At 69.2% G+C, this 57,671-nt stretch carries 47 protein-coding genes and 1 pseudogene (2 of these 48 cut by a window edge); 23 read left to right on the top strand and 25 right to left on the bottom strand.

Annotation, left to right across the window (positions count from 1 at the left end; genetic code table 11):
• The 3 genes from QM693_RS14315 to QM693_RS14305 form a co-directional block, all read right to left on the bottom strand.
• A protein-coding gene (locus QM693_RS14315) for a BCCT family transporter (RefSeq protein WP_280782093.1) crosses the window boundary here: on the bottom strand, positions 1–573 show its 5' portion. The gene continues 1,080 nt to the left of window position 1, outside the view; only the first 573 of its 1,653 coding nucleotides appear in the window; its start codon is at positions 571–573; its stop codon lies beyond the left edge, outside the window.
• Positions 570–1,742 carry an aromatic ring-hydroxylating oxygenase subunit alpha gene (locus QM693_RS14310; protein WP_283331167.1) on the bottom strand — a complete coding sequence of 391 codons (1,173 nt, stop codon included), beginning with the start codon at positions 1,740–1,742 and terminating at the stop codon, positions 570–572. Before QM693_RS14310 ends, QM693_RS14315 begins: the two co-directional genes overlap by 4 nt.
• 382 nt (positions 1,743–2,124) lie before the next feature.
• Positions 2,125–2,937 (bottom strand): IclR family transcriptional regulator, encoded by an 813-nt coding sequence (locus tag QM693_RS14305; protein WP_283352652.1) that lies wholly within the window; start codon positions 2,935–2,937, stop codon positions 2,125–2,127.
• Between the two features lie 197 nt (positions 2,938–3,134).
• Here QM693_RS14305 and QM693_RS14300 point away from each other — a divergent pair, with 197 nt between their 5' ends.
• Together QM693_RS14300 and QM693_RS14295 are read left to right on the top strand one after the other, a co-directional pair.
• Positions 3,135–3,479, top strand: a complete 345-nt coding sequence (locus QM693_RS14300; RefSeq protein ID WP_280782096.1) for a bifunctional 3-phenylpropionate/cinnamic acid dioxygenase ferredoxin subunit — start codon at positions 3,135–3,137, stop codon at positions 3,477–3,479.
• The gene (locus tag QM693_RS14295) at positions 3,476–4,654 is read left to right on the top strand and encodes an NAD(P)/FAD-dependent oxidoreductase (protein WP_283352651.1); all 1,179 of its coding nucleotides are present in this window, start codon (positions 3,476–3,478) and stop codon (positions 4,652–4,654) included. Before QM693_RS14300 ends, QM693_RS14295 begins: the two co-directional genes overlap by 4 nt.
• An 8-nt stretch (positions 4,655–4,662) precedes the next feature.
• Here the strand turns inward: QM693_RS14295 and QM693_RS14290 are convergent, their stop codons facing one another.
• The gene (locus tag QM693_RS14290; RefSeq protein WP_280782098.1) at positions 4,663–5,463 is read right to left on the bottom strand and encodes an IclR family transcriptional regulator; all 801 of its coding nucleotides are present in this window, start codon (positions 5,461–5,463) and stop codon (positions 4,663–4,665) included.
• Between the two features lie 339 nt (positions 5,464–5,802).
• Between QM693_RS14290 and QM693_RS14285 the strand changes: the two genes are divergently transcribed.
• The 4 genes from QM693_RS14285 to purU all read left to right on the top strand — a co-directional run bounded on the left by QM693_RS14285 (position 5,803) and on the right by purU (position 10,754).
• Complete coding sequence (locus QM693_RS14285; protein WP_283352650.1) at positions 5,803–8,265, top strand: GcvT family protein; 2,463 nt, start codon at positions 5,803–5,805, stop codon at positions 8,263–8,265.
• Complete coding sequence (locus QM693_RS14280) at positions 8,262–8,888, top strand: cyclodeaminase/cyclohydrolase family protein (protein ID WP_283352649.1); 627 nt, start codon at positions 8,262–8,264, stop codon at positions 8,886–8,888. The genes QM693_RS14285 and QM693_RS14280 overlap by 4 nt, the downstream gene beginning before the upstream one ends.
• Entirely contained in the window at positions 8,885–9,778 is an 894-nt protein-coding gene (locus QM693_RS14275; RefSeq protein ID WP_283352648.1) for a bifunctional 5,10-methylenetetrahydrofolate dehydrogenase/5,10-methenyltetrahydrofolate cyclohydrolase, read from the top strand. The genes QM693_RS14280 and QM693_RS14275 overlap by 4 nt, the downstream gene beginning before the upstream one ends.
• Positions 9,779–9,905: 127 nt before the next feature.
• Entirely contained in the window at positions 9,906–10,754 is an 849-nt protein-coding gene (gene purU / locus QM693_RS14270; RefSeq protein ID WP_280782102.1) for a formyltetrahydrofolate deformylase, read from the top strand.
• A 65-nt stretch (positions 10,755–10,819) separates the two neighbouring features.
• Here the strand turns inward: purU and QM693_RS14265 are convergent, their stop codons facing one another.
• Entirely contained in the window at positions 10,820–11,491 is a 672-nt protein-coding gene (locus QM693_RS14265; RefSeq protein ID WP_283352647.1) for a GntR family transcriptional regulator, read from the bottom strand.
• Between the two features lie 113 nt (positions 11,492–11,604).
• Here QM693_RS14265 and glyA point away from each other — a divergent pair, with 113 nt between their 5' ends.
• From glyA to QM693_RS14200, 13 genes are all read left to right on the top strand, one after another.
• Positions 11,605–12,930: a serine hydroxymethyltransferase gene (gene glyA / locus QM693_RS14260; RefSeq protein WP_061044373.1), complete on the top strand. Its 1,326-nt coding sequence runs from the start codon at positions 11,605–11,607 to the stop codon at positions 12,928–12,930.
• A complete protein-coding gene (locus QM693_RS14255; RefSeq protein WP_007300401.1) occupies positions 12,930–14,165 on the top strand; it encodes a sarcosine oxidase subunit beta family protein in 1,236 nt (411 codons plus the stop codon). Before glyA ends, QM693_RS14255 begins: the two co-directional genes overlap by 1 nt.
• A 33-nt stretch (positions 14,166–14,198) precedes the next feature.
• Positions 14,199–14,477, top strand: a complete 279-nt coding sequence (locus QM693_RS14250; RefSeq protein WP_005253973.1) for a sarcosine oxidase subunit delta — start codon at positions 14,199–14,201, stop codon at positions 14,475–14,477.
• Complete coding sequence (locus QM693_RS14245) at positions 14,474–17,332, top strand: 2Fe-2S iron-sulfur cluster-binding protein (protein WP_283352646.1); 2,859 nt, start codon at positions 14,474–14,476, stop codon at positions 17,330–17,332. The genes QM693_RS14250 and QM693_RS14245 overlap by 4 nt, the downstream gene beginning before the upstream one ends.
• Positions 17,325–17,918: a sarcosine oxidase subunit gamma gene (locus QM693_RS14240; RefSeq protein ID WP_283352645.1), complete on the top strand. Its 594-nt coding sequence runs from the start codon at positions 17,325–17,327 to the stop codon at positions 17,916–17,918. The genes QM693_RS14245 and QM693_RS14240 overlap by 8 nt, the downstream gene beginning before the upstream one ends.
• A gap of 76 nt (positions 17,919–17,994) precedes the next feature.
• Positions 17,995–18,894, top strand: coding sequence for a dihydropteroate synthase (gene folP / locus QM693_RS14235; RefSeq protein WP_283352644.1), 900 nt, complete (start codon positions 17,995–17,997; stop codon positions 18,892–18,894).
• Positions 18,891–19,568 carry an aminotransferase class IV gene (locus tag QM693_RS14230; RefSeq protein WP_283352643.1) on the top strand — a complete coding sequence of 226 codons (678 nt, stop codon included), beginning with the start codon at positions 18,891–18,893 and terminating at the stop codon, positions 19,566–19,568. The genes folP and QM693_RS14230 overlap by 4 nt, the downstream gene beginning before the upstream one ends.
• Before the next feature lie 151 nt (positions 19,569–19,719).
• On the top strand, positions 19,720–20,133 hold the full coding sequence (locus QM693_RS14225; RefSeq protein ID WP_280782110.1) for a glycine cleavage system protein H: 414 nt from the start codon (positions 19,720–19,722) through the stop codon (positions 20,131–20,133).
• A gap of 4 nt (positions 20,134–20,137) precedes the next feature.
• A complete protein-coding gene (locus QM693_RS14220; protein ID WP_283352642.1) occupies positions 20,138–21,520 on the top strand; it encodes an L-serine ammonia-lyase in 1,383 nt (460 codons plus the stop codon).
• 1 nt (position 21,521) lies between these two features.
• Positions 21,522–22,250, top strand: coding sequence for a hypothetical protein (locus QM693_RS14215; RefSeq protein ID WP_283352641.1), 729 nt, complete (start codon positions 21,522–21,524; stop codon positions 22,248–22,250).
• A gap of 338 nt (positions 22,251–22,588) precedes the next feature.
• On the top strand, positions 22,589–23,083 hold the full coding sequence (locus QM693_RS14210) for a pentapeptide repeat-containing protein (protein ID WP_283352640.1): 495 nt from the start codon (positions 22,589–22,591) through the stop codon (positions 23,081–23,083).
• 132 nt (positions 23,084–23,215) lie between these two features.
• Positions 23,216–23,707, top strand: coding sequence for a DUF4188 domain-containing protein (locus QM693_RS14205; RefSeq protein ID WP_283352639.1), 492 nt, complete (start codon positions 23,216–23,218; stop codon positions 23,705–23,707).
• Between the two features lie 16 nt (positions 23,708–23,723).
• On the top strand, positions 23,724–24,254 hold the full coding sequence (locus QM693_RS14200) for a DoxX family protein (protein WP_283352638.1): 531 nt from the start codon (positions 23,724–23,726) through the stop codon (positions 24,252–24,254).
• Here the strand turns inward: QM693_RS14200 and recD are convergent.
• The 4 genes from recD to QM693_RS14180 form a co-directional block, all read right to left on the bottom strand.
• A complete protein-coding gene (recD, locus tag QM693_RS14195; RefSeq protein WP_283352637.1) occupies positions 24,172–26,040 on the bottom strand; it encodes an exodeoxyribonuclease V subunit alpha in 1,869 nt (622 codons plus the stop codon). The two genes, QM693_RS14200 and recD, sit on opposite strands and share 83 nt — an antisense overlap.
• Positions 26,037–29,387, bottom strand: a complete 3,351-nt coding sequence (locus QM693_RS14190) for a UvrD-helicase domain-containing protein (RefSeq protein ID WP_502942638.1) — start codon at positions 29,385–29,387, stop codon at positions 26,037–26,039. The genes recD and QM693_RS14190 overlap by 4 nt, the downstream gene beginning before the upstream one ends.
• The gene (gene recC, locus QM693_RS14185) at positions 29,345–32,605 is read right to left on the bottom strand and encodes an exodeoxyribonuclease V subunit gamma (protein ID WP_283352635.1); all 3,261 of its coding nucleotides are present in this window, start codon (positions 32,603–32,605) and stop codon (positions 29,345–29,347) included. The genes QM693_RS14190 and recC overlap by 43 nt, the downstream gene beginning before the upstream one ends.
• Positions 32,606–32,723: 118 nt before the next feature.
• Positions 32,724–33,821: a GIY-YIG nuclease family protein gene (locus tag QM693_RS14180; protein ID WP_283352634.1), complete on the bottom strand. Its 1,098-nt coding sequence runs from the start codon at positions 33,819–33,821 to the stop codon at positions 32,724–32,726.
• A 135-nt stretch (positions 33,822–33,956) separates the two neighbouring features.
• Between QM693_RS14180 and QM693_RS14175 the strand changes: the two genes are divergently transcribed.
• Both QM693_RS14175 and QM693_RS14170 read left to right on the top strand, forming a co-directional pair.
• Complete coding sequence (locus tag QM693_RS14175) at positions 33,957–34,226, top strand: ANTAR domain-containing protein (RefSeq protein WP_005563493.1); 270 nt, start codon at positions 33,957–33,959, stop codon at positions 34,224–34,226.
• A 113-nt stretch (positions 34,227–34,339) separates the two neighbouring features.
• Positions 34,340–34,846, top strand: a complete 507-nt coding sequence (locus QM693_RS14170) for a WKL family lipoprotein (RefSeq protein ID WP_005252352.1) — start codon at positions 34,340–34,342, stop codon at positions 34,844–34,846.
• Positions 34,847–34,860: 14 nt separating this feature from the next.
• On the opposite strand, the gene QM693_RS14165 is transcribed toward QM693_RS14170, so the two are convergent.
• From QM693_RS14165 to QM693_RS14090, 16 genes are all read right to left on the bottom strand, one after another.
• Positions 34,861–35,133 (bottom strand): hypothetical protein, encoded by a 273-nt coding sequence (locus QM693_RS14165; protein ID WP_283352633.1) that lies wholly within the window; start codon positions 35,131–35,133, stop codon positions 34,861–34,863.
• A 32-nt stretch (positions 35,134–35,165) separates the two neighbouring features.
• Positions 35,166–39,677 (bottom strand): cation-translocating P-type ATPase, encoded by a 4,512-nt coding sequence (locus QM693_RS14160; protein WP_283352632.1) that lies wholly within the window; start codon positions 39,675–39,677, stop codon positions 35,166–35,168.
• Between the two features lie 5 nt (positions 39,678–39,682).
• The gene (locus QM693_RS14155) at positions 39,683–39,970 is read right to left on the bottom strand and encodes a hypothetical protein (RefSeq protein ID WP_005252344.1); all 288 of its coding nucleotides are present in this window, start codon (positions 39,968–39,970) and stop codon (positions 39,683–39,685) included.
• Positions 39,971–40,090: 120 nt separating this feature from the next.
• A complete protein-coding gene (locus QM693_RS14150) occupies positions 40,091–40,888 on the bottom strand; it encodes a hypothetical protein (protein WP_283352631.1) in 798 nt (265 codons plus the stop codon).
• Positions 40,889–41,014: 126 nt separating this feature from the next.
• Positions 41,015–42,748: a dihydroxyacetone kinase subunit DhaL gene (dhaL, locus tag QM693_RS14145; protein WP_283352630.1), complete on the bottom strand. Its 1,734-nt coding sequence runs from the start codon at positions 42,746–42,748 to the stop codon at positions 41,015–41,017.
• 9 nt (positions 42,749–42,757) lie between these two features.
• Positions 42,758–44,704: an FAD-dependent monooxygenase gene (locus tag QM693_RS14140; RefSeq protein ID WP_283352629.1), complete on the bottom strand. Its 1,947-nt coding sequence runs from the start codon at positions 44,702–44,704 to the stop codon at positions 42,758–42,760.
• Position 44,705: 1 nt separating this feature from the next.
• A complete protein-coding gene (locus tag QM693_RS14135; protein ID WP_283352628.1) occupies positions 44,706–46,019 on the bottom strand; it encodes an MFS transporter in 1,314 nt (437 codons plus the stop codon).
• A gap of 137 nt (positions 46,020–46,156) precedes the next feature.
• Complete coding sequence (locus QM693_RS14130) at positions 46,157–47,068, bottom strand: LysR substrate-binding domain-containing protein (RefSeq protein WP_283352627.1); 912 nt, start codon at positions 47,066–47,068, stop codon at positions 46,157–46,159.
• A gap of 22 nt (positions 47,069–47,090) precedes the next feature.
• Positions 47,091–47,918: a sugar phosphate isomerase/epimerase family protein gene (locus tag QM693_RS14125; RefSeq protein ID WP_283352626.1), complete on the bottom strand. Its 828-nt coding sequence runs from the start codon at positions 47,916–47,918 to the stop codon at positions 47,091–47,093.
• The gene (locus QM693_RS14120) at positions 47,915–49,639 is read right to left on the bottom strand and encodes an FAD-dependent oxidoreductase (protein WP_283352625.1); all 1,725 of its coding nucleotides are present in this window, start codon (positions 49,637–49,639) and stop codon (positions 47,915–47,917) included. The genes QM693_RS14125 and QM693_RS14120 overlap by 4 nt, the downstream gene beginning before the upstream one ends.
• The gene (locus tag QM693_RS14115; RefSeq protein WP_283352624.1) at positions 49,636–50,733 is read right to left on the bottom strand and encodes a Gfo/Idh/MocA family protein; all 1,098 of its coding nucleotides are present in this window, start codon (positions 50,731–50,733) and stop codon (positions 49,636–49,638) included. Before QM693_RS14115 ends, QM693_RS14120 begins: the two co-directional genes overlap by 4 nt.
• Positions 50,733–51,530, bottom strand: a complete 798-nt coding sequence (locus QM693_RS14110; RefSeq protein WP_283352623.1) for an aldo/keto reductase — start codon at positions 51,528–51,530, stop codon at positions 50,733–50,735. The genes QM693_RS14115 and QM693_RS14110 overlap by 1 nt, the downstream gene beginning before the upstream one ends.
• Positions 51,527–53,476, bottom strand: coding sequence for an oxidoreductase (locus tag QM693_RS14105; RefSeq protein WP_283352622.1), 1,950 nt, complete (start codon positions 53,474–53,476; stop codon positions 51,527–51,529). The genes QM693_RS14110 and QM693_RS14105 overlap by 4 nt, the downstream gene beginning before the upstream one ends.
• Entirely contained in the window at positions 53,473–54,375 is a 903-nt protein-coding gene (locus QM693_RS14100; protein WP_283352621.1) for a shikimate dehydrogenase, read from the bottom strand. The genes QM693_RS14105 and QM693_RS14100 overlap by 4 nt, the downstream gene beginning before the upstream one ends.
• Positions 54,376–54,406: 31 nt before the next feature.
• Positions 54,407–55,768 carry an MFS transporter gene (locus tag QM693_RS14095; protein ID WP_283352620.1) on the bottom strand — a complete coding sequence of 454 codons (1,362 nt, stop codon included), beginning with the start codon at positions 55,766–55,768 and terminating at the stop codon, positions 54,407–54,409.
• A gap of 152 nt (positions 55,769–55,920) precedes the next feature.
• Positions 55,921–56,814: a LysR family transcriptional regulator gene (locus QM693_RS14090; RefSeq protein ID WP_005252314.1), complete on the bottom strand. Its 894-nt coding sequence runs from the start codon at positions 56,812–56,814 to the stop codon at positions 55,921–55,923.
• A 134-nt stretch (positions 56,815–56,948) separates the two neighbouring features.
• On the opposite strand from QM693_RS14090, the gene QM693_RS14085 reads away from it, so the two are divergent.
• Together QM693_RS14085 and QM693_RS14080 are read left to right on the top strand one after the other, a co-directional pair.
• Positions 56,949–57,641: an SDR family NAD(P)-dependent oxidoreductase gene (locus QM693_RS14085; protein ID WP_283352619.1), complete on the top strand. Its 693-nt coding sequence runs from the start codon at positions 56,949–56,951 to the stop codon at positions 57,639–57,641.
• Positions 57,642–57,653: 12 nt separating this feature from the next.
• Positions 57,654–57,671, top strand: a pseudogene (locus tag QM693_RS14080) (aldehyde dehydrogenase family protein) (its annotated part continues 165 nt past the right edge of the window); the annotation flags it as partial.

Raw genomic sequence — 57,671 nt, 5'->3', positions numbered from 1 at the left:
GTACGCAATCGACAACCCGACGACCGCGTAGATCGCCCACGGATGCAGACCCCAGTGGAACATCGTCGTGGCCATCGCCGACCCGACGGAGCCGTCCGTTCCCGGCGGCGGGCTCACCAGATGGGCGAGCGGTTCGGCGACGCCGTAGAACATCAATCCGATTCCCATGCCGGCGCTGAACATCATCGCGATCCAGCTCACCGTGCGGAACTCCGGTTTCTCGCCGTCGCGGCCGAGCGGAATCCGGCCGTACCGGGAGAACGCGAGGAAGAGTGAGAAGACGACGAACGCCGACGACGCGGCGATGAACAGCCAACCGAGGTCGGCCACCAGCCAGTCCAGCGCCGCGGTCGACACGACCGAGAGGTTCTCCGGTGCCAGCAGTCCCCAGAGGATGAGTCCGACACCGAGCGCCGCGGCCGTGCCGAACACCACCTTGTCGACGCTCCGCCGCCCCTCGCCGTCGGACGGCGCCGCCGCCTGCTGCTCCTGCGCCTGGTGTCGGGGTTGCGAATCGACACCGTTCACCCTGGGAGAGTCGGTCACCCTCGGTTGCTCGCCGGCGTAGGTCATCGGGGATCCCCGCTCAGTCTTTCGAGTAGCCAGTCGTGGAATTCGCCGATGTGGTGTTCCGCGGGCACCAGCACACCCCCGTTCCGGTACGCCTTCGACGCCATCGTGGGCTGGGTCCGCTCACAGGCGTCGAAGTCCTGCTGGTTGACCCGGTGGAACAGCTCCACCGAACGGGAGACGTCGCGACCCGACGCGGTGACCTCCGGGGAGTACAGCCAGTCGCATTCGACGATGGTGCGATCCGCGGACACGGGGTACATGCGGTGGAAGATGACGTGGTCGGGCACGAGGTTGACGAAGACCTGCGGCCGGATCGTGATGGCGTAGTACTTGCGGTCCTGGTCGGGACTGATGCCGGACAACGACTCGAATCCGCCGGTTCCGTCGATGGTGAATCCCTCGACGTCGTCACCGAAGGCGGCACCGTGCCCCACGAAGTACTGTGCGGCAAGGCCGTCCGCGAACTCGGGAAGTACCTCGGTGAGCTCGGGGTGGATGGTCGCGCAGTGGTAACACTCCATGAAGTTCTCGATGATCAGCTTCCAGTTGGCCGCGACGTCGTAGACGATCCGGCGGCCGAGTTCCAGGGTTCCGATCTGGTACCGGTCGATGGCGGCCGGATCACCGAGTCGTTCGGTGACGGCGCCGACGACCTCGTCCTCGAACGACGGCGGTTCGTCGGCCAGGCACACCCATGCGTAGCCGAGCCATTCGCGAAGCGCGACCGGCACCAGTCCGTACCGCACCCGGTCGATGTCGGCTCCGGTCTCGTCCCGCAGCGCGGCCATGTTGGGGGCGGCGACCAGTTTGCCGTCGAGTCCGTACGTCCACGCGTGGTAGGGGCACTGCAGGTTTCTGCGGATCTGCCCTTCGTCCTCGGTACACAGCATGGCGCCGCGGTGCCGGCAGATGTTGAGGAAGGCGCGCAGTTCCCCGTCGCGGCCGCGGACGAGGAGCACGCTCTCCCGGCCCACCGTGATCTTCCGGAAGGCTCCGGGGTCGGCGAGATCGGCGGCGCGGACGGCGCAGAACCACATCGCCTCGAACAGGTTCTCCTGTTCGTCCGTGAAGATGTCGGCGTCGGTGTAGTACCGGCCACCGAGGGTGGGGATCAGTGCCGGTGCGGGCGTGGAGGCGGGAGCGGGGGCTTGAACGTCCGGAGCGGACATAGATGTCACCGTTTCTTTCGTTGCCGGGAAAGATGCGTGTCGGTCGAGCTGTGACCTGATGTCTGTGTGCGTAGGGGGCACAGATCGCAAGGGGCGCCGTTGCCGAGAGTGACGACATGCGTGCCCGATCCGCGGCGACCGTCCGAACAGCGGACAGCTGTTCCCGCCGAGTCATCGCGGCGTCAGCATTGTTGCGTCATCAGCAACGCTATGCGATTTACACAACTTAGACTGTGGCCCGCGGACGTGTCAAACATCACATTCGACACTTCTTTCGCGGACGCGACACGACCGAAACACCGCGTTAACCGCGGACGGCCGGAACCCGGACAAACGGGACTATCCGTTCGTCCCGCCTTGAGGGAGAAGCACTTCCGGGCGTTCAGTCACCCGCGCCGACGGATTGCTGCGCTTCGATCCGCGCGACCGCGTCGGCGAGTTCGAGCGCCACGGCCTCGAACCGCTCAGGAGCAAGCCGGTACTCCGGCCCGGACACACAGATCGACGCGACGATCCGGTTGGTGACCTGGCTCCGCACCGGCACGGCGATGGAATTGAGCCCCGCTTCGAGTTCCTCGGCCGTGGACGCCCACCCGCGCGACCGCACGTGCTCGAGTTCGACGTCGAACGCCCGGAAGTCGGTGATCGTGTTGGGAGTGAGCGGGCTCAACTGCGGCCCCAACCGGCTCCGGAGCTGGCCGGACGTCAATTCCGAGACTAGGACCTTGCCGGTCGCGGTCGCGTGCGCCGGGGTCACCTGACCCACCCACGTACGCAGCGCGACGTGGCGATCGCTGCGGGCCTCGAGCACGTTGAGGGTCGCCGGACCGTCCAGCACGGCGAGGTTGACCGTCTCCCCGAAGGCGTCGGCCAGGCGGTCGCACTCCGGCTGCGCAACCTCGACGAGCCCGCTCTGCGCGACCGTGGCCTCGGCCAATCGCACTACCGCGAATCCGAGCTGATACTTGCCGCGGACACCTGCTTCCTCCACGAATCCGCGTTGCTGCAGCGACGCGATCAGGCGTGACACGGTCGATTTGTGCACGCCGAGACGCACGGCGATCTCCGAGGCGCCGACACGGCCTTCTGCCGCGACTATCTCGAGCACGTCGATGGCACGTTCCACGGCGTGCACTGTCTTCGCCTTTCCTTCCGTTCCCTGGGCCGCGGGCGCCGTTGCCTCGGATTCACTCATGCCCCGAGGTTATGCCCACCGACTTCGGGAACGCAGTTTTTACACGCGAATGCTTGACACCGTGGGGCAGCACCGGAGAGCATTGTGTTGCACAGCTTGCAAGTCGTCGCGCATAGCGCAACAACCGCTCCACAACTTGTCCTTCCTCCCCGACGTTTCGGAGGTATCGAGTGATTCTCGATAACGATTCCCCAGTTGTGACCCACCCCGGCGCCATGGCGTTCCCCGTCTGCGAACTCGTGACACTGCCCGTGGGCGAAGTCGTGACGGTGACCCCGCCGGGCATGGCTCCCATCTCCGTCTTCCACACCTCCGACGGTCTGTATGCCATCGACGACACCTGCACCCATCAGGACGCCTCCCTCGCCGACGGCTGGGTCGAAGGCTGCACCGTCGAGTGCCCGCTCCACGAAGCGTGCTTCGACCTCCGCACCGGAGTGCCCTCGGGCCCGCCGGCCAAGATCGCAGTCCGCACACACGACGTGTCGATCGTCGACGGCACCGTGCTGCTTCATCTCGACCAGAAGGGCGACGCCCGATGAACACTGTCCCGAATTCCATTGTGGTACTGGGCGCTTCCCTCGCCGGACTGTCGGCGGTGCGCGCACTGCGCGAGAAGGGATACACCGGCCGCCTCGTCGTGGCCGGCAGCGAGCAGTCCCTGCCCTACGACCGGCCGCCCCTGTCCAAGGAATTCCTCACCGGCGACCTGACCGACGAGGATCTGCTGTTGATGAACAGCGACGACGACACCCTCGACGTCGAATGGCGCATGAACAGAACTGCCACCGGTCTGGTCCATGCCCCCGAAGGGATCCACCGGGTCACGTTCGACGACGGATCCCACTTCGACGCCGATGCCGTCGTCGTCGCGACGGGCGCGCGCGCCCGGACCCTGCCCGGACACTCCGGCCTCGCCGGCGTGCACACCCTCAGATCGGTCGACGACGCACGCGCACTGCGGGATTCGCTGTCACGTGCGCAGAACCTCGTGATCGTGGGAGCAGGGTTCATCGGCGCCGAGGTGGCCTCCACCGCGGCCCGCATGAGCCTGAACGTCACCGTCGTCGAGGCCTCGCCCACGCCTCTCGCCGGCCCGCTCGGCATCGAACTCGGGGCGATCTGCGCAGGACAGCACGCAGCGCACGGCGTCCGGCTCCTCACCGGGGCAGTCGTCGCCGCACTGCTCGGTGACGATGCGGTCGAAGCCGTCCAGCTGAGCGACGGAACGATCCTCCCCGCGGACGCCGTGGTGGTCGGAATCGGGGCCGTCCCCAACGTCGAATGGGCACGCGATTCGGAACTGATGATCGACGACGGTTTCCTCACCGACTCGTCGTGCAGCACGAACGTGCCCGGCGTGTACGCGATCGGCGACTGCGCACGGACTTTCGACGACGCCCACCAGGTGCACCACAGAAGCGAGCACTGGAGCAACGCCGTCGCACAGGCCGCCACCGTCGCCGACACGATCATGGCCACACCGTCCGGACCCGCCGCGATCCCGTACTTCTGGTCCCACCAGTACGGCAAGATGCTGCAGTTCGCCGGGACGAGACACAGCACCGACGAGGTCCGGTTCGTCGACGGCGATCCCGGAACCGGCACGTTCGTGGCCACCTACGACCGGAACGGCGACACCGTGGGCGTCTTCGCGATGAACAGTCCCCGGCTGTTCACCCGGTACAAGAAGCAACTCGCCAGGTCGCGGGCCTGATGCCGGCGCTACGTGACGGCATAGCCCAATCGGCTGCTGATCTGCTGGGACGTGTCGAGTGCGGCGCGGGCGACGTCCTCGAACCGTTCCGGCAGCAGTCGGTAGGCGGGGCCGGACACACTCAGAGCAGCAATCATTTTCGACGTGTAGTCGCGGATCGGGACGGACACCGCGTTCAGCCCGAGTTCGAGTTCCTCCTCGGACTCCGCCCAGCCCCGCTCGCGAATGGTTTTCAGCGATTCCACGAGCGCAGGCACATCGGTGAGAGTTTTCTCCGTGAGAGCAATCGGAGTTTCTCCCACGCGCTCCGCGAGTTCGCTGTCGGACAATTCCGTCAGCAACAATTTTCCACTCGCCGTCGCATGCGCCGGGCTGCTTTGACCCACCCAGGTATTGGTACCGACGCCGGACGGACCGTCCGCTTTGACGATGCTCACCGATCGATTTCCGTCGAGTATCGACACATTGACGCTCTCACCGACAGTTTCCGCCAGTTCGGCGCACAATTCCTGACTCTGCCGCACCAGATCGCCGTCCGGCGACGCGGTGCGGGCCAGCCGGACGATGGAATTGCCGAGTTGGAATTTTCCCCGGCTCTTCAATTGCGCGACGTACCCTCGCGAATCCAGAACGGCGACGAGGCGCGATGCGGTCGACTTGTGGACACCCAACTCGTCGGCGATTTCGGTGACACCGGCGGTACCGAGCCTCGCCAGGATTTCGAGTACCGCCAGAGCGCGGTCCACTGACTGCACAGCGCCGGACGGCCGGCTCCGATCCCCATTCGAGTTATCGTCCAATTCAGTCATCTCGACTTCAGGATAGGCGACATCACCGTGCGACGGTTACCTCCATCCACACCCGGTTCCACGTCATCACAGTCGGGGTCGGTGCGCATTTCCACTTCGGATCGCGGAATTGCGGCCATTTCATCGACCAATCGTCGTGGAATTACCCGCAATTCGGGGTTGACCCCCTTACTCGTCCAGACCTAATGTGTTGATATATCAGTTGTCGATTTCGGTTCGGATCAGTCCGATCCGTTTCGCAATTCACAGTTCTTTCCGGCGCCGTTCGAGCCCACACCGAACACCGAATCTCCCGCTACTTCGCCACACACAGGCACCCACCCAACCAGGAGGACCATCATGGGGTCACCGCGCGTAGTGATCATCGGAGCCGGCATCGTCGGCGCGAATCTGGCTGACGAGCTCACCGCTCGCGGCTGGGATCGGATCACGGTTCTCGATCAGGGACCGGTGCCGCTCACCGGAGGCTCCACGTCGCACGCACCGGGCCTGGTGTTCCAGACGAATGCGTCCAAGACGATGACCGAGTTCGCCCGGTACACGGTCGAGAAATTCGTCGGGCTCGACGTGGACGGCGAATGGTGCTTCAACCAACTCGGCGGACTCGAGGTGGCCACCACCCCCGAGCGTCTCGCCGATCTGCACCGCAAACAGGGCTGGGCCACGTCCTGGGGCATCGAGGGCGCCGTCCTCGACCCGGCCGAGTGCGCGAAACTGCACCCGCTGCTGGACGAGAAGCGGGTACTCGGCGGGCTGTACGTGGAGACGGACGGCCTCGCGAAGGCGTCCCGAGTCGTCGTCGCGCTGGCCCGGCGCGCCGAAGCCCGCGGTGCCGTGTTCCAGGGTTCGACGAAGGTGATCGGCATCGAACAGAGCGGCGGCAAGGTGACCGGCGTCGCCACCGCGGACGGGGTGATCCCCGCCGACATCGTGGTGTCCTGCGCGGGTTTCTGGGGTCCCGACATCGGCGCGATGGTGGGTATGGACGTCCCGCTGCTGCCCCTGGCACACCAGTACGCGAAGACCGAGCAGATTCCCGAACTCGTCGGACGGAACACCGAACTCGCCGAGGCGGGCTTCCCGATCCTGCGTCACCAGGACCAGGATCTGTACTTCCGTGAGCACGTCGACCGCCTCGGCATCGGCACGTACGCCCACCGTCCGATGCCGGTGAACCTGCGTGACCTCGACGAGAGCGACGACGTGTCCGCGTCCGACATGCCGTCGATGCTGCCGTTCACCGAGGAGGACTTCGCGCCGTCGTGGGAGCAGAGCAAGTTGCTGCTGCCGTGCCTCGAATCCGCGAAACTGGACGCCGGTTTCAACGGCGTCTTCTCGTTCACCCCGGACGGCGGACCGCTCATCGGCGAGTCCCCGGACGTCGCCGGGTTCTGGATCGCCGAGGCGGTGTGGGTGACACACTCTGCCGGTGTAGGCCGGGCCGTCGCGCAACTGCTCGTCGACGGCCGCTCCGAGGTCGAACTGCACGGCTGCGACGTGCACCGCTTCGAGGAGATCCAGCTCGCACCCGACTACGTCAGCGAGACGTCGCAGCAGAACTTCGTCGAGATCTACGACGTGCTGCACCCACTGCAGCCCAAGGAGTCTCCCCGCGACCTGCGGGTCAGCCCCTTCCACACGCGCCAGAAGGAACTCGGCGCAGTGTTCCTGGAAAGCTCCGGCTGGGAACGCCCGCACTGGTTCGAGTCCAACGCCCATCTGGTACAGGACCTTCCGGCCGAATGGCAGCCGCCGGCCCGCGAACCGTGGGCAGCGATGTTCCACTCCCCCATCGCCGCGGCCGAGGCCTGGAAGACCCGAACCTCGGTGGCGATGTACGACATGACACCGCTGAAGCGCCTCGAGATCAGCGGCCCCGGCGCGCTGGCCCTGCTCGACCGGCTGACGACCGGCAAGATGGACAAGTCCGTCGGGTCCGTCACCTACACGCTCGCGCTCGACGAGTCCGGCGGCGTCCGCAGCGACCTCACCGTCACGCGACTGTCCGACACCGTCTTCCAGGTCGGCGCCAACGGCAACCTCGACCTCGACTACTTCCGCCGCCAATCTCCGGACGACGGCAGTGTGCAGATCCGGGACATCACCGGCGGCACGTGCGGGATCGGGTTGTGGGGCCCGCGCGCCCGGGACCTGGTGCAGGCGTTGAGCTCCGACGACTTCACGAACGAGAACTTCAAGTACTTCCGCGCGAAGCAGGTCCGCATCGGCGGTGTTCCCGTCACGGCGATGCGTCTGTCGTACGTCGGCGAACTCGGCTGGGAACTGTACACGTCCGCCGACAACGGTTTGCGCCTGTGGGATCTGCTGTGGGCGGAAGGGCAGAAGTACGACGTCATCGCCGCCGGCCGCGCCGCGTTCAACAGCCTGCGGATGGAGAAGGGCTACCGCTCGTGGGGCAGCGACATGACCACCGAGCACAATCCCTACGAGGCCGGTCTCGGGTTCGCGGTCCGACTGCAGAAGGGCGACTTCCGTGGGCGTGACGCGCTCGACGGCGTCTCCGACGAGACGGTGGAGCGGCGCCTGGCGTGCCTCATGATCGACGACCGCACGTCGGTGGTCCTCGGCCACGAGCCGGTGTTCGTCGACGGACAGCCCGCCGGGTACGTCACGAGCGCCGCGTTCGGTCACACGGTGGGGGCGCCGATCGCCTACGCCTGGCTTCCCGCGAACGCGACCGTCGACACCCCGGTGGAGATCGAGTACTTCGGACGCCGCATCCCGGCAACGGTTGTGGCCGAGCCGCTCGTCGACCCCGAGATGAAGAAGATCCGGTCATGACCCTCCGAGACGACACGATCGCCGGGTTCCTGGACTCGCTCGCCGATCGAACTCCCGCGCCCGGCGGCGGCGCGACCGGCGCCCTCCACCTCGGCCAGGCAGCCGCGCTGGTCGCGATGGTCGCCCGCTACACCACCGGCAAGAGGTACGCCGACCACGGGATGCTCGTCGAACGCATCTGCGCGTCCGCGGATGCGTTCCGCGAGAAGGCACTGCAGTTCGCCGACGACGACATGGCGGCATTCACGGCCGTCATCGACGCCTACCGGCTCCCCCAGGACACGGACGACGAACCGGCCGCCCGCACGTCGGCGATCGCGACCGCCCTCGCCGGCGCCGCCGCGGTCCCCGCCGAGGTGGTGGTCGCGGCGGGCGACGTCGTCGCACTCGCCGACGTCCTGCTGCCGGTAGCGAACCGCACCGTCGTCAGCGACGTCGCGGCCGCCGCCGAGGCCGCCCGCGCAGCCGCCACCACCGCCCGGGTCAACATCGAGGTGAACCTGCCGGGTATCACCGATCTGGACACCCGCCGGGCCCTCACCGAGTGCCTGTCCGGCGTCGACGCGATCGTCGAGCGTGCCGACGCAGTCACGACACGAGTACGAAAGCAGCTGAGTTCATGACCAGAAGCCTCGGTGGCGCCGAACTCGCCACCTCCATCCGCAACGACGCGTCCGTCGCCGCCGCAGCACTCGCCGAAATCGGGGTCCGACCCAAGCTGGCGGTCGTGCAGGCCACCGACGACGAATCGACCGCCTGGTACGTGCGGTCCATCGCGTCAGCCGCGAAACGCACCGGAATCCTGTGCGACATCGTCGATCTCGGCGCCGCGGCATCGACCGAACAGATCCGCAGCACGCTCGTCGAACTCGGCCACGACCCGGACGTCCACGGCATCATCCTGCAGACACCCCTGCCGGACGGAACCGACCTCGATGCCCTCCGGGAGGCGATCAACCCCGCCAAGGACGTCGACGGCGCCAACCCGGTCAGCCTCGGCCGACTCGTCGCGCGTCAGCCGGCGTTCGCGCCCGCCACCGCACAGGCCGTGATCGCCCTCCTCGATCACCACGGGATCTCCCCGCACGGCAGGACGGCCGCGGTGGTCGGCAGATCGACTGTCGTCGGAAGTCCCGTCGCGCATCTGCTCGTGCAGCGCAACGCGACGGTGACCGTCTGCCACCGGCACACCACCGACCTGGCCGCCGGCACCCGTGACGCCGACATCCTCGTCGTCGCGGTCGGCATTCCCGGACTGATCACGGCCGACCACGTCGCCGACGGCGCCGTCGTCATCGATGTCGGGACCACGGCGACCGCGGACGGCCAACTGCTCGGTGACGTCGACGCCGTGGCCGTCGACGGTCGGGCGGGCGCGCTGACCCCGGTCCCCGGAGGGGTGGGACCGGTGACCACCGCGTTGCTGCTCAATCACACGGTCGACGCCGCCGGGACGCAGTACGCCCAGACTCGATCGGAGTCCGTGCTCGCCGGGTTCCGCAGCAGCGTCTGACTCCGTCTCCACCCCTTGACCCGCTCGTCCAGCCTGAAATAGCATGGCCCATTCTGATATATCAGTTCGCTCGGACTGACACCTCAATTAGTGACACCGTAACCAGTCCGGCATCGAGGAGACCCACATGACCCAGACCTTCACCCTGACGCTCAGCTGCGCTCAGCGTCCCGGGATCGTTCACGCAGTCAGCTCCTTTCTCTTCGAGCAGAACTGCGATATCGCCGAGCATCAGCAGTTCGACGACACCCGGAGCGACGCGTTCTTCCTCCGCACGTCGTTCGTGTCCGCGGAAGATGTCGACATCGAACGCCTCACGGCGGAATTCGGAAGCGTCGCCGCGAAATTCGGCATGACGTTCAACTTCAACGGCACCGACCTGCCCCGGGTGATCGTGATGGTCTCCAAGATGGGTCACTGCCTCAACGACCTCATCTTCCGCTGGCGAGCAGGCAACCTCGGCGCCGAACTCGTCGCCGTCGTCTCCAATCACGAGGTGCTGCGCCCCATGGCCGAGGCCGCCGGGCTGCCGTTCGTCCACGTCCCGGTCACGCCGGCCACCAAGCCGCAGGCCGAAGCCCGGCTGCTCGAACTCGTCGAGGAATTCGACGCGGATCTCGTGGTTCTCGCCCGGTACATGCAGGTGCTGTCCGACGACGCGTGCCGCGCGCTACGCGGACGGGCCATCAACATCCACCACTCGTTCCTGCCCGGTTTCAAGGGCGCCAAGCCCTACCACCAGGCGTTCGATCGCGGCGTCAAGCAGGTCGGGGCCACCGCCCACTACGTGACCCCTGATCTGGACGAGGGGCCCATCATCGAGCAGGAAGTCATCCGCATCGACCACTCCTTCGACCCGACGCGACTCGCCACGGTCGGGCAGGACGCCGAGGCCCTCGCGCTGTCGCGGGCCGTGCGCTGGCACTGCGAGAACCGCGTCCTGCTGCACGGTCACCGGACGGTTGTGTTCAGCTGAGGCGCTTCGCGCCCGTGCGCCTTTTTGGTAGCTCCCGCTACCAGAAAGGCGCACGGGCCGGAGGCCTACAGCAGGTCGCGGATGGCCTTCTCGAAACCGGCGACGTGGGCGAGGGTGAGGGACGAGGCGGTGTTCTCGTCGCCGTCGACGATGGCCCGGAGCAGGGCGACGTGCTCGCGGACGTGGCTGGCGACGTCGGGCAGCCGGTCGAGGAAGAGGCACCAGATGCGGGTGGCGTGTGCGTCGAGGCTGACGAGGATGTCCTCGAGGTGAGGGTTCCCGGATGCTCGGTAGATCTCGCGGTGGACGCGCACGTCCTTGCGCAGGACTTCGCGCGGGTATTCGCTGTCGTCTATCTCGGCGATCTCGTCGGCGAGCGCGGTCAGCCGGGCTCGCGCGTCCGGGGACGCGGTCCGGGCCGCCCGGGCCGCCGCGGTCGGTTCGAGTTGCTTGCGGATCTCGGAGATGTCGGCGAGATCGGTCATGTCGACGGCGGTGGCGAATGTGCCACGACGCGGGTAGGCGACGACGAGACGTTCCCGCTCGAGGCGTTTGAGCGCTTCCCGCACCGGTGTCCGGCCGAATCCGAGTTCTTCGGAGAGACGGTCGTCGTTGATCGGCTCGCCGGGCCGGATGTCCAGCATGACCAGGCGTTCGCGGACGATCTCGTACGCGCGGTCGGCGTTGGTGCCGCCGTTCGATGCCGTGTCCGCGACCGATGAATGCGCCAGGCTCATGTTCCGTCTCCCTGATTTTCCGGAGCTATTGACCTTTGTCCGTCACTGACCTTACTCTACTTTCCAGTTGATATATCAGTTCGATGTCAACTGACCTTCCAGAAAGGCGAACCATGACCGTGGACACCGCACACCTCACCGAGGTGGCAGCAGCGAACCCGACGCTGACGCATTCGCTCGCCGATCTCGACCCCGCCGTGCACCAGGCGATCGCGGCCGAGCTCGAGCGACAGCAGGGCACCCTGGAAATGATTGCCAGCGAGAACTTCGCCCCGCTCGCGGTGATGCAGGCGCAAGGGTCGGTACTGACGAACAAGTACGCCGAGGGTTACCCCGGCCGCCGCTACTACGGCGGTTGCGAGCACGTCGACGTCATCGAGCAGCTCGCCATCGACCGCCTCACCGCACTGTTCGGTGCGACATTCGCCAACGTGCAACCGCATTCGGGAGCGCAGGCCAACGCCGCCGCGATGTCGGCACTGCTGAAGCCCGGCGACGGCATCCTCGGCCTGGACCTCGCGCACGGCGGTCACCTCACGCACGGGATGAAGCTGAACTTCTCCGGCAAGCTCTACGACGTCGCCGCGTACCACGTCCGCGAGGACGACCATCTCGTCGACATGGACGAGGTCGAGCGTCTCGCGCGTGAGCATCGCCCGAAGCTGATCCTGGCCGGCTGGTCCGCCTACACACGCCAACTCGACTTCGCCGCGTTCCGTCGCATCGCCGACGAGGTCGGCGCGTACCTCATGGTCGACATGGCGCACTTCGCCGGACTCGTCGCCGCCGGACTGCACCCCTCCCCCGTCCCGCACGCCCACGTGGTCACGTCGACGACGCACAAGACCCTCGGCGGTCCCCGCGGCGGCGTCATCCTCACCAACGACGAGGCACTGGCGAAGAAGTTCAACTCCTCGGTGTTCCCCGGACAGCAGGGCGGCCCGCTCGAGCACGTGATCGCCGGCAAGGCCGTCTCGTTCAAGCTCGCCGCCGAGCCCGAGTTCCGGGAGCGCCAGGAACGCACGCTCGCCGGCGCGAAGATCCTCGCCGACCGCCTCCTCGAGGACGACTCCCGGCAGGCGGGCATCAACGTCGTGTCCGGCGGCACCGACGTGCATCTGGTGCTGGTGGATCTGCGCGAGTCCGAACTCGACGGCAAGCAGGCCGAAGACCGGTTGCACCGGGTGGGAATCACGGTGAACCGCAACGCCGTCCCGTTCGACCCGCGTCCGCCGATGGTCAGCTCGGGGGTGCGGATCGGCACCCCCGCGCTCGCCACCCGCGGTTTCGACCTGGATGCGTTCACCGAGGTCGCCGACATCATCAGCTACGCGCTGCGACCGGCCACCGACGAGGCCGGACTCGACGAACTCCGCGCCCGCGTCGATGCCCTCGCGCTGCGCTTCCCGCTCTACCCCGACCTCACGGAGGCGAACTGATGAGTGCCACCCAGCCGCCCGGCGCCCACCTGCCCGACCACCCCGACTTCCTGTGGCGTAACCCGGAACCGAAGAAGTCGTACGACGTCGTCATCGTCGGCGGCGGCGGACACGGCCTCGCGACCGCGCACTACCTGGCCAAGAATCACGGCATCACCAACGTCGCGGTCCTGGAGAAGGGGTGGCTCGCGGGCGGCAACATGGCCCGCAACACCACGCTGATCCGGTCGAACTACCTGTGGGACGAGAGCGCCAAGATCTACGAGCACGCCCTCAAGCTGTGGGAGGGCCTCGAGGACGACCTCGACTACCCGATCCTGTTCAGCCAGCGCGGCGTCCTCAATCTCGCGCACAGCCTGCAGGACGTCCGTGACAGCGTCCGCCGGGTGGAGGCGAACAAGCTCAACGGAATCGACGCCGAGTGGGTCGGACCCGACGAGGTCAAGAAGCTGTGCCCGCTGGTGAACATCTCGAGCGACATCCGCTACCCCGTCCTCGGCGCGACGTATCAGCCGCGGGCCGGCATCGCCAAACACGACTACGTGGCCTGGGGTTTCGCGCGCCGCGCCGACGAGGCGGGCATCGACATCATCCAGAACTGTGAGGTCACCGGTTTCGTCACCGACGGCAACAAGGTGACCGGGGTGCGCACCACCCGCGGTGACATCGCGACCGGTCAGGTCGCGCTGTGTGCGGCCGGGCACACCTCGACGCTCACCGATATGCTCGGCATCCGCACCCCCGTGCAGTCCCATCCGCTGCAGGCGCTGGTCTCCGAGCTGCTCGAGCCCGTGCACCCGACCATCGTGATGTCCAACGCCATCCACGTGTACGTCTCGCAGGCGCACAAGGGCGAATTGGTGATGGGCGCCGGTGTCGATTCCTACAACGGGTACGGCCAGCGCGGCGCGTTCCACATCATCGAACGTCAGATGGCGGCCGCGGTGGAGTTGTTCCCGGTGTTCGCCCGCGCGCATCTGCTGCGCACCTGGGGCGGCATCGTCGACGTGTGTCCCGACGCCTCCCCCATCGTGGGACGCACTCCGTACGACAACGTGTATCTCAACTGCGGTTGGGGCACCGGCGGATTCAAGGCCACCCCGGGGTTGGGTTGGTGTCTGGCGGACACCATCGCGAACGACGAACCGCACGAGTTCATCGCGCCGTTCAGCCTCGACCGGTTCGTCACCGGCGCTCTCGTCGACGAGCACGGCGCCGCGGCCGTCGCTCACTGATCCCCCGTCGCGCACTGAAATTCAGGAGCCACAATGCAACTCATCGAATGCCCGTGGTGCGGGTCCCGTGAGGAAACCGAGTTCCACTACGGCGGCGAAGCCCACGTCCTGTATCCGGAAGATCCCGAATCCCTGACCGACGAGCAGTGGGCGCACTTCGTGTTCTTCCGCGCGAACCCGAAAGGTCTTTTCGCGGAACGGTGGAACCACAGCGCCGGCTGCCGGCGCTGGTTCAACGCCGTACGCGACACCGCCACCTACCGATTCCACAGCGTCTACCGCTTGGACGAGCAGAAGCCGACGATATCGTGAACGCACCCTTCCGCACCCGCCAGGGCGGTCGCCTCGACCGCGACACCTCCTACACCTTCACGTTCGACGGCCGGGAACTGACCGGTCACCCCGGTGACACGCTCGGTTCGGCCCTGCTCGCGAACGGCGTCCACCAGATCACCACCAGCATCAAACTCGGCCGGCCCCGCGGCATCACCGCGGCGTGGGCGGAGGACACCGGCGGTCTCGTGCAGATCGAGGAGCCCTTCCCCGAGCCGATGCTGCTCGCCACCACCATCGAGTTGTTCGACGGCCTCGTCGCCCGCGGCATCCCCGGTCAGGGTCGGCTCGCCGAGATCGCCGATTCGGCGAAGTACGACGCCAAGCACGTCCACACCGACCTCCTCGTCGCCGGCGCCGGACCGGCCGGTCTCGCCGCCGCGCTCACGGCGGCCCGGGCGGGCGCCCGGGTGGTGCTCGTCGACGAGCAGAGCGAAGCCGGCGGCGACCTCCTCGGGTCCACGGACCTCATCGACGGCGCACCCGCCCTCGACTGGGTCGCGGCCGCGGTCGCCGAACTCGCCACCTACCCGGATGTGCTGCACCTGCAGCGCACCACCGCGTTCGGCAACTACGACGACGGCTTCGTCCTCGCGCTGCAGCGGCGCACCGACCATCTCGGTGTCGAGGCCCCCGCGGCGCTGAGCCGCCAGCGCGTCTGGCGTATCCGCGCCCGGCACATCCTCGTCGCCGCCGGCGCGCACGAGCGTCCCGTCGTCTTCACCGACAACGACCGCCCGGGCATCATGCTCGCGCACGGTGCCCGCACCTTCCTGCACCGCTACGGTGTCAAGGTCGGTGAGCAGGCCGTCGTGTTCACCACCAACGACAGCGCGTACGAGGCCGCGATCGACCTACACGACGCCGGGGTCCGGATCAACGCGATCGTCGAGGCCCGCGACGAGGCACCCGCCCGCTGGCAGCGTGAATGCGACGCGCGCGGCATCACCATCCGCACCGGGTCGGTGGTGTCCGGCACCCGCGGCAACGGCCGGATCAGTCACGCCGTCGTCGCCCAGCGCGAAAACACCGGTACCGCAGTTCCCCTCGCCTGCGACGTCCTGCTCGTCAGCGGCGGCTGGAACCCGGCCGTGCACCTGTTCTCCCAGGCCCGCGGCAAGCTCCGCTACGACGAGAGCCTCGGCGCCTTCGTGCCCGGCGAGGACCTCGACGGAGTCTCCGTCGCCGGGTCCGCGAACGGTGTGTTCGACCTGGACGGGTGCCTGCGCGACGGGCAGACCGCCGGCCAGTCGATCATGCGCGACCTCGGCTTCACCGTTCCCGATCGCACGATCGACCCGGAACCTGCACCCGCGATCGAACAGTCCACCCCGCTGGTGCTCTGGCGGGTGCGGGACGTCGCCGGTGAGGACACCCAGTTCGTCGACGTGCAGCGCGACGCGACGGTCGCCGACCTGGCCCGCGCGGTCGGCGCAGGCATGACGTCGATGGAGCACATCAAGCGCTACACGACCATCGGCACCGCGCACGATCAGGGCAAGACGTCCGGGGTGATCTCCTCCGGTATCACGGCCGAACTGCTCGGCAGGCCGATCGAGACGCTGGGCACCACCACGTTCCGGCCGCCGTACACCCCGGTCGCATTCGCCGCCCTCGCCGGCCGCAGCCGCGGCGCCCTCTTCGATCCCGAACGGGTGACGGCACTGCACGATTGGCACGTCGGCCGCGGCGCGGTGTTCGAGGACGTCGGCCAGTGGAAGCGTCCCCGCTTCTACCCCCTCCCCGGGGAGGACATGGACGCCGCGGTGCTGCGCGAATGCGCCGCCGTGCGCCGCAGCATCGGCATCCTCGACGGCTCCACCCTCGGCAAGATCGACGTCCAGGGCCCCGACGCCGGGGTGCTGCTCGACATGGTCTACACGAACATGATGAGCACCCTGAAGGTCGGCATGGTCCGCTACGGCGTCATGTGCGGGGTCGACGGCATGGTCATCGACGACGGCACCGTGATGCGCCTGGACGACGACCGGTTCCAGGTCTTCACGACCACCGGCGGCGCCGCGAAGATCCTCGACTGGATGGAGGAATGGCTGCAGACGGAGTGGCCCCACCTGAAGGTGCGGCTCACCTCGGTCACCGAACAGTGGGCCACGTTCCCCGTCGTCGGACCGCGCTCCCGCGACGTGATCGGTGAGGTCTTCCCCGACCTCGACGTCACCAACGACGCGTTCCCGTTCATGGCGTGGCGCGACACCTCCCTCGGCGGCGTCCACGTACGGGTCGCGCGGATCAGCTTCTCCGGTGAACTCGCGTTCGAGGTCAACGTCGACGGCTGGCACGCACCCGCGGTCTGGGCGCGCCTGATCGCCGCGGGCGAGAAGTTCGACATCACCCCGTACGGCACCGAGACCATGCACGTCCTGCGCGCCGAAAAGGGGTACCCGATCATCGGTCAGGACACCGACGGGACGGTCACCCCGCAGGACCTCGGGATGAGCTGGGCCGTGTCGAAGAAGAAGCGCGACTTCATCGGGAAGCGCTCCTTCACCCGGGCGGAGAACCAGAACCCGCTGCGCAAACAGTTCGTCGGACTGCTGCCCCTCGACAAGCAGACCGTGCTGCCCGAGGGCGCGCAGATCATCGAAGAGGCGCAAGGCGGCATCCTGCCGCCCCCGCCGGTGCCGATGCTCGGGCACGTCACGTCGAGCTATCTCAGCGCCGAACTCGGCCGCCCGTTCGGGCTCGCCCTCGTCAAGGGCGGCCGGGCCCGGCTCGGCGACACCCTGCACGTCCCGGTGGACGGAAACCTGGTCGCCGTCGAGGTCACCAGTTCCGTCCTCGTCGATCCCGAAGGAGCACGTCGCGATGGCTGACACCCTCGTCCCACTCAGCCCCCTGCACGGCTGGGACCAGAAATTCTCCGAACTCCCCGAGTCGGTGAGCATCGCCGAGGAACCTTTTGTCGCGATGGTCGACCTGTGGGTCGACCCGGCCGGACCGGGAGCCACGGCCGCCGCAACGGTCCTCGGGTTCGACCTCCCCACCGCGGCGTCGACGTCCGCCGGAACCGACGCCACCACCGCCGTCTGGCTCGGTCCCGAGGAGTGGCTGATCACCACGCGATCACAGTCGGCACCTGCTCTCGAGTCTGACCTGCGGGCGGCGGTGACACCCCACGGCGGCGCCGCGATCGACGTCTCCGGACAGCGAACCACCCTGCGGCTGCGCGGCACTCATGCCCGCGACGTCCTCGAGAAGGGGTGCTCACTGGATCTGCATCCGAGGGTGTACGGCCGCGGCACTGCAGCGCAGACCATGCTCGGCCTCGCGGGCGTGATCCTGATCGCGCTCGACGACGAGGGGGCCGACTACCGGATTCTCGTGCGGTCGTCGTTCGCCCGGTACCTCGCGGAGTGGTTGATCGACGCCGCCGAGGAGTTCGGCGTCGACCCGGTGTAAGCGACAGCGTCGGTCCGGTGGACGGCACGGCGTCGTCCACCGGACCGATTCCCCTTCTGGAAGGAGATGCGCCCGAATGGTTCCGTTCCCGACGCTCACCGCCACCGGCCCCGGCCGACTGCTCGAGGCTCTCGCACGCGACATTCCCCTGGTCTGCGGCATCGTCAACGTGACCCCGGATTCGTTCTCCGACGGCGGCCGATACCTCGACGCCGCCGCCGCGGTCGAACACGCCCTGTCCCTGGTAGCGGAGGGTGCCGACCTCCTCGACGTCGGCGGCGAGTCGACCCGCCCCGGGTCCCGCCCGCCGTCCGTCGCGGAGGAGATCGAGCGCGTGGTGCCGGTAGTCGCAGCCCTCGCGATGTCGACGTCGGTCCCGATCTCGGTCGACACCTCGAGACCGGACGTCATGCGCGAGGCGGTCGCCGCCGGCGCGGCGATGATCAACGACGTTCGTGCCCTCCGGCTTCCGGGGGCACTGCGGACCGCGGCCGGCCTGGACGTGCCCGTGTGCCTGATGCACATGCGGGGCGAGCCCGAAACGATGCAGACGTCGCCGGAGTACGGCGACGTCGTATCCGAGGTGCGCCGGTTCCTCGTCGACCGTGTCGGCGCCTGCCGGGGCGCGGGAATTCCGCTCGAGCACATCATGGTGGACCCGGGTTTCGGCTTCGGCAAGACCCTCGCCCACAACCTCGCGCTGTTGGCCGAGCTACGGCAGATCACCGACCTCGGTGTTCCCGTGATGGCCGGACTGTCCCGGAAGGGCATGCTGGGCACGATCACCGGTCGCGGCGTCGAGCACCGTCAGGCCGCATCGGTGGCCGCTGCCCTGATCGCCGCACAGAACGGGGCAGCCGTCCTCCGGGTGCACGACGTGGCCGCCACTGTGGACGCGGTATCCGTGCTCCGCGCGCTCGTATATCGTGGTCCCGCCAGCTTCAGTCACGCGTCGAATCGAGTCTCCGCACAGTGAACACCTCCGTGTCCGCCGCCGGTCTCGCGACGATCGGCCCTGCTGAAGCGCAGCTTGTCGAAGCTGGTGCCCAGCTGATGGAGACGATGTATCACGATCCGCGGACCGGCTTGCGGCACGTGGACCGTCACCTGCGACGTCTGGCCCGTTCGGCGGCCGTGCTCGGGTACGAGTTCGGGGAACGTGACGTCCGGCGCCACCTCGCGCAGCGGCTGTCGGGCGTCGGTCCGGCCCGGGTCCGCGTGCGCCTGCACCGCGACGGCGGGGTGGACGTCGACGTCTTCGGGCCGCCGGTCGCACCCGCGTCGGTGTCTCTCGTGCTCGACGACGAGCCCGTCGACTCCCGGGACGTCCTCCTCGGACACAAGTCGACGTTGCGTGAGCGATACGACCGCAGACGACACCGCCATCCCGGGGCCGACGACGTCGTGCTGGTCAACGAACTCGGGCACGTCACCGAGACCACAATCGCGAATCTCGCCGCCCGGATCGACGGCGTCTGGTGGACGCCGCCATTGGCGTCGGGGTGCCTGCCGGGTGTCGAGCGGTCGTGGCAGCTCGACCGCGGGCTGATGCGCGAACGCATACTCACGCCGCGCGATCTCCTGGCCGCCGAGGCGCTCGCCGTGACGAGCTCACTCAAAGGCGTGCTGCCCGCGACTCTCCGGCCGTAGCCGCTTCGTTTCCGGACGTTTTCCGGACCACCTCTTGACCCACCCTCACACCTGACCTACTGTTATGACACATACTGATATATCAATGTCAGACCTGTTGGATCACAGCGCGACTCCGCGACCACAACGCCCGACTGTCAAAGGAAAAGGCATGAGAGCTGGAAAGATTCCCTCGGATCGACGGTTCACGGCAACGCATAGCTGGTTGGCCCTCGCACCGGGACAGAGCTTCGCCGACTACCCACTCCGGGCCGGGGTCACGGACACCGCACTCGACGAGGTCGAGGTGGTCGGACTGGAACTTCCGGCAGTGCGCAGCACGATCGAGGCAGGCGCCCCCTGCGCCCTCGTGTGGACGTCCGCCCGGACCGTCGTCACGGTGTATGCGCCGATCAGCGGACTCGTCACGATGACGAACACCGACGCCGCCGAGAACCCGCAACTCGTCGCCGACGACCCCTTCCACCGTGGCTGGCTGTTCGCCGTCCTCCCCTCGCCGACGTCGTCCGCCTACGGACTTCTCACCCCCGCGCAATACGCGAACGAACTCAGTGAGGCGGTGTAATCCCATGACCATCAGCGTGTTCGACCTGTTCTCCGTCGGCGTCGGCCCCTCGAGTTCACACACCGTCGGACCGATGCGCGCCGCCGCACGGTTCGTCTCCGACCTCCGCGCCCTCGACGCCCTGCACGCAATGGCGGACATCCGCGTCGACCTGTACGGGTCGCTCGCAGCCACGGGAGCGGGCCACGGGACGATGTCCGCGGTGCTGCTCGGGCTCGAGGGGTACTTTCCCGAGAAGATCGAGACCGAGGAAATGGAACGACGTCTCGAGGAGATGCGCAGCACCCGGCGCATCAGGGTCGGCGGATCCCACGACGTCGCACTCGCCGAGGACGAGATCGTCCTCCATCCGCTGACCATCCTGCCGTTGCACCCGAACGGGATGAGGATCACCGCGTCCACCGCCGCCGGCGTCGAGATCCACAGCGAAACCTACTTTTCCATCGGCGGCGGCTTCGTCGTCACCGAAGCGGAGAGCGCACAGCCGCCGCGCCCCGCCACCGGCGGTCTGTCGTTCGGGTCCGCCAAGGAACTCCTCGACGTCGCGGCCCGCCACGGCTACACCATCAGTGACGTGATGCTCCAGTTCGAACGCGAAACGCGGTCGACCGTGGAGATCTACGAACGGCTCCTCCATATCCGCGACGTCATGGTGGAATGCGAGAAGCGCGGGATCGCGCGCGACGGAATTCTTCCCGGCGCCCTGCGCGTGCGCCGGCGGGCACGGGACTGGTATCTCCGCCTGGATCAGGAAGATCCGCACCGTGATCCCGCATTCGCCGAGGACTGGGTCAACCTCGTCGCCCTGGCCGTCAACGAGGAGAACGCATCCGGCGGCCGCATCGTCACCGCGCCGACCAACGGGGCCGCGGGCATCATCCCCGCGGTGCTGCACTACGCCGTTCACTACACCCCGGCCGGGAAGTCGGATCCCGACGACACCGCGATCCGCTTCCTCCTCGCCGCCGGCGCCGTCGGATCGCTGTACAAGGAACGCGCGTCGATCTCCGGAGCCGAGGTCGGCTGCCAGGGCGAGGTGGGTTCCGCGGCGTCCATGGCCGCTGCCGGGCTCGCCGAGATTCTCGGCGGCACAATCGAACAGGTGGAGAATGCCGCGGAGATCGCGATGGAACACAGCCTCGGTCTCACGTGCGATCCCATCGAAGGGCTGGTGCAGATTCCGTGCATCGAACGCAACGCGATCTCGGCGGGCAAGGCCATCAACGCCGCTCGCATGGCCCTGCGCGGCGACGGCACCCACCGGGTCAGCCTCGACCAGGTGATCGAGACGATGCGCTCGACCGGCGCAGACATGCTGTCGAAGTACAAGGAAACGTCGACCGGTGGTCTGGCCGTCAACGTCCCGGTCAACTATGTCGAGTGCTGACATGATCACCGACGAACTGCGCCTGCTCCCTGCCCGCGCCGCCCAGTTCATCCGGCGGCACCCGGTTCCGAAGCCCGGCGACTACGCGCCGGAGACCCGGCTGTCGGTGCTCGACGTCCTCGTGCACTGCGCCCCGGTCCGCGGCGACGCGTTCGTCGCGTTCCAGCTGCTGAGCCGACGTGAGCTGCCCGGCTCGTACCTTCTCCACGTCGACGTCGTGGACGACGCGCTGTCCGCCCTCGACACGTTCGCCGTGACGAAACACGAGTGCGAGCAGAGCTTCGGCCCGAACTGGCAGGACGTCATGCGACACGCCGTGGAAGCGGCAGCCCTCCTGCACGGGCACTTCGGTGCGCTGACGCGGACGAGGAGCGTCGTCGACAGCCGCCGACGGCTCGGTGCCTGGGCGTGCGCACGTGAGGCGGCCTGGGACGCGGGCCGGATCAAATCCTGGTACCGCGCCCAGGACGCCGCGTGGGAACGGCACTTCATGGACGAGGCGACAGTGCGCGAGGACGAGCAACTGTGCGCGGACATCGCGACCGCGGTGCGCGACGCGGCAGCCGCGCACGCGGTGTCCGATCTAGTGGGGCAGCACGACTTCACCAGCGCACACTTCGAGACCCTGCTCGCCCCGTGGCGGACGGCCGCCGCGCACCTGCTCCCGCGAGGCGATTACTGCGCGGCCGCGAGCACGGTGTCGACGAACGTCCGCGGCCGCTCGGGGTGACCGTTCTCCCGCAGCGCTGACAGCGTATGCACCCCTTCTATGCAGACGCACCCCTATTCGGGCACCAGAAGGGGTGCGTTTGCCGAGAAAGGGTGCGTTTGCGTCGCAGCCGTGGGATCGCGGACGCGAACGCGCCGCCCTCCCACACACGCACCCCTTCTGCGCCCACGCACCCCTTTTCGAGCCCTGGAACGGGTGCGTCTGCATAGAAGGGGTGCGTCTGCGTCTCGCGGCGCCTCGGCCGACGTGCAGGTGTCGCCATTCCCCGTGCGGCGCAGGGCGCCCGGCACTAAGTTCGGCGATGACGGTTGAGGTTCTACGCGAGGGGGCGGTCCGGCATGAGCAGGACACATTTCAGGGCTCTGACACTGGGCGCGGTCGCGCTGGCCGGGGGTGCCGCACTCAGCGCGGGCGCCGGGACGGCCACGGCGGACGTCCTCACCGAGATCAACGGCTGCAAGATCGTGGCGAATCCGAACCCCGGCGATCGCACAACCTGCCCCGGCGCCGATCTGAGGTCCGCGAATCTAGCGGGCCTGAACCTGAGCTTCGCCGACCTGTCGGGCGCGAACATGACACGGGCGAACCTGACCGGCACCAACTTCGCCGCCGCGAATCTGTCGTACGCCGACCTGAGCGACGCGAACATCACCGGCACGAACTTCACGGATTCGCAGCGCAACGCGGTAATCCTGTACAGCACGGACATCGACATCTTCGGCACGATCGTCGGGGACATGAACATCACGACCGAACCCCAATGGTCCACCGACGCCCACGAGCGCGCACTCGCCTCGGTCGTCCCGGTGACACCGACATTTCCGGCTCCGTAAACCACCCCTGACCTATTCACCCGGGCCGCGCACTGCGCGGTCCGGGTTTTCGTATGCCCGCACCCCTTGACATTGGATACCCGCACTATCCACTATTAGATAGTATCGGTATCCAACATTGGGAGGCATCCGATGACGACGATCGACCCCACCCGTTCGACGCACCACTACGACGGCGAACTGGTGGTCTTCCTGATCGGGATGACCATCAACCGACCCTGGCGACCGGACCTGTGGCTGCCCACCTTCCTCGCGATGCCGAGGATGCTGCGCGAACTGTCCGAGGACCCGGATTCGGGTCTGATGGGCTACCGCCTGACGTTCGAGGGGCGCGGCCCGACAGTGATCCAGTACTGGAACTCCGTCGACAAGCTGTACGCCTACGCCAGTGACAGCCAAGCGAAGCATCGTCCGGCGTGGGCCGCATTCAACCGGCGGGCCCGCAAGGCCCCCGGCGCGGTCGGCGTCTGGCACGAGACCTATCCGGTGGACCATGCCGAGTCCATCTACGTCGGCACGCCGGCGATGGGCCTGGCCCGCGCCACCGCACGTGTGCCCGTCACACAGAAGTTCAGCCGCGCCCGAGACCGGTTGTCCCGCAATAACAACACCCACGAACAGTGATCATTCAGGAGAAACCATGGAACCCTTGATCGCCCTCGTTGCCGTCACTCTGGCACTCCTCGTCGCAGGTGCGGCGGGTGCGCGCCGGCTCCGGCCGTGGCCCGTTGCCCTGCGGGGCGGACTCGCGGCCATGTTCACGCTGACCGGCATGGCCCATTTCGTGGGGATGCGTGCGGAACTCGTCGCCATGGTCCCACCGTCGCTGCCGAACCCCGGCCTACTGGTGACCGTGACCGGTCTGCTCGAACTGGCAGGCGCCGCGGGACTGCTGATACGACGCACTGCGCCGTGGGCGGCGGGCTGCCTCACCGCCCTGCTGATCGTGATGTTCCCGGCGAACGTGTACGCCGCCGTAGAGGGACTCTCGACGGGACCGTTCGAAGCCCTGATCCCCCGGACACTCCTGCAGGTCGTCTTCGTGTCGGCAACACTCGCCGTCGTGATCGCCTACCGGCGGAGCCGGGCTACGGAATCGCCCTCCGAAGCCCACTCGCCCGCAGCACCCGGCGTTGCACTCCCGCCCGCACTGCATCCTCGGACCCGATGATCCGCACGTGCTTTCGTGCCCGGGTGATGGCGGTGTACAGCAATTCGCGAGTCAGCAGCGACGACGCCTCGCCGGGAAGAACCACGGACACCGTGTCGTACTGGCTGCCCTGACTGCGGTGAATCGTCATCGCGTACACCGTCTGCACCGCGGACAGATGCGTCGGATGCAACAGGAATGGTTCGTTGCCCCGCACGAACGCGGCGACGAGTTCGTCGTCGTCGCGGCGCACGATCACCCCGGTGTCGCCGTTGTAGATCTTCGTTTCGTGATCATTGGCAGTCACCATCAGCGGCTGGCCCGGATACCAGCGATCCGGGTTCAGCCGCTGCCCCGTCGCCTCCCCTATCCACTCCACCGCCTGCCGCGCCCACCGCTGCACGCCGTACGGACCTTCCCGGTGCGCGCACAACAGCCGGTGCTCCTCCGAATGCCGCAGTGCAGCAAAGGCATCGCCGGATTCCGCGGCTTCGGTGACCGCGGCGGCCGTCCCCACCACGTCCGCCCGCAGTGCGTCCAGATCTTCGGGACCGTGGAACGACACCTCGGGGAAACCGCTCGACAGGATCTTCACAACCTCGTCCGGTTCACCCTTCCGCACCGCGACGGCCAGCTGAGCGATGCCGCCGCCGAACCGCCGCCCTCGGCTGAGCCGGACCACTCCGCCCCGCAACCTGTCCCGTTCCCCAGCGCTCAAGGCGGCCTCGAGCGGGTCGTCGGCCGCCTCGAGGTCGGCGCCGACGATCCTGGCGAGCACCGGATTCTCGGTTCCCGTCACCGGCCTGGCCACGAGATCGGCCAGAACCGCGCCCGCGTCGACGGACGTCAGCTGATCGGGGTCGCCGACGAGCACCAGCCGGGTGTCCGGGCGGACTGCCTCGAGGAGTCGGCACATCATCGTCAGCGACACCATCGACGTCTCGTCGACCACGATCGCGTCGTAGGGCAGGTGATTGTTCGCGTTGTAGCGGAACCGGCTGCCACGGCCGCGCTGCCAGCCCAACAGCCGGTGCAGCGTCATCGCAGTCAGGTCGGGTGGCAACCCGAGTGCGTCGGACTGCTCGCGCACCGACTCCTGCAACCGCGCCGCGGCCTTTCCGGTGGGTGCGGCGAGCGCGATCCGGAGACCCGGCCCTGGCTGCCTCGTCAGCAGCGCCAGCACCCGGGCGACGGTGTGCGTCTTGCCTGTTCCGGGTCCGCCGACCACCACCGACGTCCACTGTGTGGCGGCCACTGCGGCGGCGATTCGCTGCCGGTCCGGTGCCGGGGCCGGCTCCCCGTCATCGTTCTGGTCGCGGAACAACGCGTCCAGGCCCTCCCGCAGCGACTGCTCGTCGACGAGGGGATGCCCGACGGCGCGCTGGTCGAGCACCCGCCGGATGGTCGCTTCCTGCCGGAAGTACCGGTCGAGGTAGAGCAGCCCGCCCTCGGCCGTGTCGACGAGCCGCAGCGGTCGCAGCGGTCCCGCCGAACCACCCGTGACCAGCGGACTCCGCCGCAGTGCCTCGACGACGATGCCGTCATCCGGCCAGGGCAGTGCGTCGAGATCGACTTCGGACTCCTCGTCGACGGTCACCTCACGGATCCGCGTCAGGTCCAGGCACACCGAGCCGGACCGCACCGCGCGCACCGCCAGCGCGGTGGCCAGTACGACGTCTTCCGAGGATTCGCCGCCGAGCGCCGACAACCGCAACGCGACGTGCACGTCCGCGGCGGCGAGCACACCGGCCTCGTTGAACACCCGCAGCATCCCCTTGCCGCGCTGCGCCACCTGCACCTCGGTCATCGCGTCCCCTCGTGCTCGGAGGCCGACCCGGACAGCAGATCGGACAGCTCGGTGATCAGCGCGGCGGGCGGTGCCCAGTCGAAGACTCCGCAGCCGGGCGGGGTGTCGGGGCCGACCATTCCGCGAACGAACAGGTACTGGACGCCACCGAGGTGCACCGCCGGATCGTAGTTCGGTTGCCGCCAGCGCAGGTAGCGATGCAACGCAACGGAATACAGCAATGCCTGCAGCGGATAGTGGGCCCGCACCATCTCGGCGGCCATGCACTCGCGGGTGTAGTGCGCGGTGGTCAGGTCGCCCTGCGCGAGGCGATTGGTCTTGTAGTCGACCACGACGTATCGCGGTCCGGGCAGTCGCAGCACGGCGTCAATGCTGCCGGTGAGGTATCCGCGCAGCGGGGTCGGTTCGAGTGTCTGCACGGCGTCGGCGTACGACCGCAGCGGATCGTCGACGGGAAGGTGGGTGCGCAGCAGCTTGCCGACGCCGTCGAGCATCACGGTGAGCGAGGGTGTGTCGCCGCCGGCGAGCGGCAGTTCGAAGTCGAGCTCCGCCAGCAGGTCTGCGGGTGCGATGTCGGCGAGCGTCGTTCCGGCCCCCGCGCCGAGGGGAGTCCGCAGCACGGGCAGCAGCGCCGTCGCCAGCTGGGCGGGGTCGACGTCCGACAGCGTCGACGCGATCACGTCACGGCAGCAACGCAGCACTTCTTCGCCCAGATCGGGTGCGGCGGTGTCGACGATCTCGAAGACCGCGTGGACGAGCGTGCCGAACGTCGCGCCGCCGGGCAGTTCGTTCATCGTCGACGGCACCCCCGAAGTCACGTCGGCCGGCGCCTGCAACGGAGGTTCGTCCGGTTCGTCCGTCTTCTCCTCGACCTCGGCCTCACTGCCCACCGCGGGCGCGTCGTGCGCAGACGCTGTCAACGCCGAATACGACGTGCGACGCCACCGCGTGTCGAGCAGCCGCCGGAAGCGGGCGGCTTCCAGGTCTCCGCTGGGCTCACGCTGTGGTGTCCATCCGACCCGCACGATCGGGTCGGAACCCACCGCCTCGACGGTCACCGTCTCCGGAGCTGCCGTACCCCACGCGGACAACCGTTCCGCGACAACCGGATCCTCGGGGACGGTGACCTTCTGCGGGACCTCCCGCTGCCCGGGCTGCCGTCCCAGGATCATCCGGTGCAACGGCGCGCCCGCGGTCGTGAACGCCGGTGCCCACCACACCACGAGCCCGCACATCGCCCGGGTCACCGCGACGTACAGCAGCCGCAACTCCTCCCCTGCCTCTTCCGCGTCGTGCCGGTTCCTGCGCTCCGCGTAGCCGGGACTGCCCGGACCACCGACGTCGAGGATGCGTCGTCCGTCGTCGTCGTGCAGCAGCAGTTTGCTCGGCTTCGAGATCTTCGCGGCGTCCCAGGCGTACGGCAGGTACACGAGCGGGAATTCGAGGCCCTTGCTGGCGTGGACGGTCGCGATCTGCACCGCCGCGGCGTCGCTGTCGAGTCTTCGGCTGCGGTCCACCCCACCCGAGGACGGATCCTTCATCCGTTCGGTGAGCCAGCGGGTGACGGCCGTCAGACCGAGCGACTGCTCGACGGCGGCACCGTTGAGCAACTGCGCCACGTGCCGGAGATCGGTCAGTGCCCGCTCACCCGCTGCCACCCGTAGCAGTCTCGCCTCCAGTGCGGCGACCGCGGACAGTCTTTCGAACAGCGCCGCGAAACCGGACTGCGCGAACACCGCGCCGAGCTCGCGGAGCTGCCCGCCGACCTCGGCGACGATGTCGTCGCCGCGAGCGTCGAGTTCCTCGGCCGTGTGCCCGAGCAGCGGGGTCAGCGCGGCCAGCCGCACCCGGTCTGAACGATGCGGTTGCTCGATGGCCTGCAGGATCCAGAGCCAGTGCTGCGCAGCCGGAGTGGTGAAGACACTGGCCCCACCGGCGAGCACGGACGGCACACCCGCCCGGTCGAGGGCGTCGTGGACCAGTGTGATCTGCGCGTTGGTGCGCACCAGGACGGCGATGTCGCCGGGTTCGACGAGCCGGGCGCTCCCCCCGACGTCGAGTGTCGCGCCGCCGTCGAGGAGAGCGACGATGTCGGCGGCGAGGTCGGCCGCGATCCGCTTCCGGAGCGGCCCGACCGCGGGGTATCCCGACTTGTTGATCGGCCCGGCGCCGGTCCTCGGCAGATACCGCAGCCGCAGCGGCACGGCACCCGTCAGACGCGACTTCGGTCTCGCACCGTCGACGCGGTGCACCACGATCTCGGGATGCCCGAGCGCGGCCCCGCCGTGCAGATATTCGAGCCCGTCGAGGAGTTCCTGATCGCTGCGCCAGTTGGTGGTCAACTCCTGGTGACGGTCCGCCGACCGCACCGCGTCCAGATAGCTGAGCACCTCCGCCCCGCGGAACGCGTAGATGGCCTGCTTCGGATCGCCGACGAGCACCAGCGTTCCGCTGCCGTGGAACGTGCGGCGCAGAATGTCCCATTGGAGCGGGTCGGTGTCCTGGAACTCGTCGACGAGCACCACGCCGTAGCGTTCGCGGACTCGCCGGCAGGCCGCCGCACCGTGCTCGGGATCACTGAGGACGCGGTGGAGCAGCATCGGGAGATCGTCGAAGTCACGCAGACCCACTGCGCGTTTGCGCCGTTCGACTTCGGCGCGCACCGCCTCGGCGAACGCCACCCGGTCCCCGGCCGGGGTGCCCCGCGCATCTTCCGGGGCAAGCACGGCCTGTGGGTCGAAGATGGCGGCCCGGGCGGCCGCGGTGGCCTCCGCCGGCGTGAACGGCGCCGACTCGACGCGACTGTAGGCCCGCAGGTACAGGTCGGCGATCACCTCCGTCGTGAGGTCGTCGGCGGCCTCGACCAGCACGGTGTCGGGGTCGCGTTCGCCCGCGATGCCGAGCCCGTCGAGCATGCGCTGGCAGAAGCTGTGGGTGGTGACGATGGTGGCGGCGTCGAAGTCCGACAGTGCCTGCAGCAGGCGCCGGCGCCGTAGCGTCACCTCGTCGGTGTCGGCTTCGGCGAGATGCCGGATCAGTTGATCCGCGCTCAGCCGTGCCGCTGCCGGATCGGCCAATGCGGCTGCAGCGGAACCGAATCGTTCACGGGTGCGTTCCCGCAGCTCCTGCGTGGCCGCCCGGCTGAACGTCACCAGCAACAGCTGGGACAGGTCCACGCCTCCCTCGGCGACGAAGCGGGCGGCCAGACCGACGATCGCGTACGTCTTGCCGGTTCCGGCGCTCGCCTCGAGCACCGTCGTACCCTCCGGCAGCGGACCGAGGAGGTCGAAGCCTCGCGCGCCGGTCACGGCTGCGCCAACGTCTCGGCGGCGAGCAGCGGCGCCCACAGTTGCCGGGCGTAATTCTCGATGGTCACCGTGTCGCCGAGGACGTCGAGCCCGGGCGAAACCCCGTACACGTACGTGATGTGCCGGTCGCGTGAGTCACCGAAGTCACTGCTCCATTCCTTCCGGGCCGCCTCGATCGCGTCCTCCATGCTGCTGCCACCGTGGCGTCGTTCGGCATAGGCCGCCGACGCGCCCGTGGCGATCGGCAACGGCGCGTGCAACCCCAGATCGCGCAGTTCGACGAGTCGCACCAACTCCTCCAGTGCGTTTTCGGGTGCGGTGAGGGTCGAGCGCCACGCCGGACGGCTGTACGCGCCGCGGCCGGTCGTCACGGCAGTCCACTCGGTCTCGTTGTCGGACGCCGCGACCGCCAGCAACTGCGCCCAGGCTGCGAGGCGGTGTTTCGGCCCCAACTTCGAATACGTGGTGCTCGCGATCACCGACCCGTGCACCCCGCCGACGGTGCCGGTGAGGCGCCGTCCGGAGCCGAGATCGACATCGGCGTCCACGGTTTCCGCCCGCCCGACGTGCACGGACCCGCTGACGGCGACGAGCGACTCGACCGCGTGCTCGATTCCACCGAGCACCGACTCCCCCAGCTTGAACGGCGGCAACGTCCCGCGGCGCCACTCCGCGGCGCGGAAGTCGGCCAGTTCGACTCCCGTCAGCCTCGCGACGAGCATCCTCTGGCCGAGATCCCACCGGGCCAGCGGATCGGGCGACACCTCCAGTGCGTCGGCGAGGTCCTCGTCCACGTCGGGGACCCGCAACCCGAGCCGTTGCCGCAGAAACGCCTGCGTCGGGTGCACCAGGAACGCGATGAGGTCCGCGAGATCGACGTCCCCCAGCGGCGGCGGCACCAGCGGTGCCGGCAGGAATGCGGGCTCCGGTTCGGGCGGATGCTGCGCGGCGCGGGCACCGGCCAGCGCCGCCCGATCGAAGCTGAACGGGTGCCCGGGCCGGAAGTTGCGTGCATCGAACGGCTGCAACGGATGCCGGGTCACGATGCCGGGGACGGCATCGCTCCCGACGGTGGCCGCCACTGCGTCGAGCAGCTCGGACAGCGGGATCGCCGGCGGCCGGGACATGCCGGTGACGGGGTCGGCGCCCGTATAGAACAGCAGCAGTTTCTCACTCGCCGACATCACGGCGTCGAGCAGCAACTGCCGGTCCTCGCTGCGCGGATCACGTTCGCCGAGAAGCGGATTACGGGCCAGCACGTCGTCGCCGTCCACGCTCACCCCGCGCGGGAACACTTCGTCGTCGAGGCCGAGGAGAACGACGACGCGGTGCGGCACCGACCGCATCGGCACCATGGTGCACACCGTCAGCTCGCCGGTGCGGAAGTTCGCGCGGGTGGGGCGGCCCGCGAGCCGGGTGGCCAGCATGGCGCGCACGTCCGACAGTCGCAGGACCGCGTCGCCGCCGTGCTCCATCGCCGCCCCGAGTTCTCGTCGCGCCTGCGCGAGTTGCCACGTGTCGGCGGCGCTGACGTCGACGAGGAGGTCGAGTGCCCGGGTGAGCGCGCTCGACCAGTCCGCGACCGACTGCGGACCGCCGAGCCCGCGCAGCGCGACGTCGAGCCGGTCGACGAATTCGGCCAGCCGCCCGGTGAGGTCGATGTCGTTGCTGTCGACGTCGTCGAGCGGCAGCGCCAGGGCGAGCCATTCGCCTTCGGACTCGTCGGCCGCGGCGCCGAGCAGGATGCGGTCGAGCGCGGTGGTGAACGTGTTCTGCGGGAAGTCGCCGAGACCGAATGCGGCGCGCTGCCGCGGACCGATACCCCAGCGGGCGCCCGTCGCGGTCGCCCACTCCCGGATCCGTTCGAGGTCGTCGTCGCCGAACCGGAACCGCCTGCGTACCGGCGCGGCCGCCGACAGGTCGAGGACCTGACTCGCCGTCACCCTCGCGTCGGCGAGTTCGAGGAGAGTCGACACCACGGCGAGAACCGGATTGGTCTGGTGCAGGGCACGATCCGCAAGGCGGACCCGGAGGCGATGGCCGGGATGCCCGAGCACGTCCTGCCCGAACGCGGCCCGGATCAGCGGGGCGTACGACTCGACGTCGGGGCACATGACGAGCACGTCACGCGGTTCTAGAGTCGGATCGTCCTCGAAGAGATGCAGGAGGCATTCGCGCAGGACCTCCACCTGGCGGGCCGGTCCGTGACAGGCGTGAACCTGGACGGACGCGTCGGCCGTGCACTCGGCGAGCGCGGGCGCCCGGTCGTCCCGGACATCCGCCTGCAGGCACCCCAGCAGGGAGTCGCGGGGCGCAGGCCCCTCGTGGTGGAGGTCGTCGACGTCGAGGCGGGTCAGCCTCGACTCGAGTTCGCGGACGTCCCGCGCCAGGCTCGACAGCAGCGGGTGGGCGACGGACAGCGCGCTGTGGTCGTCGGCGCGTGCGAGAACACTGTCTGCCGTCGACAACGACGACCACATGGCCGGACTCGGATGCGGAAGCCACAGGTGCACATCACGATTGATGGCGAGGGCGGCGAGGACGGCGATCTGATCGGTGGCGAGGCGCGTCGGACCGAACAGCGACAGTCGGGCGGGGAGTTCGACGAGGTCCGGTTCCGCTCGCAGCCAGGCGCAGGCGGAGTCGAGCCGCTCGGCGGGAGCGGGGCTGCCGATCTTCTCGCGCAGCCGCCGCCACAGTTCGGCCTGCCAGAGAAGGTCGTCGTCGAGTGGACCACCCGCACCGTCGGTGTCGCGGCCACCGGCCCAGTCGACCAGCATCGCCGGCCGCTGTGCGGCGTAACTGCGGAACAGATCGGTCAGGTGGGACGCGGTCGCGTAGCGCCGGCCCGGCCGGTGATCGTCCGGGTCGCGGTCCGGGACACCGTGCCCGAGGTGTTTCGCGAGGACGGCACACCAGGGCTCACCGAGACAGTCGTCGACGACGCCGAGCAACGCCCACAGCACCCGGGACGAGTTCCATGGGTCGTCGTCGGCGGACACCCCGGTGGCGGCGGCGAGGCACTCGTCGACGAGCCGGGTCGGGGACGGGAAGTCGATGTTGGCGGCCACCCCGTCGCCGACGTCGGGCCGGGCACCGAGCGCGGTCGAGAGTCGCTGGGTGAGCCAGCGCTCCACCCCCTTCGCCGGGACGGCGACGACCTCCCGGGCGAACGGATCGGACAGCGGGGTCGCGAGCACGTCGCCGAGAGCCGACGCGAGAGTGGTGGAACGCTCGGCGCGATGCAGTACGAGCACGTGGCCTCCCTTCGCTCCCCAACTCCGGTCGGCTCAGACTTACCACACCCCACCGACTCGGGAGGCCCACTCTGCAGGTGAGTGGCAAAGTGTGCCGGGGCACGCTTCGCCACTCACGTCAGCGGCCGGGGCGCGCCTGGGTGAGGTGCGGGACCCAGCCGTGGGTGGGCCACTTCTTCAGACCGACCTTGGCGGGGACGATGCGCTTGTTCACGAATTGGCTCTCCAGTTCGGTGTCGGGCTCGCCGGTGAACCGCCACAGCGCCGCGTCACCGGGTCGTGCGACGGACGACCAGGACTTGGCACGGTATGCGGCGCGAACGATGTTGTCCGCGAACACGATCACCGGGATGTCGTCGGTGTTGCGGACGGCAGCGCCTGCCGCCCACGCGCCGCGGGACAGTTCGTACACCTCCTCCGGCGTCACGCCGCGCCGGGACGCGGCGGGCACGTCGAGGACCACGCAGGGGGTCGGCAGGTTCGGGACGGGTTCTGCTGCGTACTGCAACACGAGGTCGTCGACGGGTACCGCGCGATGCTCGCCCGCGCCACCGGCGAGATTGCTGAGCACCGCACCCTCGTTCAGCCCCAACGCTCCCACGACTCCGCCCCGCACCGCGCCGGCGACGTCCCCGGTGTCGGCGATCCGATGCGCCACGATGTAGTGCTCGACCTCGTGGCCGGAGTCGTAGATCTCGCGGATGCGGGCGATCGTCGCGGCCTTCACCTCGGCGCTGTCGGTCTCCGGATCCTCGAGCGTCTTCCGGTGCTCGTTCTCGGCCAACGCCTCCCACACATAGCCGTACACCCGGGTGCCGCGTCCGGCGCCGACGTAGAACACCGACCTGTTGCGGGGATCGAGGAGCGCGTAGACGTAGGTGCCGAGTTCCTCACCGACCCGCTTCGGGAACGGCTGCGGCGCGTGGCGGGTCTGATACACCTCCTTCAGGATCAGGCGCAGCGCCGCCAGTTTCAACGCGACGGGCACACCGCCGTCGATGCCGTCGAAGAGTGCGGTGGCCGCGCCCTGCACCGAGGAGAAGGTGTGCCCGATGTGCCGTTCCAGCGACTTCGTGACGTCCGCGAACTGCGCGAACCGCACCCGGGGGTCGGGTGCCGCGTTGTCCAGGTCGTTGGACGCGAGGAAAGTCTGGACCTCGGAATTGTCGAGCCAGCGAGAAGTGATGTCGATCGGGATCGTCCAGACGGTAGCCATGCCCCTACCGTAAGGGAAAACCTGGGTGAAGAACTCGCCCGAGGAAGGCTCGAGGAGATTCGAACCCTTTCGACGTCCTACCGAGTGCGGGAGGATGGAGTGGTACCCATTGCGACGCAGGTTGGGAGAACATTCATGACAGCGCCCAGCTACTCCACCCGCACAGCCGTCGACATCGCGGTCGGCATTCTCATCGCCTACCGCGGATGCTCCGAGAACGACGCGTTCACCGAACTCGCGGAGACGTCGCGCCGGCACAAGGTCGCCCTCGCGCGCACCGCCCGCGCACTGATCGCGTTCATCCAGACCCATCACCACGACCTTCCCGCGTCCGACGTCACGGCTGCCGCTCTGCAGTGGAGCCACGCCACTCCGTACCGCGGCGCGTTCGGTACGGCTGCGTGAATTCGGTCGAAGTCTGAGAATTCTCTGGCTTCGACGGCGCGACGCTGCCCAAACCTTCAGACTCGATGTGAGACCGAACGACCAGCGCACCGAGATACGAAGAGGTAACTGAGTTGACGATCCGCAAAATCACGGTTGCCGCGGTAGCGATCGCCGCAGCCCTCACGATGTCCGCTTGTGGTTCCGACGAGCCGTCCGGCCCGAGCGCAACCACCACGTCCACGACCACGGCAGCGGCCGAGACCACCGACGACCTCGTTCTGCCGACCGCGGCCGAACTCAACGCCCTGCTGGCGAAGGGCCTCGACCCGGCCACTCCGCTCGAGGAGAAGATCGCGATGGTGGAGGGTTCGGAGCAGGACCCGAACCTGTTCAATCAGGTCGCTGCCGCCGCCCAGCAGGCGGGCGCGCAGGTCACGGTCCTGGACCCGGTGATCGACAACGGTGACGGCAGCGCCAGCGCGCAGCTGCAGCTGACGATCAACGGCCAGGTGCAGCAGAACACCCTGCCCGCCATCTTCGTGCCCGGCGAGAACGGGACGTGGAAATTGTCGAAGGCGACGGCATGTTCCATCGTGGCGATCGCGCAGCTGACGTCACCGGCCTGCCCGCCCGCCTGATCCGGACTTCCGCGTCACGCGCCTTCCAGGGCCTCCCCGATCTCCTGGACGGCGCGGTTGTGCTGATCGGTGATCAGGATGTGTCCTGCCGCGATGGTCAGGGCAACCGGCCATTCGATGATCTCGACGGCGGCGAGCAAGCCGATCGCCGCGAAGAATGCCAGTTGCTCGGGCCTCGGCAGCGGCAACCTGCCGAGGACCGGTAGCTGCACCGCGAAGCTGCGGGCCTCCCGCACCCGCTGGACGGCGTCGCTCTGCGACTCCGCCTGCGACGTTCGTTGGGCCATGGTTCGTCTCCCTTGTCCGTGCCGTTTCCCGGTCAGCCACCTTGATCGCGGACCGTGTCAGCTGTGCTGAGTTCCGTCGCCCAGACCGCTGCCGGTGTCTTCTCCGCCGCCGGGGACCCGTTGACCGGGGTGGTCACCCGCGTGCTCACCCCACCGCTGCGGGAGGTGTATGCGGTGCTGTTGCGGGCGGGCGTGATCGAGATCGTCGACTGATCGCCCACAAGCTTTTCGAGCAACCCCGGTGCGAACGCGGCCGCCGCGGCCGCCGCACCCGCGCAGCCCAGCGCCTGGGCCCACCCGACCGGTCCGAGCGGGGTGCACCCGAGGAGCTGACTGACACCGGGAGTACTGACCATGACGGTGAGTGCGGCCAGTGAACCGCCCGCGGTCAGCACCACGAGCGGACTCCGCGAATCGATCAGTGTCTGACCCAGCTGCGTGCCGACCAGCGCCACCAGCCCGACCGTCGACGCCCGGCGTTGCCTGCCCGTCACGCTCGCCAGCGCCCACGCCGTCGTCGCGCCTGCCGCGGTGGCGGCGCCGCGGATCGCGACGGTCCGCCACAGCGCAGCGCTGTCCGGGCCGCGGCCCTCTCCCCGGGCCTGTTCGTTGGGCGGGCTCACCGCGAGGGCGGCCGCGGGCAGGGCGTCCGTGAGCACGTTCACCAGCAGGAGCTGACGCGCGGTGAGCGGCGACCGTCCGGCGATCGCGCTGCCGATCAGGGCGAACGCCACCTCCCCGGCGTTCCCGCCGAGCAGCACCGACACCCCCGCCTGCACCCGCCGCCACAGCTGACGGCCCTCGTCGAGGGCGTCGAGCAACGCGTCGACACGGCCGTCGAGGAGCACCACGTCCGCGGCGCTGCGGGCCGGGTCGCTGCCGCGTGAGCTGACACCGATCCCCACGCTGGCCGCCCGGATCGCGGCCGCGTCGTTGGCGCCGTCGCCGACCATCGCGCAGACGTGACCGACTCGCTCGAGGGTCTGCACGATCTGCACCTTGTTCTCGGGCGACATCCGGGCGAAGACGACGCACTTCTCGACGGCATTCTCCTGCCCCCGGTGCGACAGGGTGTCCCAGTCGGTCCCGCTGATCACCTGCGCGGACGACACCGCCAGTCCCAGCTCTTTCGTGATGGCGGTGGCCGTGACGGGATGGTCGCCGGTGATCAGCCGGACCCCGACCTGTAGCCCTTCCAGTGCCGGGAGCAGTCCGGCCGCTTCCGGGCGCGGGGTGTCCGCCAGCCCGAGCAGTCCGACGAGTTGCAGCCCACTGCCGCACAGATCGTCGAGCACCGCGGTGTCGTCGGCCGCGCGACGCGCCTGGAAGGGCGTGACGGTCCGGCGGGCGACGGCGATGACACGTAACCCGTCGGCAGCCATGCCGAGAACGGCGTCGTGGACCTCGTCCGCGTCGATGCCGGTGCACGCCGCGACCACGACCTCCGGTGCACCCTTCACCGACACGTGTGTCCCGGACAGCGAGGCGGAGTAGGGCCGTCCGGAGCGGAACGGAAGGTAACTGCTCCGGTCCTCCTCCTGCGGTAGCAGGTCCACTGCAGCGTCGGCGATCGCGGCGTCGGTGGCGTGCGCGGCCGGACTGCCGTCGGGGGTCACGGCGCTCCGGCCCGCGCACACGAGCACGTCCTCGCGATCGAACCCCGGCTCCGGGACGGCGGTGACGACACGCAGTCGGTTTTCGCTCAGGGTGCCCGTCTTGTCGAAGCACACCACGTCGACGCGGCCGAGCGCCTCGACGGACCGCGGCGTCCGCACCAGTGCGCCCGACCTCGTCAGTCTGCGTGCGGCGGCCTGCTGCGCGAGTGTCGCGACGAGCGGTAGACCCTCGGGAACCGCCGCGACCGCGACCGCGACGCCGCTCGTGACGGCCTGCCGCAGTCCGGTGCCGCGCAGGAACCCGACGGCGGTGACCAGCGCGCCGCCTCCCACGCTGACGGGCAGCACCCGGTCGGTGAGGCTTCTGAGCTGCGCCTGCAGACCCACGTGCGACGCACTCGCGGGGGTGAGGGCACCCGCGCGTCCCGCTTCCGTTGCGTCGCCCACCGCGGTGACGATCGCCGTCGCCGTGCCGGTGAGGATCGTGGTCCCCGCGAACGCCATGCAGGCGCGGTCACTGAGTGGTGCGCCCGGAGTCGGCGACGTCTGCTTGCTCACCGGCAGCGATTCCCCGGTGAGCGAGGACTCGTCGACTTCGACGCCGGACGCCTCGACGAGCCGGCCGTCGGCGGGCACCACCTCGCCGGGACCGATCTCGATCACGTCGCCCGGCCGCAACCGCGACGCCTCCACCCGCTCGGTCACCCGGCGCTCCGGAGGCCCGGCGACGCGATGCGTGGGCGGATCGCCCGCCGCCAGCAACCGGTTCAGCAGACGTTCCGCGTGCAGGCGTTGCACGGCCGACAGCGCGGCGTTGCCCGCCAGCACGGACCCCACGAGCACCGCGTCGATCGGCGACCCCAGCAGGGCGCTCGCCGCCGATCCGGTGGCGAGGACGGGGGTCAGCGGATCCGACAGTTCCGTCCGCATCGCCCGGCCGAAATCCCAGGCCAGACCGACCGGCCACGCCGTGAGCCGCCCGATCGCCTCGACCGGGGTCAGCACCAGATTCACCGACCGGCGCCGGGAGACCGCGGCCTCCTCCTCGTTGCGCGCGGGAAGCAGCCGGCGCACGTCCGGCACCGGCATCTCGTGCCAGGCGTGAACCGGGGCGGCGGGTGGAACCTCGGCCCGCAGCACAGCGCGCGCGAGGGAATGCCCCGTCCACAGTCCTGCCGCCGCGCCGACCGTGACGGGTCCGGGTCCACGCCCACGCACTCCCGGCAGCATGACGAGCGCACCGAGCATCGACGCCGCCGTTGCGATCTCGACGCCGCGCCTGCTCGCCGTCCGCGCGTCCGGCAGGGACCGCAGCACCCGCCACACTCCGACGAGGTCGTCGACCAGCAGGTCCGCGCACCACGGCGGCGGGGCGTCGTCGACGAGGACACCGATACCGACATCGGCGGACGACAGTGCGTGCAGCGCCCGGCCGGCGACCACCGCCACCGTCGCGCCGTTCGCCTGCAACTGCGCGACGGCGTCGCGCAGATCGACATCCAGTGATCCGCTGGAGGGCAGCAGATCGTCGAACGCCGAGCGGAGTCCGCCGAGCGTATCCACGTTCACCGACACCACCTGGGCGCCCGACGAGCGCGCCTGCGCGAGCACGGCCGCTGCGCTCGGATGGTGCGCCGGGGTCACGAGTACGGCGGCATCTTCGTCCACGGCTGCCGCGGCGACATCATCCGGAAGGTCGGTCAGCGCGTGCCAGCCCACCCCGAGGGCGCCGGCCTCCACGGCAGATCGAGCGGCCTCCCACACTCTCGTCCGGTCGGCGTCCCGAACCGCACGGATCCCGCTCACCCGAAGTTCGGCCGTGTGCAGCACCGACGGGTCCACGACCACCGCGTCGACCCGGTCCAGGCAGCGCAGCGCGCCGGGACGCAGGGCCAGCACGGCGTGGCGATCGGCCAGTCCACGGCCCAGTGTCGCAGCGAAGGCCTCGCGTGCGGTGCGCGCCGCCTTCGGCGCGGCGACCAGGGCCGCGTCCGCGGCGCCTGCGACGCTTCGGGTCGCCGCTCCCACCGCGGTCGCTCCCACCCACTGCGCGATCGCCGCCCGGTCCACGTCCCGCTCCACCGGTCCCGATGCGCCGCGCGGGCGGGCGGGGCGCTCCGTGTCGTCCGCGGGGTCCCGGGCCAGTTCGGGTTCGCGGCGGTGCCACACCCGCCGGCCCGACCACGCCTCCGCCGTGATCGCCGACCGCAATGCCACGTCCACGGCGAGTGACGCAGGCGCCCGCCGCAGCACGTCGCCGACTGCCTGAGCGGTGGCGAGCAGCAGTTCGGCGGCGTCCGGCCCGAGCCGGTCCTCGACCATGCTGCGCAATCGGGGTTGATAGTTGACGAACGTGACGGCGGCGGCAGGCACCGCCGCCGGCAGGGTGGGCATCGGAAGCAGGCGAACGCCGGCGGCCGCGACCAGGCCCGTCGTGACGGCGGCCAGTGCGAGCGCGCGTTCGGCGAGTGCGACGTCGTCGCCGGGAAGTTCTCCGGGCCGGTCGCGGACGGCACCGCGGGCGATCGGTCGCGCGACATCCTCCGCGCCCCCGACCACGGCACACAGCGCGGCCACCGACGGTCCGTCCTCGTCGACCGTCACCACCAGCCGGGACAGCGCGCGGTTGAGTTCGGCTCCCGCCACACCGGCGGTCTCCCGGACGGCGCCGAGAACGGTCGCGGCCACGTCGTCCCCGCGAGGTCCGTCGAGTCCGCGGACCTCGATCCAGGCACGGCCGCGTCCGGAACTCGTGCGGCGGGCCGGGGTTCCCCCGAGCACCTCGGTGGCGATCTGCGTCGCGGTCCGTGCGGTGGTGGATATCAGATCGGCTGCGACCGTGCCTCCGTAAGACGCCACCCCGAGTCCGACACCGGCGCCGCGCACCGGCAGGGATGCGGCGGCACGGACGTATCGACCGAGTCCCACGGCAGCTACTGCCTGGAACCCGCGCCGAACTGCCGCAGCACGAGCGCCGCCCCGCCCACGGTGACCAGCACCGGCCACTCGACCAGTCCGGCCGCGCCGACGGCGGCCAAGGTCAGCGCGGCGGCAGGCGTCGAATGACTCCCGCTCTCCATTCCGGACCGGACCCCGCTCGCCGCTCCGCGCACTCCGCCGACCACACCACCGATCGCGGCCCCTCCGACCGCGCCGACCGCACTGGTCGTCGCGTTCGCGGCACCTGACACGGCGTGCACTGTGCCGTCGACGATTCGCATGATGAGCTCCCATCGGCCGTGGCCACAACCGCCGATGCACGGCGGATCATGTCTGCGGTACCCACCTCAGGGTATTCTCAACCGCCGCGCGCCGGAACAGTTTCAGGGAACTCTCAGCTGCTATCGGATACTGTTCTGCCCCATAGGAATTCGATCACCCTGTTCGGTGCGCCAGAATTCCCAGCCGTCGTGGGTTTCGATGTCTCCGCTGATGTGACTGGCAACGGCGGTCGCCGCCGTCGTGGGGTCGGGGAACCGGCGGCCCTGCATCGGACCACGCATGATCTCCAGAGTCTGGGTGTCGGGGTCGAACCGTCCGACCAACCGATATCCCTCGAAGTCGGCCACGACCTCGAGGCGGGTATCGATCAATTCCTCCAACGCCGCCGTCGCCTTGGCCGGCTTCTTCCGGGCCGAAGCGCGGGCGTCGGCGTCGGCGCGCAACGTCGCCGCCGTCGTCGCGCGTTGCGCGTCGCTGTACCGGCTGGGGTCTTTCTCCCCCGCCAACCCGAGCAGGTCCCAGCGCCCACGTCCGTGCGCGATCCGGCTCAGCGGGATCGCGTGATGTCCGGTCCGCGTGCGGCCGGGGGTGTCCATCATCCACAGATCCACCTCGGCGCGGATGTCGTCGGCGACCTCGGACGAGGGCACGACGAAGAACTCCTCCGGCGAACTCGCGAGATCCACGAACACCCAGAACTGCGAGCCGGTGTCGTCGTCGTCGAGCGATTCGTCCTGTTTGCGGGCCTGCCAGTCGCCGCTGAGCTTGGAGCGCACCCGCACGATGCAGCTCGTGCCGTCGTCGCCCCAGACCTGGACGGGGTTACGTCGCGAGTGGGTGAGCCGGACGGCTTTGCCGCCCCGTTCCACGACGTCGGCGATGAAAGCCTGGATTCCCCGGCTGGCGGTGTCTTCCACTGTCTACGTGTCCGTCCCTGATTCTGCGTCCCGTACGCAGGTGGAGAGAGGTGTGGCGACGGGTTTGCACAGCACGACTCGGGGGTTCTTCTCCTCACCTTACGTGCCGAGCCCCGCGCGCGGTGACTACCCGACCGTGCGGGCCGCTTCCGCGGCCTCGGCGAAGAACCACGACAGCACCAGTGCACCGGGGTCCACGACGCCGCGCGCCGCCTCACCGATGTAACTGGCCCGGCCGCGCCGCGCGGTGATGTCCGCGGTGGCCTCGGCACCGCGGGCGGCGGCGTCCGCGGCCTCGGCCAGACCCTCGGCCGGCCCCTTCCCGGCCGCGCCGGCCGATTCGAGGGCGGCGACGGCGGGGGCGATGGCGTCGATCATCGTCTTGTCTCCGGGTTGCGCCCCGCCGAGTTCCTGGATCGTGTCGAGGCCTGCTCGTGCCGCGGCGGCGATCGCCTTCGTGTCCAGTCCGTGCGGTGCGTCGGCGGCCACCCGGTAGAACTGCCGGAACCAGATACCGAACAGCGCGCCGGACGTGCCACCCGCGTGACCGAGGTAGGCGTCGGACAGTGATTCGAACACCGTCGCCGGGGAGTAGCGGTCGCGGATCCCGGGAACGTCGACGTGGTCGAGGGCGGCCACCATGTTGGTGCCGAAGTCCCCGTCGCCCGCGCGGCGATCGAGATCGGTGAGGTTCGGTTCCTCGGCGAGCACCTTCTCCACGAACGCGCCGATCCACGCACCCACCGCCGCCCGGCCCAGCGCGTCGGCGGTGCCGGGCACCTCCGCCTCGTCCTCGCGGGAGGCGACGTTCGACCGGAACCGCACCTCGGATTCGTCTGCGATGCCGCGGAATTCCCCGGCCGGGGCGTTGGGCCATCCCGGTGCGGCGGTCGGTGCGTCCCACAGGTCGAGGAGCTGGTCGTCGCAGCGCACCAGCGTGATGGACGCGCCGTCCATGTCGAGGGCGGTGACGAAGCTGCCGACCAGCGAGCGACGGATCACCACACCCCGCTCCGCGAGGTGGTCGGCGAGCTCACCGAACAGCAGTTGCAGCTCCAGCGGATGGGCCGCTCCGAGCCCGTTGACGAGCGCGATCACCGGCTCCCCCCGCTCCACGCCGAGGGAGGCGAGCACGGGGTCGGTGAGCCGGCGGACCAGTTCGGCCGCCCCCATCGCGTCGACCCGTTCGGTTCCACGTTCGCCGTGAATGCCGATCCCGAGTTCGATCTGCCCCTCCGGGAGGTCGAACGACGGCGAGTCCGCCCCCGGAACGGTGCACGCGCTGAGCGCGACCGCCATGCTGCGGGAATTCCGGGCGGTGCGCCGCCCGAACTCCGCGACGGTGGCGAGGTCGTCGCCGCGTTCGGCCGAAGCGCCGCAGATCTTCTCGACCGCGATCGTGGCCGCGGTGCCGCGACGTCCGGGCCCGTCCTCCCGTTCGGAGGCGACGTCGTCGTCGACGAGGACGTGCTCGACCGTGATGCCGTCCTCCGCCGCCAGTTCGCCGGCGATGCGGAAGTTGAGGACGTCGCCGGTGTAGTTCTTCACGATGTGCACGACTCCGCCGCCCGCGTCCACGGCCCGGGTCGCGGCCCGCACCTGCAGCGCGTTGGGCGAACTGAAGATCAGGCCGGGGCAGGCTCCGGTGAGCATGCCCCGGCCGACGAACCCGGCGTGCAGCGGTTCGTGCCCGGACCCGCCGCCCGACAGCAACGCGACCTGCCCGGACGGCAACGGTTCCCGCCGTGTGAGATATCCCGGTTCCGGATGCCATTCGAGATCGTCGGTGGTGGCGACGGCCCCGCGGAGCGCGTCGACGACGAAGGACTTGGGCGAGTTCAGGAACTGTGGGTGCGCCATGCTCCCAGGCTAAGCGTCCGCATGTGAGTGCCGCGGAGTGCCGGAGCACACTTTGCCACTCACGTGGGAGGCGGCGGCCAGCGCTTCCTCGAACTCCCGCAGGCCCGATTGCGATCCGAGTAGGAGCGCGAGCCGGGTCAGGAATCCCTCGCGGTCCGATTCGTCCGCCTGGTCGAGCGCCTCGGACAGTCCCATCCACACGTTCTCGCGCAGCAGTTCGTCCGGTGTCGCCGTCGTCTCCGTGTGCGCGGGGACGACGCCCAGCGTGGGGGCGGTTGCCGTTTTCAGGTGGTCGTGGACGTTGCCGAGCAGCGACAGGTCGCGGACCCGGCACAGGACGAGTCCGTCCGGGCGGATCACGAAGCACTCACCCGCGGACGCGCCGAGAGCCGTCGGCAGCGCACCGTCGGGGTCGTCGAGGACCGTCAGGTCGGCCGCCGCGGCCACCGCCGCACCCGGTGCCGGGACGACGACCGCCCGCACCGATTCGGGCGACAGCGCCATCGTGAGCGCGGATGCGTGTGCGGCGATCATCCGGGCACCGGCCGCGTCGACTCCGACACCGAGGAGCGCGAAACCCGTTCCCCGGACCCGGTTCAGCGACGACTCCACCGACCCTTCGGCGGTGACGACGCGGACGCGCCGGTCCTCCATCGGATCCCCGGGCAGCACGCCGGTCGTCCCCTCGGCCACCGGCCACGTGAGCGGCGACAGGTGCGCGTGCGTCGCACTCGACTGCCGCGGATTGATGAGGTGACCGAACTCCGGACGGGTCGTGGCCAGCGCCAGCACCGCGTCGCGGGTGGTGCGGTAGCCGTGGCTGCCGGGCGACATGATGAGCGTCGACTTGCCCGCGTTGTCGACGTTCTGCCGCCAGGCGGCGCGCCGCTCGGACGAATATGCCTGCAGGAGAGACCCGTCTGCGGTCCCGTGGACGACGGCGGCTAAGGTCCAGGCCAGGGTCTCGGCGTCCTCCATGCCGGAGTTCAGCCCGCGGACGCCGAAGATCGGCACCAGGTGGGCGGCGTCGCCTGCGAACAGGATGCGACCGTGCGTGAAGTCTTCCAGCGCGAGCGCGTGCGCGCGGTAGAAGCCGTGCCATTCGAGGGTCCACGGCACGTCGTTCTCGAGCCAGTCGAGGTGCCGGGTGATCCGGTCGCGGATGCGGTCTTCCTGCGTCTCGAGTTCGGCGTCGTCGGAGCTGTCGATTTGGTAGTCGATGCGCCAGATGTCACGGGGTTGCTGATGCATGATGATCGTCGAGCCGGGGTTGCTCGGCGGGTCGAACCACACCATCCGCTCGGCGGGCAGCGTCGATTCCCAGTGGATGTCGGCGATCACGTAATTGCCCTGATAGCTGTTTCCCTGCAACCGGATTCCGGCGAGTTCGCGCATCCGGCTGCGACCGCCGTCGGCGGCCACCACCCAGCGCGTGCGGAGTCGGCGAGCACCGAACGCGGTGTCGACGTCGAGCGTCACGTCCTCGTCCGACCGCAGCACCCCGGCTACGCTCGACGACCAGTGGAACGTGATCAGCGGGTGCGCGAGCAGTGTGTCGGTCATGATCTGTTCGATCTCGGACTGCGAAACGTTGACCATGGGCCCGCGGACGTCGTGTTCGCCGTGCGCCATCTGGAAGTGCAGCACCTGCTCGTCGCGGTAGAAGCTGCGCCCACCCACCCAGGGGAGCACGATTTTCTCGAGTTCCCGGCCGAAACCGAGCCGGGCGGCCACCTCGAGGCTGTGCCGGGAGATACAAATGGCCCGGCTGCCGAACGACACCTGGTCGGCGGCCTCGAGCACGGTGACGGGGATGCCGCGCTGCGCGAGGCCGAGCGCGACGCCCATGCCGACCGGTCCCGCGCCCACGACGACGACGGGCATGGCCTCGTCGGTTGCACCGGTCGACGCGAACTCCGTCGCCGGGTACTTCTGTGGCTGAAAGTAGGTGGACATGTCAGGCGGCCTCCGCTTCCCGGCGCTTGGTGTTGGTTTCCGGCAACAGCAGGATCGAGACGAGACTGACCACGGCGATCACCACGAAGTAGGCGGTGACGGCCGTCGAGGTGCCGAACGCTTCGAACAGCCACGTCGCCATGAACGGTGCGAGCCCGCCGCCGAGGATGGCGCCGATCTGGTAGCCGAGAGACGCACCGCTGTAGCGGATGTGGGCGGGGAAGAGTTCCGCGAACAGTGCCGACTGCGGCCCCGCGGTGGTGCCGAGGACCGCCGCCATCACGATCATCGCGAGCAGCATGACGGGGATCGACGCCGTGTCGATGAGCGGGAAGAACACCGCGGCCACGATCACGAGCGCGATCGAACTCCACGTGTACACGCGGCGCCGGCCGAGCACGTCCGACTTCCAGGCCGACACGGCCATGCCCGCCATCCAGACCGGGCACGCGACGATCAGCAGCGTGAGCATCGTGGCTCGGCTGTAGTCGAGTTCCTTCGTGCCGTACGTCAGGACGTACACCATGAACACGTAGGCGATGCCGTTGGTCGCGATGAACGTGCCCGCCGCGAGCAGGACCGTCCGCCAGTTGCGGGTCAGCACCTCGACGATCGGCATCTTCACGATCGTGTCGCTCTCCTTGGCCTCCGCGAACGCCGGGGACTCGAAGACGCCGAGCCGAATCCACATCGCGACGCCGACGAGCACGGCGCTCATCAGGAACGGCACCCGCCAGCCCCACGTCTGGAACGCGTCGTCCGGCAACAGCTGGGTGACGGCGAGGAACACGACGTTCGCCATGATCACTCCGGCCGGGACACCCATCTGCGGTGCCGCGCCGTACAGTCCGCGCTTGCCTTCCGGGGCGTGCTCGGTGGCCATGAGCACCGCACCGCCCCATTCGCCGCCGACGCCGATGCCCTGGACGAACCGCAACGCCACCAGCAGGATGGGTGCGGCCACCCCGATGGCCTCGAAGTTCGGGAGCAGGCCGATGCCGACAGTCGCGGCGCCCATCATGGTCAGCGACAGCACCAGCATCGACTTGCGCCCGATGCGGTCACCGAAGTGGCCCATGACGACACCGCCGATCGGGCGGGCGATGAATCCGACCGCGAACGTGGCGAATGCCGCGAGGGTTCCGGCGAACGTCGACGCGCCGGGGAAGAACTGCGGTCCGATCACCAGGGCTGCGGCGGTGCCGTAGATGAAGAAGTCGTACCACTCGATCGCGGTACCGACGAAGCTCGACAGGACTGCCCTGCGCGCTTCCTTGTGGGACACCGGCGGTGTCGCCTCGGTGATTGCCGTCATCGTCTGCCTTCCCGGGTTCTGCTGCGCGCATACTCATCGCGCTACCGGAAAACAATGACCCGACTCACATACATCTGAAAAGCGGGACTATCCCCGCATGAATTGCAGAAAAACCGTGGAAGGCACGAATGCGCAGCTCAGGGCGTGACGAACCGGATGAATGCTCGCGCGACCCGGCTCAGCGTCGCCTCCTGAAGCCATGCCACGACCACGGCCACCGACGCCGGTTTCGGTTCGGCGATCGGTTTCACGACGACGGGCAGACCCTCGTACGTGACGTCGACCAGGGGTCGTTGCAACAGCAGCGTCCACCCCAGGCCGCGTCCGACGAAGGCCCGCGCCGTCTCGAAGTTCGCGGTCCGGTACGCCACCCGGGGCGCGAAACCGGCCTCCCGGCAGACGTCCATCGCATGGTTGGTGCTCGGTGGCGCGTCCAGCAGCACCATCGGGTGCTCGGCCAGATCCACGAGCCGCACCGGCCCGTCGACTCCCGCCAGCGGATGCTCCGCCCCGAACACCACCATCGGCTCCCGGGTCATGAGCGGCACGGTCTGCCACTCCGGGGACAGGTCCAGGTCGTAGACGATGGCGACGTCCAGTTCGCCGCCCTCGAGCTGCGTCCGCAACCGGTTCTGCGTGTCTTCCCGGAACTCCACGGACGCCCGCGGGTACTCGGCTGTGAACGCGTACAACATCGACGGCAGGATCGTCGGGCCGAGCGCGGGGTAGCAGCCGACGGCGATCGGCCCCGCGACGACACCGCCCTCCCCGGACGCGTCGGACTGCAACTCCCCCGCCTGCTGCAACAGGGCGCGCGCCCGCGACAGCACCGCCTCCCCCGTCGGGGTCAGCTGCACACCGCGGGCCCGCCGGCGCACACATAATTGCGCCTTCAGTGCCTTCTCCAGGTCCGTCACCGCCGCGGACAGCGCCGACTGCGACAGGTGCATCCGCTCGGCCGCACCACTGATCGTTCCGGTCTCCGCGACCGCCACGAACGCCGCCAGTTGGCGCATCGTGTACACGGGGACGGTGTCGGGGCGGGGCATGCAAGAACGGTAGCCCGGACCTTCAGCGTCCGGTTGCCGCCGGAACCTGCGCGAGCACCTCCCGGGTGGCGGCGACCAGCCGCGCGAGCCACGCGTCCGTGCCGGCGGCCCGCCGGAGCGGCTCGTTGGGGAGTTCGATGCTCACCGGGAGACCCGCCGGCAACGTCGACCAGATGTCGGCGAGCGGGATGCCGCCCGACCCCGGAACGAGGCGCTCTTCGCGGGCCTGACGGATCAGTTTGGCGTCGTCCGTGGGCGCAGGCACCGAGCCGTCGCACATCTGGGCGTAGTGCAGCCATTCCCGCGGAATCGCCGCCAGGTCGTCGAGCGTGGTGCTCGACCGTCCCACGTGCAGCCCGTCCACCAGCACGCTGCGCGCCGGCCCGTCGGCCTGCGCCACGATCTCGACCGCGGTGGTCGCGTCGGGCACGGCCGTCCACGGCATGAACTCGAGGCTCGCGACGATGCCGTACTGCGCGCACAGTTCCGCGAGCCGGGCATAGGAGTCGGTGAGCCGGGAACGGTCGCGGTCGTCGCCGCCGACGAGCATGGCCTTCGCACCGAGGCGTGCGCCCGCCTCGAGCAGCGGAACGTACGACTTCGGGTCGAAATCGGCTCCCAGTCGGATGATTTCGAGGTCGAACACCTCTATCGGCGAATCGTCGAGACGACGGATCAGCGCGTCGAGGGCGGCGTCGTCCTCGTGCAGCGGGTAGGCGGTGGTGCCGGGCGCGGCGGGCAGCAGCCGGATGCCGATGGTGTCGAAGCCGTGCTTCTCGGCGAGGTCCACCTGCTGCAGCGGCGCGGTGTCGAGCACGGTGAGTGCGGCGAGGCCGAGTGGGGCGGTCATCGCTGATCTCCTGTCGTCGAGGCGAGGCGGCGACCGGTGAGGTAGCCGAAGGTCATGGCCGGGCCGAGGTTGATGCCGCCGGACGGGTAGTGGCCGCCCATGACGCTGGACTGGTCGACCCCGACGGCGAACAACCCGTCGATCGGCTGGTCGTCGTCGTTCAGCACCCGGGACGTCGCGTCGGTGACCAGACCGGCGAACGTGCCGAAGCTGCCGGGCACCACCTTGACCGCGTAGAACGGGCCCTCCTCGAGCGGTGCGAGGGAGGGGTTGGGCCACGGATTGTCCGGGTCTCCCGACCCGATGGTGAACGGGGTGGTGCCACGACCGAACTCGGGGTCGACGCCGTCGCGGGCGCCCTCGTTGAACGCTGCGACCGTCTTCTCCAGGCCGTCGGGGTCGACGCCGATCTTCTCGGCCAGCTCCCGCACGGTGCGGCCGCGGGTGAGGTAGCCGGACTTCAGGTACGGCCACGTGGGGATCGGCAGCGGCTTGGCCATGCCGAGCGGGAAGTACCGCAGGTACCGCTGGTCGGCGATCAACCAGGAGCAGACCTCTTCGCCGTCGGGGACCTGTTCGACCATCGCAAGGGTGTAGTCGTGGTAGCCGAGGGCCTCGTTGACGAAGCGGCGGCCGTCGGCGAGAACGCCGATGGCGCCGGGCTTTCCGCGGTCGAGGATGTGCGGGAACACGCCCTCCTTGCCGTTGCGGTATCGGATGATCGACACCGGGCAGTACGCCACCGGCGATGCGACCGAGCGGTCGAGTCGCCCGCCGACCGACTCGCCGAGGGTGATGCCGTCGCCGGTGGTCGTGGACGGGGTGAGGGTCCAGTGTTCACGGCCCGTGGGCGTGCGGGGGAAGAGTTCGCGGCGCCGGTCGACGTCGCGACTGAAGCCGCCCGTCGCGAGGACGACTCCGCGGCGGGCGGACACGGAGTAGGCCCCGTCCGGGCCCTCCAGCCGGACACCGGTGACACTGCCCGCGGAGTCGGTGGTCAGCGCGGTGGCGGCCGTGCTCACGCGAATCTCGACGCCGGCGTCGAGCGCCGACCGCAGCAGCCGGCCGACGAGTGCGGTGCCGTTGACGAGTTGCTGGCCGCGGCGTGTGGTGGCGAGGTCGAGCAGGTGCGTGGACACCCTGCGGGCGCAGTGCACGAACGCCTTTGCCGAACGCGTCGAGTGCAGGAAAGCCTGGAGGTCCGGGCCGGCCATGATGCCCATACCGAGGAACGACGTCTCGTAGAGCTGCCGACGGAGGAGCGCCGCGACGTCGGGGCCGAGCTTCCGGAGGCTCACCGGTTTCGGCCCGACGGAGCGGTGTCCCGTGCCCGCACCCGGCGTGTCGCCGTGGACGTCGGCGATCTTCGCGCCCGGAACGAACTGCAACGCCGTCTTCTTCTCGAAGAACGCGACCATCTCGGGTGCGCCGTCGAGCAGGGCGTCGACCTTGGCGGCGTCGAAGTTCTCGCCGAGTCGGTGCTCGAGATAGGTGCGCGGCAGCGAGCGGTCCTCGTTCACGCCGTCCGCCTGCGCGAACAGGTTCCGCGGCGCCCACATCCAGCCGCCGGACCACGCCGTCGCGCCGCCGCACGTGTCCGCCTTCTCGACGACGAGGACGGAGGCTCCCCCGTCGGCTGCGGCCACGGCGGCGGACAGACCGCCCGCTCCGGAGCCGATGACGACGACGTCGTAGGTGGCGATGGTGTGTTCGGGGGTCATAGCGTCTCCTGAGCGGATGTTGTTGCGAAAGTCGTTGCGGGCGTGAGGTCGACCACCCGGCCGGTGCGCGAGGACTCGTAGATCGCCGCGATGATCGCCAGCGAGGCGCGCGCGTCGCGTCCGGTGACGGCGGGGTCGCGACCGGCCAGGACGGCGTCCGCGAAGTCCTGCACCTGGAGTGTGTGGAAGTCGGCGAGTCCGGCGTTGACTTCCGTGACGTCGAGATTGGCACGGACGCCGGGTGTGAACGGGGTGCGGAGCTCGACTTCTCCGGGGACCGTCCAGATCTCGTTGACACCCTCCCGGCCCTCCGGGAACTCGAGGACGCTCGCAATCGCACCGGTCTGCCCGATCACGGTGACCCGGTTGCCGAGGTTGTGGTTGGCGCCGGTGGTCGCGGTGACGGTCGCCGTGCCGCCCGACGCGAACGAGACGACGGCGGACGCACTGTCCTCGGTCTCGATGTGGTCGCCGTGCGTGTGGGTGCGGATGAAGCCGCTCACCGAGACGGCCTCACCCATGAACCATTGGAGCATGTCGATCTGGTGGACGGCCTGTGTCATCAGGACTCCGCCTCCGTCGGTGTCCCACCGTCCGCGCCACGCGTCGGCGGAGTAGTAGGACGACGGGCGGTGCAGGAGCACCGACGCCTCGCCGAGCACCGGAACGCCGATCCGGCCGTCGTCGATGGCCGTCCTGATGCGTTTCGCGGCCGGCCAGAACCGGCGCTGGAACAGCACACCGAACGTGATGCCGGCGCGGTCGGCGGCCGCGATCATCCGGTCTGCCGCGGCGACGTCGACAGCGATCGGCTTCTCGCACAGCACGTGGATCCCGGCCTCGGCGGCCGCGACGACCACCTGCTCGTGCACCGGATGCGGGGTGCAGACGGTGCACGCATCGAGGCCGAGGGCGATCAACTCCTCCACCGAACCGACGGCCCGCGCGATACCGTGTGCGTCCGCGAACTCGCGGGCGCGGTCGACGTCGGGGTCGCAGCAGCCGACCACGTCGACGCCGGGCACCTGCTGCAGGGCCCGCGCGTGGTTGCCGGCGATCTTTCCGCAGCCGACGATGCCGATACGTAGTGCCATCAGTAGTGCTCCTCCGTTTCGACGTCCCGGGCCGCGGATTCGCCGCGGTCGAGACGGTTCAGGGCGTCGACGTCCGCGGCGGTGAGCCGCACGTCGAGGGCGGCCAGGTTCTCGGCCTGGCGGGCGGGATTCGCGGATCTCGCGATCGGCACGACACCCTGCGCGAAGTGCCAGGCCAGGACCACCTGCGCGGGGGTGCGGTCGAGGCGCCGGGCGATGTCGGTGACCGTGGGTGAGCCGAGAACCTCGCCGCGGCCCAGTGGGCTCCACGACTGCGTGAACACGCCGAGTTCGTCGTCGGCGCGCCGGACCGGCAGCCGGGCGAGCGACGGGTCCATCTGGATCTGGTTGACCGCGGGCGCTTCTCCGGTCTCGGCGACGACGCGACGCAGGTGCTTCTCCAGGAAATTGGAGACGCCGACGTAGCGGACGAGGCCGGCGTCGCGGCACGCGAGCATCGCCTCGAACGCCGCCACGTACCGGTCGTGGCGTGGCAGCGGCCAGTGGATGAGGAACAGGTCGAGCCGATCGAGTCCCAGAGTCTTCAGGCTGCGCTCGACCGCGCCGCGGATGTCACCCGACACGTGATCGCTCCCACGCAGTTTCGTGGTGACGAACAGCTCCTCGCGGGGCAGTCCGCACTCCGCGAGCGCAACCCCCACGGCGTCCTCGTTGTCGTAGATCGTGGCGGTGTCGACGAGCCGGTAGCCGGCTTCGATGCCGGACAGCACGGCCCGGGTGGCGTCCGGACCGGTCAGTGGCCAGGTCCCGAGACCGATTGGCGGAATGTCCATCATGCGCTGACCTCCTCGCGGGCTTCGGCGGCCGCGGTGATCTTCGCGGCGACGTCGGCTGCGGTGACGAGAGCGGCGTGGATGGAGCCGCCGTCGCCACTCGCGTCACCGACCGTGTGGACGCCGAGTCGCAGTGCCAGCGACCGCACTGCGGCGAGCAGGTCGGTACGCGGTTCGACACCGTGCGAGATCAGCAGTTCGCCGGGGGCGTCGACCACCCGCTCTTCTCCGGCGGTCGAGATCACCACCCGGTCTTCCTCGATCCGAGTCACGATCGACGACAGGTGGGTGGTGAGGTTCGCACTCGCCGCGAGCCGCGGCAGCAGCACGATCTTTCCGCGCCGGCCGACGTCGTGGGCGATCGTCTCCTGCGGGCCGATCATGACCACCTTCGTGCCGTGCTGGAGCAGGTCGTCGGCGACCGCGGCCGCTTCCCGGTCGGCGCCGAAGATCGTGATCGCCTCGGGTGCGGGGTCTCCGGATTCCAGGAACTCGCGGACGTCGCGGACCCTCCGGGTGTGTGCCCCCGGGAGGTCGACGTCAGGTCCGCGGCCGCCCGTTGCGAGCACGACGGCGTCGAAGTCGAGTTCCGCCAGTGCGGCGGCGTCGACCCGCGTACCGGTGTGGCAGGTGATGTCGAGGTCGGCGATCTCGGCGACGTACCAGTCGACGATCCGTGAGTACTCGGGGTACTCGTGCAGTCGGGAGGCCAGCGCGAAATCGCCACCGAGACTGCCGCGTTCGTCGTACAGGTCGACGCGGTGCCCGGCGAGCGCGAGGTCGCGGGCGGCCGCCATCCCCGACGGGCCACCGCCGACGACGGCGACACGCACCGCCACGTCCGCCGGTTTCGACGGCTGCTCGAGTTCGCGGCCCACCCACGGATTGACCGAGCACGGAACGGGTCCGGCGGCGAGGCTGTCGATGCAGTAGTTGCAGGCGATGCAGGGCCGGTACCGGCCGCCGTCCAGCGCGCGGTTCGGGAAGTCCGGGTCGGCGTGCAGGGTGCGGGCCATGCTGACGAAGTCGGCCTGCCCCGATTCGATGATCTGCGCCGCGACCTCGGGTGAGCTGATCCGGCCTGCGACCCCGACGGGGAGGTCGAAGTCCCGCGTGTACTGCTCGGAGTACGGGGCGAGGAGGCCGCGGGGCCACTCGCCGGGTTGGATGATCCACTGCCCGGATTCGTAGTTGCCGGCGGAGACGTCGAGGAAGTCGAGCCGGTCGGTGTCGATCGCGTCGAGGCGGGCGCGGGTCGTCTCGGCGTCGAGACCGCCGTCGACGGCCTCGAACGCCGAGAACCGCAGTCCGAGAGAGATACCCGGTGCCATCGTGCGCACGGCGTCGATCACCTTGTTGACGAACAGTGCCGGGTCGGCCCACTCGTCGTCGCGGTGGTTGTACGCCGGCGAGAGGAACTGGTGGATGAGATAGCCGTGACCGCCGTGCAGCGAGATCACGTCGACCCCGGCCCGCTGACAGCGCGCGGCGGCCTCGCCGAAGCATTCAATGATGTGCTCGATGTCGTCGCCGTCGAGTTGCTCGGGCATTTCGCCGCCGACCACCGCGCACGGGATCGGTGACGGTGCGACGGGGACGAATCCGCTGACGGAACCCTGCGCGGTGCGGCCGCCGTGATTGAGTTCGACGCCGGCGAGCGCGCCCTGCGCGTGGATCGCCGCGGCCATCTTCGCGATGCCCGGGATGCGTTCGTCGACGTCCACGCCCATCTGCCGGATACGGCCCTTGCCGTCGGCCCGCACGTAGCTGGCCTCGGTGAAGACGAGAGCGGCACCGCCCGCCGCACGGCGCTCGAGGTACGCGACGTAGTCGTCGGTCATCGTGCCGTCGACCTCGCAGTAGTTGCGCTCCATAGGCGCGGACACGAAGCGGTTGCGCAGTCGCACGTTACCCAGGTCGAGTGGTGCGGCGAACGGACGCGCGGTCATCGGGACTCCTCGAGAACGGTCGGGGCGCACTGATCGGCGAGCAGTTCGCCCAGGTGACGTCGCATGCGGTCGGGGTCGGGGACGACCCCGGTGAGGAGGGCGAACGTGTCGGCCGCCTGAGCGACGAGCATCTGACCGCCGTCGAGAACGTCGCAGCCGAGAGCGGTTGCTGCCGTGACGAGTTCGGTCCGCAGCGGGCGGTAGACGATGTCGGCGACCCACAGTCCGGGATGGAGCGCGTCGGTGTCGAACGGCGTTCCCGGATGTCCGACCATGCCGATCGGAGAGGCGTTGACGACGCCGTCGCAGTGCTCCAGGTTCGCTTCGATCGCGTCGAGGGGGATGGCCGTGACCCGCGTCTGTGGGAACGCCGCCGCGAGGCGCGCGCAGACGTCCGCGGCACGGGCCGGGTCGAGGTCGGCGACCCGCAGGTCCCTCACCCCGGCGGCGGCGAGCGCGTAGGCGACGGCCGAACCGGCACCGCCCGCACCGGCGAGGACGACGCGGCCGAGCCTGGCATCGGGCAGTCCCCGGCGCAGCGCCGCGAGGAATCCGCTGTGGTCGGTGTTGTGACCGATCAACCGCCCGTCGCGGACGACGACGGTGTTGACGGCACCGAGAAGTCGTGCGTTGTCGGACAATTCGTCGAGGGAGTCGACGACCACCTGCTTGCACGGGTGGGTGATGTTGAGTCCGGTGCAACCGGCTGCGACGGCCTGCCGCAGCGTGTCGCCGGAGTCGTCGACGGGGATGCCCTCCGCCGCGACGTCGATCAGGTCGTAGCGGTAGTCGGTCAGGCCGAGGGCGGCGGCCTCGTGTTCGTGCAGCGCCGGCGACAGGGACGTGGCGATCCCTGCCCCGACGAGGCGGATCCGATGCCGGGTGGATACGGGGTGCATGACAATCTCCTGCAGTGAAGGGCGGGGCCGGTCAGGCGTCGTTGCGGACGAGCGTCTGGTGCCGGGCGCCGACCGTCGTGCCGGGTTCGCCGAGCTGCTCGGTGGGGGTGCGGTAGGTCTCGGGACCGGTGAGTGCGGCGACCGACGACAGCAGCGCGAAGCCCAGGCACATCCAGGCGACCGGGGTCCAGTTCGCGGTGTCACCCGCCGACAGCCACTGCGCGATGGCCGGGGTGAAGCCGGCGACCAGAAGTCCGAGCATCAGGCTCACGGCCATTCCGGTGTACCGGACCTTGGCGGGGAACTGCTCGGGGAAGTACGCCGGGTACACGCCGTTGGGCATCGCATAGAACAGGCCGATCAGGACGATGCCTGCCGCGAACACCATCGGTGCGCTGCCGGTTCCGATCGCGTGGAAGAACACGAACACCATGCCCGCGGCGCCGACGGCGCCCGTCACGAACACCGGTTTGCGGCCGATCCGGTCGGCGAGCATTCCGAACAGCGGCTGGGTGAGGACCGCGACGAAGTTGGCGGTGGCGATGGCCCACAGCATCGTGGAGCGTTCGAGCCCGGCGACCTGCACGGCGTAGGCCAGCGCGAACACGTTGACGATGGTGTTGATCATCGCGAACGTCGCGCTGAGGCTGATACGGATCACGGTGCGCCAGTGCGAGCGGAACATCTCGACGACGGGGATGCCCGCCGTGTCGTCGTGTTCCTTCAGCTCTTCGAAGACCTCCGGCTCGTCGAGCTTGCGACGCAGCCAGACCGCAACACCCGTCACGAAGATGCTGAGCAGGAAGGGCACACGCCAGCCCCACGAGTAGAGCGCGTCGTCCGGCAGCGCGGCCACGGGAATGAACACCAGGCTCGAGATGACGATGCCGAACATGATGCCGCTCATGGTGAACGAGGTGTAGAACGAACGACGGTTGTCCGGTGCGTGTTCGAGCGTCAGCGCGGACGATCCTGGCGATTCGCCGCCGGCGGACAGGCCCTGCAGCAATCGCAGGAGCACCAGGATGATGGGCGCGGCGATACCGATCTGGTCGTACGTGGGCAGGCAGCCGACGACCACGGTCGCGATACCCATGAGCAGGAGGCACGCGAGCAGCGAATTCTTGCGCCCGTATCGATCCCCGAGATGCCCCCACAGCACTGCGCCGAGTGGACGCGCGATGTACGCCACGCCGAGCGTGCCGATCGACAGCAGGGTCGCCGTGGCTCCTCCGCCCGGGAAGAAGATTCGCGGGAAGACCAGCGCTGCCGCGGATCCGTAGATGAAGAAGTCGTAGTACTCCAGCGTGCTGCCGAGGAATCCCGAGACGGCGGCCCGGCGGGCGTTCTCGTTCGGTTGTCCCCCGGTGTCGCGAGTGGAAGTGCTTGCCATGGTGTCCCTTTCGTCCCAAGGATCCGGTACGCCGCGAGGCTTCCTTCGGAGGTGATCCACCTCACACGAAGTTCCGGACCGTGACGAGCGTGTCATGGCGAACTATGCGCAGTCCAGCGCAAAAAAAGTCTTAGATATAGACCGAAAATGTCCTAATCGGGAGTCGGGAGAATGTCCTCCGAGACCGCGAGGGCCACCCGGAGCGCGTCGGAGACCCGACGCGGTGACCAGGCGAGTCCGTGGTTCATGTAGATCGGCTCGCCGGTGAGCGGCACGAACACCGTGCCCGGGGGCGTGAGCGCGGCAATGCCCGACGTCATGAGCGCCACGCCGACACCCGTCGCCACCAGCATCAGGATCATGTACGGATCGGTGATCTCCTGCACCACGCGGGGACGGAACCCCGCATCGACGCAGGCCCGCATCGCGACCTCCTGCAATGCCGAACCGGCCGACAGCGGTGTCGTGACGAAGCCGTCTTCGGCCAGGTCGCGCAGATCGATCTCCGGCTCGGACGCGAGCGGGTGGTCCGCCGGGAGCACGGCCCCGAACGGCTCGCGGCGGATCAACCGGGTGGACACCGAGGCCGTCTCGACGGGAAGGCCGACGAACGCGAGATCGAGTGCACCACTGTCCAGTTGGGTGATGGCGTCACGGGTCATGATGCGTCCGACGAGGGTGAGTTCGATGTCGGGGTAGCGCTGCCGGAGCGCGCGGGTGAGCGGGGGCAGGGACAGGTGATTGAGCACGCCCGTGAAGCCGATCTTGATGCGGCCGTACACGCCCCCGGCGGACGCACGGGTGGCCTGCCGCGCGATGTCGACGCTCTCGAGAATCCGGTACGCGTGCGGCAGGAACGTGTGTCCGGCCGACGTCAGGGCGACACTGCGGGTGCTCCGCTCGAACAACGGCACGCCGATGTCCTTCTCGAGTTTGCGCACCGTCTGACTCAGCGGCGACTGGGCCATCTGGAGTCGCGCCGCGGCCCTGCCGAAATGCAGTTCTTCGGCGACGGCGACGAACGCTTGCAGCCAGCGAATCTCCATCGGATTCCCTTCGGCGAGTTTGACGAGTGTTGCTCAGCCCATATATTCCAATTCATACACAGTGTGAAACGGATCATACCGATTTCGCACATAGAACAAGACTACTGCGCACACAGTCGCGAGGAGAAAACACCATGTCCACGTATCCCGACGGCGCCACCGCGCTCGTCACCGGCGGCGCGAGCGGAATCGGCGCGGCGTGCGCGAAACGCCTCGCCGACGCCGGGGTCCGCGTCGTCACCGCCGACGTCGCCACCGAGGCCGACGAGCACCTCGACGTCACCGACGCCGACGCCGTCGAGAAACTCGCCGCCCGGCTCGGCCGTGTCGACATCCTCGTCAACAGCGCCGGCGTCGTGGGACCGTCCGCTCCCCTGGTGGACGTCGATCTCGAGGACTGGCGCCGCACGTTCCGGATCAACGTCGACGGGACATTCCTCCTCTGCCGCGCGTTCGTGCCGGCCATGACCGGCGCCGGCTGGGGGCGGGTCGTGAATCTGGCGAGCATCGCGGCGAAGGACGGGAATCCCAACCAGAGCGCCTACTCGGCGTCGAAGGCCGCCGTGATCGCGCTGACGAAATCGCTCGGCAAGGAGGTCGCGCAAACCGGTGTCCTGGCCAACGTGGTGGCACCCGCCGCGGTGGAGAGCCCGATGAATGCCGGCACCGACCCGGCGATCCTCGCGCGGTCGCAGAGCCTGACCCCGATGGCCCGGATGGGACGGCCCGAAGAGATCGCCGAACTCGTCGCATGGCTGTGCTCGGAAGCGCTCAGCTTCTCGACCGGCGCCGTCTACGACGCCAGCGGTGGCCGGGCGTCGTACTAGCGCGACACTCGCTCCAGCCAGTTCGGCAAT

It is taken from the genome of Rhodococcus sp. IEGM 1305, assembly GCF_030058635.1.
In the GTDB taxonomy this organism is placed as follows: Bacteria; Actinomycetota; Actinomycetes; order Mycobacteriales; family Mycobacteriaceae; genus Rhodococcus_F; species Rhodococcus_F opacus_D.
The sequence above is the reverse complement of the archived record's forward strand: the minus strand, read 5'-3'. Positions and strand labels throughout refer to the sequence as shown.

Bases quoted from the DNA above. Each gene is read 5' to 3' on its own strand.
- QM693_RS14310 (WP_283331167.1), bottom strand. From the start codon at position 1,742: ATGTCCGCTCCGGACGTTCAAGCCCCCGCTCCCGCCTCCACGCCCGCA.
- QM693_RS14305 (WP_283352652.1), bottom strand. From the start codon at position 2,937: ATGAGTGAATCCGAGGCAACGGCGCCCGCGGCCCAGGGAACGGAAGGA.
- QM693_RS14295 (WP_283352651.1), top strand. From the start codon at position 3,476: ATGAACACTGTCCCGAATTCCATTGTGGTACTGGGCGCTTCCCTCGCC.
- QM693_RS14290 (WP_280782098.1), bottom strand. From the start codon at position 5,463: ATGACTGAATTGGACGATAACTCGAATGGGGATCGGAGCCGGCCGTCC.
- QM693_RS14285 (WP_283352650.1), top strand. From the start codon at position 5,803: ATGGGGTCACCGCGCGTAGTGATCATCGGAGCCGGCATCGTCGGCGCG.
- QM693_RS14280 (WP_283352649.1), top strand. From the start codon at position 8,262: ATGACCCTCCGAGACGACACGATCGCCGGGTTCCTGGACTCGCTCGCC.
- QM693_RS14275 (WP_283352648.1), top strand. From the start codon at position 8,885: ATGACCAGAAGCCTCGGTGGCGCCGAACTCGCCACCTCCATCCGCAAC.
- purU (WP_280782102.1), top strand. From the start codon at position 9,906: ATGACCCAGACCTTCACCCTGACGCTCAGCTGCGCTCAGCGTCCCGGG.
- QM693_RS14265 (WP_283352647.1), bottom strand. From the start codon at position 11,491: ATGAGCCTGGCGCATTCATCGGTCGCGGACACGGCATCGAACGGCGGC.
- glyA (WP_061044373.1), top strand. From the start codon at position 11,605: ATGACCGTGGACACCGCACACCTCACCGAGGTGGCAGCAGCGAACCCG.
- QM693_RS14255 (WP_007300401.1), top strand. From the start codon at position 12,930: ATGAGTGCCACCCAGCCGCCCGGCGCCCACCTGCCCGACCACCCCGAC.
- QM693_RS14250 (WP_005253973.1), top strand. From the start codon at position 14,199: ATGCAACTCATCGAATGCCCGTGGTGCGGGTCCCGTGAGGAAACCGAG.
- QM693_RS14240 (WP_283352645.1), top strand. From the start codon at position 17,325: ATGGCTGACACCCTCGTCCCACTCAGCCCCCTGCACGGCTGGGACCAG.
- folP (WP_283352644.1), top strand. From the start codon at position 17,995: ATGGTTCCGTTCCCGACGCTCACCGCCACCGGCCCCGGCCGACTGCTC.
- QM693_RS14225 (WP_280782110.1), top strand. From the start codon at position 19,720: ATGAGAGCTGGAAAGATTCCCTCGGATCGACGGTTCACGGCAACGCAT.
- QM693_RS14220 (WP_283352642.1), top strand. From the start codon at position 20,138: ATGACCATCAGCGTGTTCGACCTGTTCTCCGTCGGCGTCGGCCCCTCG.
- QM693_RS14215 (WP_283352641.1), top strand. From the start codon at position 21,522: ATGATCACCGACGAACTGCGCCTGCTCCCTGCCCGCGCCGCCCAGTTC.
- QM693_RS14210 (WP_283352640.1), top strand. From the start codon at position 22,589: ATGAGCAGGACACATTTCAGGGCTCTGACACTGGGCGCGGTCGCGCTG.
- QM693_RS14205 (WP_283352639.1), top strand. From the start codon at position 23,216: ATGACGACGATCGACCCCACCCGTTCGACGCACCACTACGACGGCGAA.
- QM693_RS14200 (WP_283352638.1), top strand. From the start codon at position 23,724: ATGGAACCCTTGATCGCCCTCGTTGCCGTCACTCTGGCACTCCTCGTC.
- recD (WP_283352637.1), bottom strand. From the start codon at position 26,040: ATGACCGAGGTGCAGGTGGCGCAGCGCGGCAAGGGGATGCTGCGGGTG.
- QM693_RS14180 (WP_283352634.1), bottom strand. From the start codon at position 33,821: ATGGCTACCGTCTGGACGATCCCGATCGACATCACTTCTCGCTGGCTC.
- QM693_RS14175 (WP_005563493.1), top strand. From the start codon at position 33,957: ATGACAGCGCCCAGCTACTCCACCCGCACAGCCGTCGACATCGCGGTC.
- QM693_RS14165 (WP_283352633.1), bottom strand. From the start codon at position 35,133: ATGGCCCAACGAACGTCGCAGGCGGAGTCGCAGAGCGACGCCGTCCAG.
- QM693_RS14155 (WP_005252344.1), bottom strand. From the start codon at position 39,970: ATGCGAATCGTCGACGGCACAGTGCACGCCGTGTCAGGTGCCGCGAAC.
- dhaL (WP_283352630.1), bottom strand. From the start codon at position 42,748: ATGGCGCACCCACAGTTCCTGAACTCGCCCAAGTCCTTCGTCGTCGAC.
- QM693_RS14140 (WP_283352629.1), bottom strand. From the start codon at position 44,704: ATGTCCACCTACTTTCAGCCACAGAAGTACCCGGCGACGGAGTTCGCG.
- QM693_RS14135 (WP_283352628.1), bottom strand. From the start codon at position 46,019: ATGACGGCAATCACCGAGGCGACACCGCCGGTGTCCCACAAGGAAGCG.
- QM693_RS14130 (WP_283352627.1), bottom strand. From the start codon at position 47,068: ATGCCCCGCCCCGACACCGTCCCCGTGTACACGATGCGCCAACTGGCG.
- QM693_RS14125 (WP_283352626.1), bottom strand. From the start codon at position 47,918: ATGACCGCCCCACTCGGCCTCGCCGCACTCACCGTGCTCGACACCGCG.
- QM693_RS14120 (WP_283352625.1), bottom strand. From the start codon at position 49,639: ATGACCCCCGAACACACCATCGCCACCTACGACGTCGTCGTCATCGGC.
- QM693_RS14115 (WP_283352624.1), bottom strand. From the start codon at position 50,733: ATGGCACTACGTATCGGCATCGTCGGCTGCGGAAAGATCGCCGGCAAC.
- QM693_RS14110 (WP_283352623.1), bottom strand. From the start codon at position 51,530: ATGATGGACATTCCGCCAATCGGTCTCGGGACCTGGCCACTGACCGGT.
- QM693_RS14105 (WP_283352622.1), bottom strand. From the start codon at position 53,476: ATGACCGCGCGTCCGTTCGCCGCACCACTCGACCTGGGTAACGTGCGA.
- QM693_RS14100 (WP_283352621.1), bottom strand. From the start codon at position 54,375: ATGCACCCCGTATCCACCCGGCATCGGATCCGCCTCGTCGGGGCAGGG.
- QM693_RS14095 (WP_283352620.1), bottom strand. From the start codon at position 55,768: ATGGCAAGCACTTCCACTCGCGACACCGGGGGACAACCGAACGAGAAC.
- QM693_RS14090 (WP_005252314.1), bottom strand. From the start codon at position 56,814: ATGGAGATTCGCTGGCTGCAAGCGTTCGTCGCCGTCGCCGAAGAACTG.
- QM693_RS14085 (WP_283352619.1), top strand. From the start codon at position 56,949: ATGTCCACGTATCCCGACGGCGCCACCGCGCTCGTCACCGGCGGCGCG.